This is a genomic window from Paraburkholderia sp. BR14320 (assembly GCF_040948665.1).
Taxonomy (GTDB): domain Bacteria; phylum Pseudomonadota; class Gammaproteobacteria; order Burkholderiales; family Burkholderiaceae; genus Paraburkholderia; species Paraburkholderia youngii.
The window spans coordinates 1-56,696 of the sequence record NZ_JBFPKG010000009.1 but is presented as its reverse complement, the minus strand read 5'-3'; the positions used below and the strand labels follow the sequence as shown (position 1 = coordinate 56,696).

General features: G+C 64.6%; 51 protein-coding genes and 1 pseudogene (1 of these 52 running past the window's edge). 31 read left to right on the top strand and 21 right to left on the bottom strand.

Annotated features, from left to right (window positions below):
- Together AB3X89_RS11670 and AB3X89_RS11665 are read right to left on the bottom strand one after the other, a co-directional pair.
- Positions 1-980, bottom strand: the 5' portion of a protein-coding gene (locus tag AB3X89_RS11670; RefSeq protein ID WP_368583405.1) for a multidrug effflux MFS transporter. 283 nt of this gene lie to the left of the window's left edge; only the first 980 of its 1,263 coding nucleotides appear in the window; the start codon lies at positions 978-980; the stop codon falls past the left edge of the window.
- 184 nt (positions 981-1,164) lie between these two features.
- Positions 1,165-1,389, bottom strand: coding sequence for a hypothetical protein (locus tag AB3X89_RS11665; RefSeq protein ID WP_368583404.1), 225 nt, complete (start codon positions 1,387-1,389; stop codon positions 1,165-1,167).
- A 186-nt stretch (positions 1,390-1,575) separates the two neighbouring features.
- Between AB3X89_RS11665 and AB3X89_RS11660 the strand changes: the two genes are divergently transcribed.
- Entirely contained in the window at positions 1,576-2,460 is an 885-nt protein-coding gene (locus tag AB3X89_RS11660) for a LysR family transcriptional regulator (RefSeq protein WP_368583403.1), read from the top strand.
- Between the two features lie 9 nt (positions 2,461-2,469).
- Here AB3X89_RS11660 and AB3X89_RS11655 read toward each other — a convergent pair whose 3' ends face one another.
- Positions 2,470-3,114, bottom strand: coding sequence for a glutathione binding-like protein (locus tag AB3X89_RS11655; RefSeq protein WP_368583402.1), 645 nt, complete (start codon positions 3,112-3,114; stop codon positions 2,470-2,472).
- A 75-nt stretch (positions 3,115-3,189) separates the two neighbouring features.
- Between AB3X89_RS11655 and AB3X89_RS11650 the strand changes: the two genes are divergently transcribed.
- Complete coding sequence (locus AB3X89_RS11650; RefSeq protein ID WP_368583401.1) at positions 3,190-3,915, top strand: TetR/AcrR family transcriptional regulator; 726 nt, start codon at positions 3,190-3,192, stop codon at positions 3,913-3,915.
- A gap of 21 nt (positions 3,916-3,936) precedes the next feature.
- On the opposite strand, the gene AB3X89_RS11645 is transcribed toward AB3X89_RS11650, so the two are convergent.
- Positions 3,937-4,920 carry an aldo/keto reductase gene (locus tag AB3X89_RS11645; protein WP_368583400.1) on the bottom strand — a complete coding sequence of 328 codons (984 nt, stop codon included), beginning with the start codon at positions 4,918-4,920 and terminating at the stop codon, positions 3,937-3,939.
- Between the two features lie 164 nt (positions 4,921-5,084).
- Here AB3X89_RS11645 and AB3X89_RS11640 point away from each other — a divergent pair, with 164 nt between their 5' ends.
- The 6 genes from AB3X89_RS11640 to AB3X89_RS11615 all read left to right on the top strand — a co-directional run bounded on the left by AB3X89_RS11640 (position 5,085) and on the right by AB3X89_RS11615 (position 10,591).
- Positions 5,085-6,077, top strand: a complete 993-nt coding sequence (locus AB3X89_RS11640; RefSeq protein WP_368583399.1) for a LysR substrate-binding domain-containing protein — start codon at positions 5,085-5,087, stop codon at positions 6,075-6,077.
- Between the two features lie 121 nt (positions 6,078-6,198).
- The gene (locus AB3X89_RS11635; protein WP_368583398.1) at positions 6,199-6,798 is read left to right on the top strand and encodes a cytochrome b; all 600 of its coding nucleotides are present in this window, start codon (positions 6,199-6,201) and stop codon (positions 6,796-6,798) included.
- A 63-nt stretch (positions 6,799-6,861) separates the two neighbouring features.
- On the top strand, positions 6,862-8,313 hold the full coding sequence (locus AB3X89_RS11630; RefSeq protein ID WP_368583397.1) for a glycosyltransferase family 2 protein: 1,452 nt from the start codon (positions 6,862-6,864) through the stop codon (positions 8,311-8,313).
- A gap of 225 nt (positions 8,314-8,538) precedes the next feature.
- Entirely contained in the window at positions 8,539-9,729 is a 1,191-nt protein-coding gene (locus tag AB3X89_RS11625; protein ID WP_368583396.1) for a Rieske 2Fe-2S domain-containing protein, read from the top strand.
- 230 nt (positions 9,730-9,959) lie between these two features.
- Entirely contained in the window at positions 9,960-10,085 is a 126-nt protein-coding gene (locus tag AB3X89_RS11620; RefSeq protein ID WP_368583395.1) for a hypothetical protein, read from the top strand.
- A 71-nt stretch (positions 10,086-10,156) separates the two neighbouring features.
- A complete protein-coding gene (locus tag AB3X89_RS11615; RefSeq protein WP_368583394.1) occupies positions 10,157-10,591 on the top strand; it encodes a rubredoxin in 435 nt (144 codons plus the stop codon).
- On the opposite strand, the gene AB3X89_RS11610 is transcribed toward AB3X89_RS11615, so the two are convergent.
- On the bottom strand, positions 10,588-11,442 hold the full coding sequence (locus AB3X89_RS11610) for an oxidoreductase (protein WP_368583393.1): 855 nt from the start codon (positions 11,440-11,442) through the stop codon (positions 10,588-10,590). The genes AB3X89_RS11615 and AB3X89_RS11610 overlap by 4 nt on opposite strands.
- Positions 11,443-11,658: 216 nt before the next feature.
- On the bottom strand, positions 11,659-12,597 hold the full coding sequence (locus AB3X89_RS11605; protein ID WP_368583392.1) for a LysR family transcriptional regulator: 939 nt from the start codon (positions 12,595-12,597) through the stop codon (positions 11,659-11,661).
- 119 nt (positions 12,598-12,716) lie between these two features.
- On the opposite strand from AB3X89_RS11605, the gene lysA reads away from it, so the two are divergent.
- Positions 12,717-13,973, top strand: a complete 1,257-nt coding sequence (gene lysA, locus AB3X89_RS11600) for a diaminopimelate decarboxylase (RefSeq protein WP_368583391.1) — start codon at positions 12,717-12,719, stop codon at positions 13,971-13,973.
- Between the two features lie 10 nt (positions 13,974-13,983).
- On the opposite strand, the gene AB3X89_RS11595 is transcribed toward lysA, so the two are convergent.
- Positions 13,984-14,904 carry a LysR substrate-binding domain-containing protein gene (locus AB3X89_RS11595; RefSeq protein WP_368583390.1) on the bottom strand — a complete coding sequence of 307 codons (921 nt, stop codon included), beginning with the start codon at positions 14,902-14,904 and terminating at the stop codon, positions 13,984-13,986.
- 114 nt (positions 14,905-15,018) lie between these two features.
- Here AB3X89_RS11595 and AB3X89_RS11590 point away from each other — a divergent pair, with 114 nt between their 5' ends.
- The 3 genes from AB3X89_RS11590 (at position 15,019) to AB3X89_RS11580 (ending at position 18,177) form a co-directional block, all read left to right on the top strand.
- Positions 15,019-15,786 carry a transporter substrate-binding domain-containing protein gene (locus AB3X89_RS11590; RefSeq protein WP_368583389.1) on the top strand — a complete coding sequence of 256 codons (768 nt, stop codon included), beginning with the start codon at positions 15,019-15,021 and terminating at the stop codon, positions 15,784-15,786.
- Positions 15,787-15,822: 36 nt separating this feature from the next.
- Positions 15,823-16,938, top strand: a complete 1,116-nt coding sequence (locus AB3X89_RS11585; RefSeq protein WP_368583388.1) for a succinylglutamate desuccinylase/aspartoacylase family protein — start codon at positions 15,823-15,825, stop codon at positions 16,936-16,938.
- 321 nt (positions 16,939-17,259) lie between these two features.
- Positions 17,260-18,177 carry a dihydrodipicolinate synthase family protein gene (locus AB3X89_RS11580; RefSeq protein ID WP_368583387.1) on the top strand — a complete coding sequence of 306 codons (918 nt, stop codon included), beginning with the start codon at positions 17,260-17,262 and terminating at the stop codon, positions 18,175-18,177.
- 78 nt (positions 18,178-18,255) lie between these two features.
- Here AB3X89_RS11580 and AB3X89_RS11575 read toward each other — a convergent pair whose 3' ends face one another.
- The gene (locus AB3X89_RS11575; protein ID WP_368583386.1) at positions 18,256-20,391 is read right to left on the bottom strand and encodes a phosphocholine-specific phospholipase C; all 2,136 of its coding nucleotides are present in this window, start codon (positions 20,389-20,391) and stop codon (positions 18,256-18,258) included.
- Between the two features lie 211 nt (positions 20,392-20,602).
- Here AB3X89_RS11575 and AB3X89_RS11570 point away from each other — a divergent pair, with 211 nt between their 5' ends.
- The 5 genes from AB3X89_RS11570 (at position 20,603) to AB3X89_RS11550 (ending at position 28,673) form a co-directional block, all read left to right on the top strand.
- Positions 20,603-22,573, top strand: coding sequence for an amylo-alpha-1,6-glucosidase (locus AB3X89_RS11570; RefSeq protein WP_368583385.1), 1,971 nt, complete (start codon positions 20,603-20,605; stop codon positions 22,571-22,573).
- 52 nt (positions 22,574-22,625) lie between these two features.
- Positions 22,626-25,397 carry a glucosidase gene (locus AB3X89_RS11565; protein WP_368583384.1) on the top strand — a complete coding sequence of 924 codons (2,772 nt, stop codon included), beginning with the start codon at positions 22,626-22,628 and terminating at the stop codon, positions 25,395-25,397.
- Between the two features lie 110 nt (positions 25,398-25,507).
- Positions 25,508-27,127, top strand: coding sequence for a glucose-6-phosphate dehydrogenase (gene zwf, locus AB3X89_RS11560; RefSeq protein WP_368583383.1), 1,620 nt, complete (start codon positions 25,508-25,510; stop codon positions 27,125-27,127).
- 63 nt (positions 27,128-27,190) lie between these two features.
- Positions 27,191-28,015, top strand: coding sequence for an ROK family protein (locus tag AB3X89_RS11555; RefSeq protein WP_368583382.1), 825 nt, complete (start codon positions 27,191-27,193; stop codon positions 28,013-28,015).
- Between the two features lie 91 nt (positions 28,016-28,106).
- Positions 28,107-28,673, top strand: a complete 567-nt coding sequence (locus AB3X89_RS11550) for a YbhB/YbcL family Raf kinase inhibitor-like protein (RefSeq protein ID WP_368583381.1) — start codon at positions 28,107-28,109, stop codon at positions 28,671-28,673.
- Positions 28,674-28,719: 46 nt separating this feature from the next.
- Here AB3X89_RS11550 and AB3X89_RS11545 read toward each other — a convergent pair whose 3' ends face one another.
- Positions 28,720-29,715 (bottom strand): aldo/keto reductase, encoded by a 996-nt coding sequence (locus tag AB3X89_RS11545; protein ID WP_368583380.1) that lies wholly within the window; start codon positions 29,713-29,715, stop codon positions 28,720-28,722.
- Between the two features lie 480 nt (positions 29,716-30,195).
- Between AB3X89_RS11545 and AB3X89_RS11540 the strand changes: the two genes are divergently transcribed.
- The 5 genes from AB3X89_RS11540 (at position 30,196) to AB3X89_RS11520 (ending at position 35,047) form a co-directional block, all read left to right on the top strand.
- Entirely contained in the window at positions 30,196-32,415 is a 2,220-nt protein-coding gene (locus tag AB3X89_RS11540; RefSeq protein WP_368583379.1) for a TonB-dependent receptor, read from the top strand.
- Positions 32,416-32,494: 79 nt separating this feature from the next.
- The gene (locus AB3X89_RS11535; protein WP_368583378.1) at positions 32,495-33,178 is read left to right on the top strand and encodes a Fe2+-dependent dioxygenase; all 684 of its coding nucleotides are present in this window, start codon (positions 32,495-32,497) and stop codon (positions 33,176-33,178) included.
- Complete coding sequence (locus AB3X89_RS11530) at positions 33,175-33,897, top strand: PepSY-associated TM helix domain-containing protein (protein WP_368583377.1); 723 nt, start codon at positions 33,175-33,177, stop codon at positions 33,895-33,897. The genes AB3X89_RS11535 and AB3X89_RS11530 overlap by 4 nt, the downstream gene beginning before the upstream one ends.
- Before the next feature lie 109 nt (positions 33,898-34,006).
- Positions 34,007-34,696, top strand: a complete 690-nt coding sequence (locus tag AB3X89_RS11525) for a nitroreductase (protein WP_368583376.1) — start codon at positions 34,007-34,009, stop codon at positions 34,694-34,696.
- Positions 34,697-34,732: 36 nt separating this feature from the next.
- Positions 34,733-35,047, top strand: coding sequence for a high-potential iron-sulfur protein (locus AB3X89_RS11520; protein ID WP_368583375.1), 315 nt, complete (start codon positions 34,733-34,735; stop codon positions 35,045-35,047).
- 30 nt (positions 35,048-35,077) lie between these two features.
- Here AB3X89_RS11520 and AB3X89_RS11515 read toward each other — a convergent pair whose 3' ends face one another.
- Complete coding sequence (locus AB3X89_RS11515; protein ID WP_368583515.1) at positions 35,078-35,428, bottom strand: DOPA 4,5-dioxygenase family protein; 351 nt, start codon at positions 35,426-35,428, stop codon at positions 35,078-35,080.
- Positions 35,429-35,476: 48 nt separating this feature from the next.
- The gene (locus tag AB3X89_RS11510) at positions 35,477-35,962 is read right to left on the bottom strand and encodes an N-acetyltransferase family protein (protein ID WP_368583514.1); all 486 of its coding nucleotides are present in this window, start codon (positions 35,960-35,962) and stop codon (positions 35,477-35,479) included.
- A gap of 346 nt (positions 35,963-36,308) precedes the next feature.
- On the opposite strand from AB3X89_RS11510, the gene AB3X89_RS11505 reads away from it, so the two are divergent.
- The 5 genes from AB3X89_RS11505 to AB3X89_RS11485 all read left to right on the top strand — a co-directional run bounded on the left by AB3X89_RS11505 (position 36,309) and on the right by AB3X89_RS11485 (position 40,315).
- Entirely contained in the window at positions 36,309-36,581 is a 273-nt protein-coding gene (locus AB3X89_RS11505; RefSeq protein ID WP_368583374.1) for a DUF1488 domain-containing protein, read from the top strand.
- Between the two features lie 702 nt (positions 36,582-37,283).
- Positions 37,284-37,757 (top strand): hypothetical protein, encoded by a 474-nt coding sequence (locus AB3X89_RS11500; protein WP_368583373.1) that lies wholly within the window; start codon positions 37,284-37,286, stop codon positions 37,755-37,757.
- 320 nt (positions 37,758-38,077) lie between these two features.
- Positions 38,078-38,431: a YciI family protein gene (locus AB3X89_RS11495; RefSeq protein WP_368583372.1), complete on the top strand. Its 354-nt coding sequence runs from the start codon at positions 38,078-38,080 to the stop codon at positions 38,429-38,431.
- Between the two features lie 179 nt (positions 38,432-38,610).
- Positions 38,611-39,024, top strand: a complete 414-nt coding sequence (locus AB3X89_RS11490) for a YciI family protein (RefSeq protein WP_368583371.1) — start codon at positions 38,611-38,613, stop codon at positions 39,022-39,024.
- Between the two features lie 16 nt (positions 39,025-39,040).
- Complete coding sequence (locus AB3X89_RS11485; protein ID WP_368583513.1) at positions 39,041-40,315, top strand: RNA polymerase sigma factor; 1,275 nt, start codon at positions 39,041-39,043, stop codon at positions 40,313-40,315.
- Between the two features lie 24 nt (positions 40,316-40,339).
- Here AB3X89_RS11485 and AB3X89_RS11480 read toward each other — a convergent pair whose 3' ends face one another.
- The 6 genes from AB3X89_RS11480 to AB3X89_RS11455 all read right to left on the bottom strand — a co-directional run bounded on the left by AB3X89_RS11480 (position 40,340) and on the right by AB3X89_RS11455 (position 48,636).
- A complete protein-coding gene (locus AB3X89_RS11480; RefSeq protein ID WP_368583370.1) occupies positions 40,340-40,957 on the bottom strand; it encodes a LysE family translocator in 618 nt (205 codons plus the stop codon).
- A 55-nt stretch (positions 40,958-41,012) separates the two neighbouring features.
- Positions 41,013-41,600 (bottom strand): DUF4337 domain-containing protein, encoded by a 588-nt coding sequence (locus AB3X89_RS11475; RefSeq protein ID WP_368583369.1) that lies wholly within the window; start codon positions 41,598-41,600, stop codon positions 41,013-41,015.
- Between the two features lie 150 nt (positions 41,601-41,750).
- Positions 41,751-42,719 carry a zinc-binding alcohol dehydrogenase family protein gene (locus tag AB3X89_RS11470; RefSeq protein WP_368583368.1) on the bottom strand — a complete coding sequence of 323 codons (969 nt, stop codon included), beginning with the start codon at positions 42,717-42,719 and terminating at the stop codon, positions 41,751-41,753.
- 99 nt (positions 42,720-42,818) lie between these two features.
- Positions 42,819-45,896 carry an efflux RND transporter permease subunit gene (locus tag AB3X89_RS11465; RefSeq protein WP_368583367.1) on the bottom strand — a complete coding sequence of 1,026 codons (3,078 nt, stop codon included), beginning with the start codon at positions 45,894-45,896 and terminating at the stop codon, positions 42,819-42,821.
- 16 nt (positions 45,897-45,912) lie between these two features.
- Positions 45,913-47,064 (bottom strand): efflux RND transporter periplasmic adaptor subunit, encoded by a 1,152-nt coding sequence (locus AB3X89_RS11460; RefSeq protein ID WP_368583366.1) that lies wholly within the window; start codon positions 47,062-47,064, stop codon positions 45,913-45,915.
- A 54-nt stretch (positions 47,065-47,118) separates the two neighbouring features.
- On the bottom strand, positions 47,119-48,636 hold the full coding sequence (locus AB3X89_RS11455) for an efflux transporter outer membrane subunit (RefSeq protein ID WP_368583365.1): 1,518 nt from the start codon (positions 48,634-48,636) through the stop codon (positions 47,119-47,121).
- A 350-nt stretch (positions 48,637-48,986) separates the two neighbouring features.
- On the opposite strand from AB3X89_RS11455, the pseudogene AB3X89_RS11450 reads away from it, so the two are divergent.
- Positions 48,987-49,670: pseudogene (locus tag AB3X89_RS11450) on the top strand (LysR family substrate-binding domain-containing protein); the annotation flags it as partial.
- 21 nt (positions 49,671-49,691) lie between these two features.
- Here AB3X89_RS11450 and AB3X89_RS11445 read toward each other — a convergent pair.
- Both AB3X89_RS11445 and AB3X89_RS11440 read right to left on the bottom strand, forming a co-directional pair.
- Positions 49,692-50,354 (bottom strand): VC0807 family protein, encoded by a 663-nt coding sequence (locus tag AB3X89_RS11445; protein ID WP_368583364.1) that lies wholly within the window; start codon positions 50,352-50,354, stop codon positions 49,692-49,694.
- A gap of 209 nt (positions 50,355-50,563) precedes the next feature.
- Entirely contained in the window at positions 50,564-51,298 is a 735-nt protein-coding gene (locus AB3X89_RS11440; protein ID WP_368583363.1) for a GNAT family N-acetyltransferase, read from the bottom strand.
- Positions 51,299-51,390: 92 nt separating this feature from the next.
- Here AB3X89_RS11440 and AB3X89_RS11435 point away from each other — a divergent pair, with 92 nt between their 5' ends.
- The 3 genes from AB3X89_RS11435 (at position 51,391) to AB3X89_RS11425 (ending at position 54,279) form a co-directional block, all read left to right on the top strand.
- On the top strand, positions 51,391-52,995 hold the full coding sequence (locus tag AB3X89_RS11435; protein ID WP_368583362.1) for a PLP-dependent aminotransferase family protein: 1,605 nt from the start codon (positions 51,391-51,393) through the stop codon (positions 52,993-52,995).
- Between the two features lie 193 nt (positions 52,996-53,188).
- Positions 53,189-53,524, top strand: coding sequence for a hypothetical protein (locus AB3X89_RS11430; protein ID WP_176106988.1), 336 nt, complete (start codon positions 53,189-53,191; stop codon positions 53,522-53,524).
- 173 nt (positions 53,525-53,697) lie between these two features.
- Complete coding sequence (locus tag AB3X89_RS11425; RefSeq protein ID WP_368583361.1) at positions 53,698-54,279, top strand: flavin reductase family protein; 582 nt, start codon at positions 53,698-53,700, stop codon at positions 54,277-54,279.
- Between the two features lie 6 nt (positions 54,280-54,285).
- On the opposite strand, the gene AB3X89_RS11420 is transcribed toward AB3X89_RS11425, so the two are convergent.
- Positions 54,286-54,783 (bottom strand): GNAT family N-acetyltransferase, encoded by a 498-nt coding sequence (locus AB3X89_RS11420; protein ID WP_013092731.1) that lies wholly within the window; start codon positions 54,781-54,783, stop codon positions 54,286-54,288.
- A 137-nt stretch (positions 54,784-54,920) separates the two neighbouring features.
- A complete protein-coding gene (locus tag AB3X89_RS11415) occupies positions 54,921-56,393 on the bottom strand; it encodes a PQQ-binding-like beta-propeller repeat protein (RefSeq protein ID WP_368583360.1) in 1,473 nt (490 codons plus the stop codon).
- Between the last annotated feature and the right edge of the window lie 303 nt (positions 56,394-56,696).

Here is a 56,696-nt window from a genome sequence, read left to right as displayed (position 1 = left end):
CCCATCACGAGCACGGGTGTCGCGAGCGTCCACACGCGCAGACCGACCGTCAGCGCGAGCAGCAGCATCACAACCGAAGCGGCCGCCATCAGCCGCGCGCCGATGCGCAAACGCTGCTCGGCGCTCGGCAGACGCGGACCGTGCAGCCGATTCGACAGACCGCCAAGGAAGTACATCATGCCGATGCCGAGCGCGAGATAGCCGAAGAAGGTCGGCGGTTTGTGCAGCGTGGTCTGCACCATGAACGGCCCGACGATGTTGAATACGAGCAGGATGCTGTAGCACAGGCCCTGCGCGAGGAAACAGCTTTGGAACACGGGGCTCGCGAGCACCTTGCGCGCGTTCGCAGTCAGCGTGCGCGGTTCGAGGTGCACGGGCTTGGGCAAAGTCTCGCGATAGCGCCACAACAGCGCCCACATCACCAGCGAATAGATCAGCAGGAACACGAGGCACGCGCGCCAGCCGAACGCCGTCTGCAGATGCGCGCCAATCACCGGCGCGACGATCGGCGCGAGCCCCCACGCGATCGACATGTAGGTGAACGCATGCAGCAACGCCTGACCCGCGAACGAATCGGTGATGATCGCCTTCGCGAGCAGGTTCGTGCTCGCGATGCCGAAGCCCTGCAACGCACGGGCGAGGATGAACGTCTCGAGATTCGGCGCCGCGAGCGACAGCAGGCAGCCGACCGTGTAGACCGTCAGGCCGAACGCGAGCACGCGCTTGCGGCCATACGCGTCGGCGATCGGACCGAAGATCAGCTGGCCGAACGCGTAGGCGGCCATGTAGCCGGTGACGCTGGTCTGGATCGCTTGCGGGGAGGTGCCGAAGTAGTGCGCCATCGCGGGCAGCGCGGGCACGTAGATGTCGATGGCGAGCTGTCCGGCGGATGCGAACAGGCAGATCAGGAACAACAGGAAGTGCGGCGAGTTCGGGGCGGAGTCGGCGGAGGCGGGTTGGTCGGCAGTAGCGTGGCTCATGGGTGCATCGAAAGGGAACACTGGCGGCGCGGGCATCGGCGCGTTCGGATATCGAACGGAAAAGACGCGGTGTCCGGCATTATCGCCGGGTATTTTGCCCGTGGTATCGCAGGAAGTGGGATATTCCCTGGCGGGGGTGTGGGATGGCGCGGCCGACCGGCGCGCTATCCCGCCGCAACGACGCTCATCTCGCGCAGTCTACGATCGACCGCAGCAACGCTCCCTGGTCCGCCGGGTCCTGGAAGAATGCGACGAAGCTCGCGTGTTCGTCGTTTGCGATGCGGCCGGAGCAGTCCTTGCCTTTGAGCGGAGGGCGAGACGCCGTCCAGATCATCGCCATCACGGCGAAGGCCAGCACGACGCCTGCAAAGACGAACCCGAGCAGCAACGACCTGGCGTCGTCCGACATTGCGTCCAGCCGAAGGGAAGCGTCTTGCGGCTCGCAACTTCTAGTTGAAGATGAGTTCATGCCGATGGCCCGATAGTCAGCGTTGAAAAACCAGCGCCACCATCTTCCATCTGCACGTAAGATTGGAAAAATTGAGTTTACTGATCGCGCGATTCAGCTTTTCTGACCCATGCCATTCCGACTCCGATGAGAGAAATCAGTCTCGACCGCCTGCGCACCCTCGTTGTCGTCGCCGACCTCGGCTCTTTTGCCGAGGCCGCCCGCGTTCTGCATCTCGCGCCACCCACGGTCAGTCTGCATATCGCGGATCTCGAAAGCCGCGTCGGCGCGCCGCTGCTGTCGCGCAAACGCGGCCAGGTGCGGGCATCGGCGATCGGGGAGACGCTGGTGGCGTATGCGCGTCAGTTGCTGGCTAATGCCGAGCAGGCGTTGGAAGACGTGCGGCGACAGGTGGAAGGGCTCGGCGGACGGGTTCGGCTCGGCGCTTCCACCGCGGCCATCGCGAATCTGCTGCCGCAGGCGTTGGAACGGCTGGCCGACGAACATCCCGGCATCGACGTGCAAATTGCCGTATTGACTTCGCAGGAAACGCTGACGCGACTCGCGGACGAGTCGCTCGACGTCGGCATCGTGGCGCTGCCGCAAGCGCCGATACGCGGGCTATCGATCGAAAAATGGCGCCGCGATCCGGTGGTCGCATTCATGCCGGCCGGGTGGACGTGTCCGGCTCGCATCACGCCGCAATGGATCGCCGCGAAGCCGCTGATCCTGAACGACGCCACCACGCGGATTTCCCGTTTGACGACGGAATGGTTCAGCGCGGCGGGGCAGCATCCCACGCCGCGCATTCAGCTCAACTACTCGGATGCGATCAAGAGCCTCGTGGCAGCGGGATACGGCGCCGCGCTGCTGCCGCAGGAAGCTGGTCGCTCAACGGCCGACGCACGCATCGTCACCCGTCCGCTACGCCCGGCGTTATGGCGGCAGTTGGGCCTGGCCTTCCGCGCAGGTACGGTGGAGCGTCCGACTCAGTATGTGCTCGGCGTATTGCGGAGTTTGCGCTTGAGCTAGCGAGCAAGACTACGCGGCCGCGGCCTTGCGTCTGTCCTGTTCCTCGCGATAAAGCGCGTACTCTTCCGCCATCGCTTTGGCAACGGTTGGCCTACGCGCGGTGCGTTCATAGTACTGCTGCACGGATGGCCATTGCGCGAGCTCGACGCCACCATAGCGCGCCCAGTTCAACACGGTGACCAGATAAGCATCCGCGACGGAAAACCGCTCCAGCAAAAACTCGCGTCCATGCAGATGCTGCTCCAGCACGTTCAATCGCAACGCCACTTTCTTGTGAGTATAGCTAAGAACGTCGGCGGCCGCGTCCGGATCGAGCAGCGGCACGAATACTCCCTTATGCAGTTCCGTGCTGATGAAGCCAAGCCACTCCTGCAATTTCGCGCGTTCCGCCGTGCCGGGCAGCGGCGCGAGCGCGGCTGCCGGAAACGCGTCGGCCACATAAGGCAGGATCGCGCTGTTTTCGCGCAGCAGCCAACCCTCGTTGGTGCGAAGCACGGGGACCTGGCCTAACGGATTGATCGGATAGAAATCGGAGCCGTCGCGCAGCCGCTTCGATTTCGTGTCGACTTCGATAAAGCGCGCAGCGGCGCCCGCCTCGTAAAGCGAAATGCGCGTGGCGAGCGAACACGCGAGCGGCGAAAAATAAAGCTCCATGCTGATGTCTCCGGTTGTCGGTAAAGGTGTTTTTTGTACTATAGTGAACAAAAATAGATCACGCCAGAGAATTTTATGCATACCGGTACAAAAACTGAGAAACGCTCGCGCGGACGACCGCGTAGCTACGATTCGCAACAGGCCCTGAACGATGCGCGCGACGCGTTCTGGTATGGCGGCTACTCGGGCACGTCGCTGGACGCGTTGAGCGAGGCGACCGGCATGAACCGGCCGAGCCTGTACGGCGCTTTCGGCGACAAGCACGCGCTGTATCTCGACACGCTCGATCGCTACATCGCGTTTGGCCGCGATGCGATGCAAGCCGCGCTGCATGGTGACCTGCCGCTCGCCGAGGCGTTGCTGGCCGTGTACGAAGGCGCCCTCGCGCTCTACTTTCCGCAAGGCGAGGTGGCGCGCGGATGCTTTCTGATCGGCACGGCGGCGGTGGAGTCGAGAGCGGATGCGCAAGTACGTGACAAGCTCGCGCACGGTCTGGCCACGTTCGATGCCGAGTTCGAGCGACGGTTCGAACGCGCGCAAGCGCAAGGCGAACTCGATGCGGCCGCGAGTCCCGCGCTGCTCGCCAAAGTCGCATCGGCGATTCTGCATACTCTCGCGCTGCGCTCGCGCGCGGGCGACTCGCGCGAATCGCTGCGCGCGACGGCGCAGGCTGGCGTCGCGCTGATCTGCGGGGCGCCGGGCAAGAAGCCAGGCAAACCATCGAGCAAAATGCCGGGCATAAAGCCAGGCAAACCGCCGGGCAAACCGCCAGCCAAACCGCGGCACAGGCCTAAAAACTGAAGCGCCGCGACCGAGCACCGCCTAGCGGTTGATGAACCGCTGAAACTGCGCCGGATAGCGCTCGCCCGCCACCTTGATCTGCTCGAGCGCCGCTTCGATGTCGGCGAGATCCGCCGGCGTCAGCACGACACTGGCGGCGCCGAGATTCTCCGCGAGGCGCGGCAGCTTCGTCGTGCCCGGAATCGGCACGATCCATGGCTTTTGCGCGAGCAGCCACGCTAGCGCGATTTGCGCGCGCGTCGTGGCTTTGCCGTCCGCGATCCGGCCGAGCACGTCGACGAGCACTGCGTTCGCCTTGCGGTTCTCTTCCGAGAAGCGCGGCGCGATATTGCGGAAATCGCTCTTGTCGAAGGTCGTGCGTTCGTCGATCGCACCGGTCAGAAAGCCCTTGCCGAGCGGGCTGAACGGCACGAAGCCGATACCGAGTTCTTCTAGCGTCGGCAGCAGGCTGGCTTCGGGCTCGCGCCACCACAGCGAATACTCGCTTTGCAACGCCGCGACCGGCTGCACCGCGTGCGCGCGGCGGATCGACTCCACGCCCGCTTCGGACAGGCCGAAGTGCCCGACCTTGCCCGCGGCGATCAGCTCTTTCACCGCACCGGCGACGTCCTCGATCGGCACGTTCGGATCGACGCGATGCTGATAGAACAGATCGATGCGGTCGGTTTTCAGACGCTTCAACGCAGCCTCGGCGACAGCGCGAATGGTTTCGGGCCGGCTGTTGAGCGGCTTTTTCGTGTCGCCGTCCTGAAAGCCGAATTTGGTCGCGATCACCACCTGATCGCGAAACGGCGCGACCGCTTCGCCGACCAGCTCTTCGTTCACAAACGGACCATAGACCTCGGCGGTATCGAAGAACGTGACGCCTTGCTCGAAGGCCGCGCGGATCAGTTCGATGCCCGCCGCTTTTTCGGTGGCCGGGCCGTAGCCGAAGCTCAGGCCCATGCAGCCGAGGCCGAGCGCGGATACTTCGAGGCCGCTTTTACCGAGTTGACGTGTTTGCATACGACGCTCCAGTTGATGCGCCCGGCCCCGGCTGCTGCCGGGGTCACGACGCTTTGAATACGACACGAGCCACGCGAGCCGTGGCATTGGAAGCGAGTTTAGGTTGCTGTGTGCGGCTCAACAATCTCTCTATACTTGCATGAGGTATTGAATCGAATTCACAAATGACGAATTCCCGACTACCGCGCGCGGGCCTTGCCGAACTGACCGCCTTCATCACGATCGCCGAGCAGCGCAGCTTCAGCGCGGCCGCGCGGGTGCTCGGACTTTCGCCGTCGGCGTTGAGTCACGCGATGCGCAACATGGAGTCGCGCCTCGACGTGCGGCTCTTCAATCGCACCACGCGTTCGGTCGCGTTGACGGAAGCTGGCGAGCAATTGCTACGGCGCGTGCGTCCGGCGCTAGCGGATCTCGACGACGCGGTCGGGGAAGTCACGGCCGCGCGCAACCGGCCGTCGGGCACGATCCGCATCAGCGCTTCGGAGGCGTCCGCGAAACAGCTCGTGCAACACGTGCTGCCGGATTTCTTTGCGCGCTATCCGGAGATTCACGTCGAGTTCGTGGTCGATTCGAGGCTCGTCGATATCGTCGCCGAAGGATTCGATGCGGGCATCCGCGTGCTCGAGGACGTGCCGCGCGACATGATCGCGGTCCGCTTCGGGCGCGACATGCGTCTGGTGGCGGTCGCGTCGCCCGAGTATCTCGCGCGTCATCCCGCGCCCAAGGCGCCGCACGATCTGATGCGCCACCGTTGCATTCGCTTTCGCTTTGAAAGCGGCACGCTGTATCGCTGGGACCTCACGCATCGCGGCAAGAGCGCAAGCATCGACGTCGACGGGCCGATGACGCTCGGCAATGTGAACCTTATGGTCGAAGCGGCGCTGGCCGGCATCGGCATCGCCTGGGTGCCGCTCGACCATGTGGCGGAACATGTCGCGAGCGGGCGGCTCGTGCAGTTGCTGGCGGAGTGGAGCCCGACCTTCGCGGGCTTGTGCCTGTACTACCCGGCCAACCGTCATCCGCCGGCCGCGCTGCGTTTGTTCGCCGACGCCGTGCGCGCTTGGGGCGAGCGGCAGTTGAGCGATGAGCGGGACAAGGACCTGCGACGTGCCGTGAAGCGAGCCGATGCCCGAAATCAGAAGCCCGAAACAAACTGAAACATGCACGTTAAGCGCTTTAGGGAATAAGACGGCAAACTTGGGCGTTTGCCTGATACCGGTAGCGTCGATTTTCAAACCTCTTTCGCGGCATTCATCGCCTTCGTGAACGGAACTCCCTATGAACACCCGAGCGAACTCCCTGGCCGATTCGACCGATGCGACTTACCCGCCGCGTTACACGCGTACCGCGATGACATTGCACTGGCTGATCGCGTTGCTGATGATCGTCAACGTCGTGCTGGCTCTGTCCGCTGATTCGCTGCCCGACGACTGGGTGCGTCCGGTGATCGACACGCACAAATCGATCGGCATCACGGTGCTCGGGCTCGCGGTGCTGCGCATCCTGTGGCGCGTGTCGCACAAGCCGCCGCCGTTGCCGCGCGAGTTTCCGTCGTGGGAAAAGATGGCCGCCCATCTCGCGCACTTCGCGCTGTATTTGCTGATGATTGCGTTGCCGCTGTCCGGCTGGCTGCACGATTCGGCGTGGAAGGACGCGGCCACGCATCCGATGCAGTGGTTCGGCCTGTTCCAATGGCCGCGCATCGGCTACGTGATGCACCTCGACCCGGCATTGAAAGAGACATTGCACGATCGCTTCGGCGCGCTGCATACGTGGCTCGGCTATACGCTTTATGCGTTGCTGGCGATGCATATCGGCGGCGCGCTCAAGCATGAATGGCTCGATCGTAAATCGGTGTTGAAGCGCATGAAGCCGTGAAGCCGCGGCACGAACACGGTTTCAACAACCAACGGCCAACAGCCCCAACCTGACATATTCGCTTTGAAGAAGACCCTCGAACAGGCACTCGCAGCCGCGTCGCCACGCATCCTGCCGCGTCGCGCGACGCTATGGAGCACGCTGATCCATTCCAGCGTCGTCGTGCTGTGGGCGCTGCTGTTCGCGCGGGCGTTCTTTCTGCGCGGTGCGCTTGCGTGGTCGACCGGTATTGCATATGTCGTCTATGACACGTTGCTGCTCGCGTTCGTCACGTGGAAATCGTTGCCGCTCACGCGCCGCGCGGCGCCGCTCGAAGCCGACTACGAACGGCGCGAACTGCCGGGCATGGGTGTGATCGTCGCGTCGCATAACGAGGCGGCCGTGTTGCCGGTCACGCTCGCCGCTCTGCTGCGGCAAACGCACGGCCCGGCGCAGATCGTGATCGCCGACGACGGCTCCACCGACGCCACCGCCGACCTGCTCACGCAACGCTTCGGCCTCACGCCCGCCGCCGAAGGCGTGCTGAGCGCGCCGAGTTCGCTGCATCCGAATCTGTTCTGGCTGCGCGTGCCGCACGGCGGCAAAGCGCGCGCGCTGAACGCCGCGATCACCGTGATGACGACCGATACCGTGATGACCGTCGACGCCGACACGCTGCTCGACGACGACGCGACCTATGCGATGCGCGCCGCGTTCGCGAGCGAACCATCGCTCGTCGCGGCGGCGGGCATTCTCGTGCCGGTCTGCGGCAAGTCGCTGTCGGGCCGCGTGTTCCAGTGGTTCCAGACCTACGAGTACATGCGCAACTTCATCGCGCGATTCGCGTGGATGCGTGCGGACAGCCTGCTGCTGATCTCGGGCGCATTCGCGTCGTTCCGCCGCGATGCGCTTGTCGCGGTCGGCGGCTTCGATTCGCAGTGCCTGGTCGAGGACTACGAGCTGATTCACCGGCTGCGCCGCTATTCGATCGATCACGAGCTCGGCTGGGACGTGCGCGTGGTCGGCGAAGCGCACGCGCGCACCGATGCGCCCGACACCCTCGCAAGCTTTCTGCGCCAGCGCCGCCGCTGGTTCGCGGGCTTCCTGCAGACGCAGTACTGGAACCGCGACATGACCGGCAATCCGCGCTACGGCACGCTGGGCATGCTGATGCTGCCGATCAAGGCGATCGATACGATGCAGCCGATCTACGGCCTCACGGCATTCGCATTGCTACTCGGTTTTCTATTCGGCGGACACGGCGCGATCGTCGTGTCGATCTTCAGCGTGATCGGTCTGAAAACGGCGATCGACCTGGCGTTTTATCTGTGGAGCATCCATCTGTACCGGCGCTGGACCGGCGAGCGCAGCGGCAACAGCCTCGGCATGGCGATGCTCGCGGCCGTCGCCGAGCCGTTCACGTTTCAGCTCGCGCGTCATCTGGGCGCCGCGCTCGGCTGGCTGCAGTTTTTGCGCGGCGGCCGCGCATGGGGCGTGCAACGGCGCACCGGACTGGTCGCAGGCGACGAGGATTGAGCAAGTCGATGGACAGCTCATAACCCAGGTCAATGTTTCTGTAGGGCGGGTGTGGTAAAGGTAGATCCTTCACGCCGATGCGGCTGATCCGCAGTATGTGCTGCGACGCATCGCGCATGCCCGCGACAGTGCCATGCGGCGGCCGCATCAAGTAGACTGGTGAAGATGCCGCACTGCCATGCAGCGCGGCAACCTTCTATCCGCTCGTGCACGGAGGCTTGACCTATGCATGCAGTTCCCCCGCTAGAACAGGAACAGGAAATCGCCGGCGCCGCGCTTGCCGCCGCGCCTGCTCAAGCCACTCACGACGCGCCGGTGCGTGATCTGCGCCGCGTCGCCATTCATCCCGATTACTGGTACCCGCTCGCGTGGTCGCATGAAGTGAAGCGCGGCAAGACGCTCGGCGTGACCTTCGCCGGCGATCCGATCGTGCTCGCGCGCACCGAGAGCGGCAAGGTGTTCGCGCTTGAAGACCGTTGTGCGCATCGGCAAGTGCCGCTGCATCAGGGCGTGGTCGACGGCGAATCGATTCGCTGCGGCTATCACGGCTGGACCTACGACTGCTCGGGCACCTGCATCGACGTGCCGTACCTCGGCCGCGAGCGTTTGCCGAACGGCGTGCGCTCTTATCCGTGTCAGGAAGTGGAGGGACTGATCTTCGTGTTTCCCGGCGATGCCGCGCTCGCCGACGAACGGCCGCTGCCGGACTTTCGTTCGGTGTCGGACCCGAAGTACAAGACGCGCCGCTTCGGCCGTCCGGTCAAGTGTCATTATTCGTTCATGCACGAGAACCTGATGGACATGAATCACCAGTTCCTGCATCGACGCCAGATGGGGCAGATGCGCGCGCGTTCGCTCGGGCGGCGGCGCGGTGAGGGCTGGGTCGAGATCGACTATACGTTCGCGCGGATGGCGGGCCAGCAGCCGATTGGCGAGGCGATGGTGTTCGGCGAGCGGCGCAAGACCGGTGGCTTCAATCACAAAGACGTGATGACCATCCGCACCGAATACCCGTACCAGACCCTGCAGATCCGCAACAACGACAAGACGCTGGTGATGGACCTGTGGATCGTCTATGTGCCGCTCGATCGTGAGCAGCGCACCAACCGGACCTTCGGGCTGCTGTCGATCCGCAAACCCGGCATTCCGGGCGTGATGAATCTTGCATGGCCGCTGCTGGTGTGGTTCACCGAGCGCATTTTCAAGGAGGATCGCGAGATCGTCGAGGCGGAGCAGCGCGCCCACGATTCGCAGGGAGCCGACTGGAATCACGAGGTATTCCCGGTCATCAACGACCTGCGCGCGCTGTTGCGCGAGTGCGGCGCGCCGGACAAGGTGGTCGGCGCGGGCACTGGCGATACCTCGGTGATCCGCTTCTGGGATTCGCGTCACGGCAATCCGCTCGCGAAGACCTGAGCGCAGCGCGGCGCGCTGCGGGTGTGTTCACCGGCGCCGCGCAAGCGGTCCCGCCACGGCTTTCTCCCTCGCTGGGAATTAATCCATCTCCGCACGGTAGACAATGCGCGGCGCGCAAGCGGCGATAATGTCGCACGGTACCGTTATTGCTCGCGAGTTTGCGCCAATCGACATTCGTCGCGTCTGCACCCGTGTACCATTGCGCTTTTTCCGAACTTCCAGACTCGCTCGTGACCACGCAACAATCCCCCACCGCCTCCCGTAAATCCCTCACTCTGCTGCAACTGCTTGGCCTGATCGGCGCCGCGGGCCTGATCGCGTCGTACGCGCTGAACCTGCTGTTACAGGCGCACTGAAGCAGCGCGCGCCTCGCGCGGGCAGCCTTTCGCCGGCGCGCGTCGCCGGCTTTCTCGAGATTCCGATTGCCATGTACAAGAAGGGCGTAGCCGTAGAAATCCAGTTTTCCCCCGAGCGGCTCAACGACGGCGCCGGCGATCCGTACTGGATCGATCTGACGCACGACGAAGCGCAGCGCCTGCTCGACAGTCTGCAGGCGCGACTCGCGGGAACCGGTAGCGGCACGGTCGCGCCGCTCGTCGTGAGCCTCGATGCGACGGCGCGCACGACCGCGGCGGATGCCGCCGTGCTCGACACGCCCGATGCGCCGTCGGCCGCGAACGCCGCCGCGGCCGTCGAGTTCAAGCAATGGGTCTGCGTGATCTGCGGCTGGGTCTACGACGAAGCCGCCGGCGTGCCGGAAGAGGGCATCGCGCCGGGCACGCGCTGGGCCGATGTGCCGGCCGACTGGCGCTGCCCGCTGTGCGATGTGGGCAAGGACGATTTTGCGCTGGTGGAGTTTTAAGGGTTCCCTTCCGGATAATCCGCGCCCTCGGTCGTCGCTCGCCAGGTGTCGAAATCGGCGCGCATGAAATCGAGCTTCTTGTACGCGAGATCGAGCGCGGCCTTGCCGAGCAGCAAACGCAGCGGCGGCGCGTCCGACAACGCCGCATCGATGATCGCCTGCGCGGCGCGTACCGGGTCGCCGGCCTGCTTGCCGCTGCGCGCTTCGGTCTGCTTGCGGCGCTCGCCGGCGGTCGACGCGTAGTCGTCGATCAGCGTCGCCGACTGCTTGATCGACGGCCCCGCCCAGTTGGTGCGGAACGGCCCCGGCTCGACGATCAGTACGCCGATGCCGAGCGGCTTCACTTCCAGCGCCAGCGACTCCGACAGCCCCTCGACCGCGTACTTGGTCGCATGATAAAAGCCGGTCGCCGCGAAACTCGTAATGCCGCCGATCGACGACACGTTGACGATCAAACCGCTGCGCTGCTCGCGCATGATCGGCAGCACGGCCTTCGTGATGTCGATGAGACCGAACACGTTGGTCTCGAACATCGCGCGCACTTCGCTGTCGTCGCCTTCCTCGATTGCGGCCAGATAACCGTAGCCCGCGTTGTTGACGAGCGCGTCGATGCGGCCGAAATGGCGTTTCGCCTGCGCGACCACGGTTTCGATCTGCGCGCGATTGGTCACATCGAGCGGCAGCACCAGCGCGCGCTCGCCGTGCCCCTCTGCGATGTCCTTCACTTTCGCTGCATCGCGCGCGGTGACGACCGCGCGCCAGCCACGTTCGAGCACGAGCTTCGCTAGCTCGCGGCCGAAACCGGTGGAACAGCCTGTGATCAGCCAGACGGGATTGTCTCGATTCATCATGTGGAACACTCCTGTTGAGGGTCTATGACGTGAAGACTCGAAAACGGCGCGCCGATGCGGCGCGAACGCGCGGCGCGTCGGTAATCGGTATGCGGGTGATGTCAGCTTGCAGCGTGCCCGGTTCGCGCGGCGGATGGTTCGGGCGGTGGCCCCGCGCGAGCGCGCGGGCTGCTGCGCGGATTCGCCGGGCGATGAGGCGGGGCGCCGCCGTGACTGCTATGACTGCGAGGACCGCGTGGGGCTAGTGTGACGTTTCAATTGTAGTCGCAGCGCGGCGGCTTCGCTTTGCAGCGCGCCGACGAACGCGTCCGCGAGCGGATGCGCGGGCCGGTGCTCGGGACGGATCACGCTGACGCGAAACGGCAGCGATAACGCGAGCGGCCGGATATGCAGATTGCGGCCCGCGAAATCGAGAGCGGTCAGCGGATTGACGATCGCGATGCCGAGCCCCTGCCGCACGAAGCTGCACACGGACACCGCGGTCGGTGTTTCGAACAACAGGCGGCGCGCGATGCCAGCCCGCGCGAACGCTTCGTCGATCTGCAGCCGGTACGGATCGTTGGCGGACAGGCTGATGAACGCCTGATCCGCTAAGTCTTTCAATGCGATCACACGTTTCGCGAGCAGCGGGTGAGCGTCGGGCAGCACGCATACTTCATCGACGGCGATCAGCGGCGTGAGCCGCGTGCCGGGCGGCGGCGCGTCGTGCTCGGTGAGGCCGAGGTCGTAGCGCTGCGCGGTCAGCCATTCTTCGAGAAACGGCGACTCCTGCGTCGCGATCGAAATGCTGACACCCGGCTGCGCATCGTGAAAGCGTTTGACGGCGCCCGGCAGGATCGAATGCGAAAACACCGGCAGCGCGATCACGGACAGCTGGCCGCCCTTGAATTCGCGCAGCGCGGCCGCCGTCGACGCGACGCGCTCCAGCCCGACATACGCGCGCTGAATCTCGTCGAACAGCGTCAGCGCGGATTGCGTTGGGCGCAACCGGCCCTGCACGCGTTCGAACAACGCGAAGCCGATGCTCTGTTCCATGCGGGCGAGTTCGCGGCTCACGGTGGGCTGCGACGTGAACAGCATCTCGGCTGCCTTGGTGACGCTGCCGGCCGTCATCAGCGCGCGGAAGATTTCGATGTGCCGGTGCGTGAGCGCCATGTGGGTTTGGGATATATCAGAAGTGAATAGATCAGCGATAGATTGGTATTTTACTGAATGATCGCCGCGGCTCATCATCTCGGCTACCGCTTTCACAAAGCTTCGACATGCAACCGACCATGACGCCATTCAACCCCCATCAACTCGCCGGGCTCGCGCGCCAGCACGGCACGCCGCTATGGGTGTACGACGCCGACACGATCCGCCAGCGCATCGCGCAGTTGCGCAGCTTCGACACGATCCGTTATGCGCAGAAGGCCTGTTCGAACGTGCACATCCTGAAGCTGATGCGCGACGAAGGCGTGATGGTCGATGCAGTCTCTGTAGGCGAACTGGCACGCAGTTTTGCGGCGGGGTTTGCGGCTCAACCTGCGTCGCACGACGCACCCGAAGGCGTGGTATTCACCGCCGACGTGCTCGACCATGCGACGCTGGCCACCGTGCTCGACGAGCGGATCACGGTCAACGCCGGCTCGCTCGACATGCTCGACCGGCTCGGACGGCATGCGAGCGAAGGCCATCGCGTGTGGCTGCGGATCAACCCAGGCTTCGGTCACGGCCATAGCAGCAAGACCAACACTGGCGGCGAGCACAGCAAGCACGGCATCTGGCGCGACGACCTGCCACGCGCGCTCGAACTGGTGCGGCGCTATCGGCTGAAGCTCGTCGGGCTGCACATGCATATCGGCTCCGGTGTCGACTACGCGCATCTCGCGAAAGTCTGCGACGCGATGGTCGATGCAGTGTCTGAACTCGATGAGGATATCGAGGCGATTTCCGCGGGCGGTGGTTTGTCGGTGCCGTGTCGCGACGGCGAGCCGAGCGTCGATACCGCGCATTACTTCCGGCTGTGGGACGATGCGCGGCGGCGCATCGAAGCGCGCGTCGGGCATCGTGTGCGGCTCGAAATCGAACCTGGGCGCTTTCTGGTCGCGCGGGCAGGGGTGCTGGTCGCCGAAGTGCACGCGCTGAACCGGCGGCCGTCGCGGCAATTCGCGCTGCTCGACGCGGGCTTCAACGACCTCGTACGGCCATCGTTCTACGGCAGCCATCACGAGATCAGCGTGCTTAGGCGCGACGGCACGCCGAGCGATGCGCCGGTCGGCTCGTTCAGCGTGGCGGGGCCGTTGTGCGAGGCCGGCGACGTGTTTACGCAGGCGGAAGGCGGAGTCGTGACGAGCCGCTCGATGCCCGCGCCTCAAGTAGGCGACCTGCTCGTGTTTCACGATGCGGGCGCGTACGGCGCGTCGATGTCATCGAACTACAACAGCCGGCCGCTTGCTCCCGAGGTGCTGATCGAGCGCGGCAATGCGCGGCTGATCCGGCGCAGGCAGCGCATCGAAGAATTGATCGCGCTCGAAGAAACGGCGGGTTGAACTTCAAAGCTCAACGCGCCCGCACCGTGCGCGTGTACGACGCGATCATCGTCGCGAACTCCTGCGCGGCTGGCGTCAGCGGAATCGCCGCGCGTTGCAGCAGACACACGTTCTGCTGCAACGCGCGCTCGCGCACCGGGATCGTCGTCAGCATGTCCGCGAACGGTCCACGCTTCGTGATGACCGACGATTCGAGCGACAGGCAATCCGTCGCGCCTACCAGATGCAACGTCTCGTATAAGCCCTCGACGGTCGCGACGATCTTCGGCGGCGGCAAACCGTGGCTGTCGAACAGATGGCTCAAGCGGTTGACGTGCGGCTCCTCGGTCAGATTCGGCGAGCGCGTCGTCACCCACGTGCAATCGACGAGCTCGGCGAGCGACTTCGCGCCCGCCTTCGGATGACCACGCCGGCACACGATCACCGGGTCGGACGGATAGAGCGGCGTGACCGACAGATCGGCGGTATCGGTCTGCTTCGAAACGAGCGCGACCGCGAAATCCAACGTGCCTTCGCGGATCCACGAAATCATCATGCGCGACGTGCCCGTGCGCAGATGCACGGCGACGCGCTCGAAGCGCGCACGAAATTCCATCAGCACCGGCGCGAACGCGTCGACGAGCGGCTCGGTCGTCATGCCGAACGTCACCTCGCCCACGTAGTCGCCGCGCAACTGACGCACGTCCTCCTCGGCCCGCTCGCATTCGCCGAGGATCGCGCCGGCCCGCTGCAGCAGCCGCTGGCCCAGCGCGGTCAGCGCAATGCCGCGATTGGTGCGCGTGAACAACGTTGCGCCGAGCATCGATTCGAGGTTCTGCAACTGCTGCGTGATGCCGCTTTGGGCGATGCCGAGCGCGCGCGACGCCGCGCGGATGCTGCCATGCTCGGCGACCGCCGTGAACGCGCGCAACTGCGAAATCGTCAATGCCATGGGGTCAGGGTCGGGTGATCGGTAAAAGTGATCATGATAGTCCGAACGAGACTTCTTTGAGGCGCGGCGGCAGCTTACGATCGCGCTGTCCTGATCCGCTCCCCGTCGCCTTCCATGAAAACTCTGCTGATGACTCTTTGCGCCGCGCTGGCTTTCAGCAGCGGCGCGTTCGCCGCTGACGCCAACACACTGCGCCTCGGCATCGACCCGACCTATCCGCCGATGGACTCGAAGGCACCCGACGGCAGCCTGAAGGGCTTCGACGTCGATCTCGGCAACGAGATTTGCCGGCGCATCCAAGCGCATTGCCAGTGGGTCGAACTCGAGTTTTCGGGCATGATCCCGGCGCTGCAGGCACGCAAGATCGACGCGGTGCTGTCGTCGATGGCGATCACCGAGAAGCGCGAGCAGCAGATTTTGTTTTCGTCGAAGCTGTTCCAGTTCAAGTCGCGGCTGATCGCGCGGCAAGGCTCAGCGCTCGCGCCTACGGCGAGCGGACTTGCCGGCAAGCAGATCGGCGTGCAGTCGGGCACGCAGTTCGAGGGCTACGCGCTGAAGAACTGGACGCCGCTCGGCGCGAACGTGGTCGCCTACAAGAGCCAGGACGAGGTGTTCGCCGATCTGCGCAACGGGCGGCTCGACGGTGCGTTGCTCGGCACCGTCGAGGCCGATTACGGCTTCCTGCGCACGCCCGCGGGCAAGGGCTTCGCGTTTGTCGGCGAGCCGCTTTCGATGGGCGATCGCGGCGTCGGCATCGGCTTGCGCAAAGACGAAACCGGGGTGCAGGCATCGATCAACGCGGCGATCGCGTCGATGCGCGAGGACGGCACCTATGCGCGGATTGCGAAGAAGTACTTCGACTTCGATCCGTACGGCAACTGATCCGGATTTCCAACTCATCTTCACAGCTTTCCATTCATGAACAGGCAATCGATTCCGCTTCTGTCGCCGGCTATCGGCACGCACCGCGAGCTGGTGTCGTTTCATTTCGGCCCGGCCAATAGCGCGCAGAAGATCTACATCCAGGCGTCGCTGCATGCCGACGAAACACCGTCGATGCTGACCACGGTGCTGCTGAAACGGCGTTTGCTGGAGCTCGAACAGGCCGGCGCGCTGAATGCGGAAATCGTGCTCGTGCCGGTCTCGAATCCGGTCGGGCTCAGTCAATACGTGCTCGGTCAGTTCGTCGGCCGCTTCGATCTCGGCAGCGGCAAGAACTTCAACCGGCATTTCGTGCAGTTCACGAAGCTCGTCGAGAATGCAAAGGAGGTGCTGGGTACCGACGCGAACGAGAACCGCCGCATCGTGCGCGCACTGCTCGCGGCCGAACTTGCGCGACAGAAGCCGCTGACCGAATTCGACTCGCTGCAACTGGCGCTGCTGAAGCTGTCGTGCGACGCGGACGTCGTGATCGATCTGCATTGCTCGCTCGAAGCGGCGATGCATGTGTACACGAGCGAGGCAGCGTGGGCCGAGTTCGAGCCGCTGTCGCGCTACCTCGGCGCCGAGGCTTCGTTGCTCGCGACGGATTCGGGCGGCGGCGCGTTCGACGAAACGCATAGCCTACTGTGGTGGACGTTGCAGCAGCAGATGCCGGCGAGTAAGCCGGTGCCGACCGGGTCGATCGCGGTGACGGTCGAATGCCGCGGCCAGCGCGACGTGTCGTACGAAATCGCGCAGCAGGATGCCGACGCGCTCGTCGACTATCTGGTGTGGCGCGGTGCGATTCGCGGTGAGGCCAAGCCGTTGCCGCCGCTGTTGTCGCCGGCGACGCCGCTCGCGGGCAGCGAGCAGTTCTATGCGCCGGTAAGCGGGATTCTCGTGCACCGCGCGAAGATCGGCGACACGATCCGCGTCGGCCAGCCGCTGTTCGATATCGTCGATCCGCTGACCGACGAGACGACCACGATCGCGAGCCATACCGAAGGGGTGCTGTATATGCGGCGCGCGATCCGTTTCGTGACGGCCGGTGCGCCGCTCGGTCGCGTGACCGGCACGCGGCCGATCAGAACGGGTGTGTTGCTGGGCGCCTGATCGTTTGACGGAGGCGCGCGCCTCGTCGCACCGCCTACGCGCGGGCGGCAAGAGCTACGACGCATCGCGTGCCGCTATGCCGGCCTCGGCATCCGGGACCGCGTCGACGCATCGCGCGACGGCGCTCACATGCGCCGCTGCAGCGTTGCCGTGAAGTTGAATGGCGCGACCCGACGCGGCTATTCCGCGTCTCGCCGATTGTGCGGATTTAATCTCTTTCAGCCGCGAAAAAGCCCAAGCCCGCTTGCGGACAAAGGCCGATACTCGTCGTCATATTCAACGTGTGTCGGCGCGGCCGGCTTTTTGAAGGAGACGGACAAAGTGAGCAAGGCTATCCAATGGAGCGGCGTGTTTCCCGCCGTCAGCACCCAGTTCAAGCCGGATTTCTCGCTCGACATCGACGCGACGCACCGCGTGGTCAGCAATCTCGTCAAGGACGGCGTGTCGGGTCTGGTGGTCTGCGGCACGGTTGGCGAAAACACTTCGCTGAGCACGTCGGAGAAGTTGCAGGTGATCGAGGCCGCGCGCGACGCGTCCGGCGGCAAGGTGCCGGTCGTCGCGGGCGTCGCCGAATTCACGACCGAGTTCGCGCGGCAGACGGTGCGTGAAGCGGCGCGTGTCGGCGTCGACGGCGTGATGGTGATGCCGGCGCTCGTCTATTCCGCGAAGCCGCACGAAACCGCCGCGCATTTCCGCTCGGTCGCGACCAGCACCGACCTGCCGGTGATGATCTACAACAACCCGCCCATCTACAAGAACGACGTGACGCCGGACGTGCTGATCGCGCTGCAGGACTGCGAGAACATCGTCTGCTTCAAGGATTCGTCGGGCGATACGCGGCGCTTCATCGATCTGCGCAACGCGGTGGGCGACCGCTTCGTGCTGTTCGCCGGCCTCGACGACGTGGTGGTCGAAAGCATCGCGGTGGGTGCGGAAGGTTGGGTGTCGGGGATGTCGAACGCGTTCCCGAAGGAAGGCGAGACGCTGTTTCGCCTCGCCACGCAGAAGCGTTTCGATGAAGCGTTGGCGCTGTACAGCTGGTTCATGCCGCTGTTGCACCTCGACGCGCGCCCCGACCTCGTGCAATGCATCAAGCTGTGCGAGGAACTGCTCGGCCGAGGCAGCGCCGTTACGCGTCCGCCGCGCCTCGCGCTGCAAGGCGACACGCTCGCCGAAGTCAAAGACATCGTCGCGAAGGCGCTCGCTACGCGTCCGACGCTGCCGGACGTTGGTCTTTAGGAACGCCTGAAAGACATCGGCATCCTGTCCGCCTGGTAGGGGAAACAGGATGCCGAACCCCAACCGCGAGCGCTGATCTCAACTCGCCGTCAGCACCGGCGCGACCGCAGCCGGATCGCTGATACTCGGCCGCCCGTTCTCGACGTGACCGGCAAAACGGCGCGAGAAGCTTGCGTCGTCGCGGCTCGTCACCGTCAGGTCGTACCAGTGATGGCTCGACGCAAGCACCCAGCCTTCTTCGATACGCGCATTGGCCGGCACGACCACGGTGCGCGGCCGCGCGCCGTACGCGTTGTCGATCACAGTCAGATGCGCGATCCCACGACTGCCGTTGCTGAACCTCAGGAACACGTTGCCATTCGCGACGTCGTATCGCGCGGTCACTTCAGGCTGAGCCGTCTTGTAGTTGTTATGCACATTCTGCGTGCTCGCCTGCGTGTTCCCCGCGAACTTGCGCACGAAGCCGTTCGGACCGAACACGTCGAACGCATACACGCCGTTCGTCGTGCTCAGGTTGAACGTATCGCTGAGCGACTTGCCCGCTTCGACCGTGTAGCGCCACGGACCATCGGTGCGATTCGTCGCGTACACATAGAAGTGCGCGCCCTGCTCGCCGGTGTTGCCGATCGTGATTTCAAACGTGTTCCTGTCCGCATTCGCCGCGCCGCTCACATGCAGTTCGTACGGCAACGCGCGCGCGAAGCGGATGCCCGCTTCCTGCGCTTCGACCGGAGCTGGCGTCGTCGGCACGGTCGGCTTCGGTTGCGTCTTGCACTGGTTGTCGGCCATGTCCAGGTAGCTTTTGGTATTCGGCAGCGTCGGCATCTTCGAATCCGGCGTGCGGAAGTCGAACGCGGTGCTCAGATCGCCGCACACCGCGCGACGCCATGCCGTGATGTTCGGCTCATGCACGCCGAAGCGCGTTTCGATGAAGCGGATCACCGACGTGTGATCGAACACCTGCGAGCACACGAAGCCGCCCTTGGTCCACGGCGACACGATCGTCATCGGCACGCGCGGGCCGAGGCCGTACGGATAGCCGTCGGCCGTGTATTTGCCGCCGCGCAGCGGATTGACGACGTCGTGGATCTCGCCGTCGGTCGTCACTGTCGACTTGCCTTGTGCGGACGTCGTCGGCGGTTGCGGCGGCACGAGGTGATCGAAGAAGCCGTCGTTCTCGTCGTACATGACGAAGAGCACGGTCTTGCTCCACACCTCGGGGTTCGACGTCAGCGCGTCGAGAATCTGCGTCGTGTATTCGGCGCCGTACGCGGGCGTGAAGTTCGGATGCTCCGAATACGCAGCCGGCGCGCACAGCCACGACACCTGCGGCAGCCGGTTCGCGAGCACGTCGGCTTTCAGGTCGTCGACCGTGCGCACGGTTTGCGCGCGCTCGTGGAGCGGCGAACCCGGCTGCGCGTTGATGAAATTCGTGAAGTTCTGAAGGATGTTGGTGCCGTAGTTGCCGTTAAGCGGATCGAAGGCCGTCGTGCCCTGCTGATAGATCTGCCATGAAATGCCCGCGGCCTGCAGACGCTCCGGATACGTGGTCCACGACAGCAACTGATAATTCGGCGGACGATCGCCGTCCGCCCAATCGTTGTTGTCGAGCAGCGGGCCGCCCAGCGTGCCGGTCGGGTCGATCATGCCGGTCATCAGATACGCGCGGTTCGGGTGCGTCGGTCCCGGCAGCGAGCAGTAGTACGCATCGCAAATCGTGAATGCGTCGGCGAGCGCGTAGTGGAATGGGATGTCGCTACGCAGGTGGTAGCCCATCGTCATGCCGGTCTTGTTGGCGGGCCACTGGTCGTAGCGGCCGCCGTCGATCGCGGATTGGGTCTTGTGCCACGTGTGATCGAGTTCGCCGACGCATTGCGCGCTCGTCGTCGCGGTGTTCAGATGGAACGGCAGCATGGGCCTGGCCGGGTCTTCCTTCGAAGGCTGATTCCACACCGGCAGACCGCTCGGCAGCGGAATCGGGAAGCGGTCGTTGTAGCCGCGCACGCCGCGCAAATGACCGAAGTAGTGGTCGAACGAGCGGTTCTCCTGCATGAACACCACGATGTGCTCGACGTCGCGAATCGTGCCCGTGCGCGAAAACGCGGGCACTGCCAGCGCGTTGCGGATCGACTCGGGCAATGCGCTCATCGCGGCGGCGGCGCCCGCGGATGAAGCCACGGTTTGCAGGAAACGGCGACGACTAGTTGATGTCATCGAATATCACCTTCTGCGTAAAGGAAGAATAGCGCGGGTGGACGCGACGTTGGGGTATTTCGTTGTCGGTGACACGTTGCTCTCGCCGATCAGTGCGAGCTAGTCGTCGGTTGATCGAAAGACAATGGAAAGTATTGGGAAAATCGATGTTCATGGCGCTGCCATCTGCGCTATGTTTGCTGCATTCCGGTTCGCGTATGAGCACGGTCCAATGACTCGCATCGATTCACCCATCGACATCTCGCAACTCGAAGACGAATGGCTCGAAGCCGACGGCTTCGGCGGCTTTGCGTCGGGCACGGTCGGTATGTTGCGCACGCGCCGCTACCATGCGCTGCTGCTAGCCGCGACGCGCGCGCCGGGCGGGCGCATGGTGCTCGTCAACGGCATCGAGGCGTGGGTAGAGGCGGGCGGCGAGCGCTTCCCGTTGACCATGCAACGCTATGGGCCTGACGTGATCTATCCGGATCTGCGCGGCAAGCTGCTCGGTTTCGATACCGCGCCGTGGCCGAGCTGGCGCATTCGACTCGATACGCATACTGCGATCATCGCCGAGGTGTTCGTCAGCAAAGCGACGTGCGAAACGGTATTGCGCTGGCGGCTCGAAGGCGGCGGACTCGATGCGCCGGTGCTGAAGGTCAGACCGCTGTTGTCGGGCCGCGATTATCACGCGTTGCATCACGAGAATCCGGCCTTCGACTTCGGTGCGCTACTCAGCGCCGATCAATCGTGCGCGAGCTGGCAGCCGTATGGCGGACTGCCGGTCGTGCGGGCGGCGACGAACGGCACCTATACGCATGCGCCCGAGTGGTATCGCAACTTCTGCTACGTGCGCGAGCAGGAGCGCGGTCTCGACGGCAGCGAAGACCTCGCGGCGCCCGGCGTGTTCAGCTTCGATCTCGCCCAGGGTGAAGCGGTGATGATTCTGAGTGCAGCGAGCACGGCCGCCACCCAAAGCTCCAACGACAAACCGCAAGCCGCCGCCCACGCCGCCGAGCTCGCCGACACCGAACAACAACGCCGCACCGCACTCGGCTCGCGCCTGCAGCGGTCGGCCGACGCCTACGTCGTCACGCGCAACGAAGGCCGCACGATCCTCGCAGGCTTTCCGTGGTTCACCGACTGGGGCCGCGACACGTTCATCGCGATGCGCGGCCTGCTGATCGCATCGAACCGTCTCGACGAGGCCGAAGCGATCCTGCTCGAATGGTCGGGCACGCTGTCCGACGGGATGCTGCCGAACCGCTTCCCCGACTATGGCGACGCGCCCGAATACAACTCGGTCGATGCGTCGCTATGGTTCATCGTCGCGGTCCACGACTATCTGGCTACGCCCCACGCAAGCGCGCAGACGCGCGCGCATCTGCAGCAAGCCGCCGAAGCGATCCTGACCGGCTACACGAACGGCACCCGCTTTAACATCGCCTGCTGTCCCGACGACGGTCTGCTGCGCGCCGGCATCCCCGGCGTGCAACTGACGTGGATGGATGCGAAAGTCGGCGATTGGGTCGTCACGCCGCGCATCGGCAAGCCGGTCGAAGTGCAGGCGCTATGGATCAATGCGCTGCGAATCGCGTCGGCATGGAACCCGCAGTGGCGGCAGGCTGCGGAGCGCGCGACGCTCGCATTTCACGGGCGCTTCGTCGATCCGGCCACGCAGACGCTGTTCGATAGCGTCGACGTCGATCATGTGCCGGGTACGGTCGATCGCTCGGTCCGGCCGAACCAGATCTTCGCGATCGGTGGCCTGCCGTTTCCGCTGCTCGAAGGCGCGGCGGCGCGCGCGGTCGTGGCGCAGGTCGAAGCGCAATTGCTGACGCCGCTCGGCCTGCGCTCGCTCGCGCCGTCCGATCCGGCCTATCGCGGCCACTACCGCGGCGCGCAGCTCGAACGCGACGGCGCCTATCATCAGGGCACCGTGTGGGTATGGCTGATCGGCCCGTTCGTCGAAGCGTGGCTGCGAGTGAATGGCACAAGCGCCACGAATCTCGCGCAGGCGAGGACGCGTTTTCTCGCGCCGCTGTACCAGCATCTCGATCACGCAGGGCTCGACCACCTGTCCGAGATCGCCGACGGCGATGCGCCGCACGCGCCCGCCGGCACGCCGTTCCAGGCCTGGTCGCTCGGAGAAATGCTGCGCGTCGAAAGTCTGCTTGCCCGATTCGAGCGCGACGGGGCGTAAACCGCGCTACGATGTTGGGTCCTACCGCCAGGCTTGTTGCAAGGACGTTCTCATGCCACCGCTGCGCGCTGCCAATCTGCTTGCCACGCTCGAAGGTTCCCGGCTGCATTCGCCCGAATGCGGCCACTGGCAGCGCTGGGGGCCGTATCTGAGCGAGCGCCAGTGGGGCACGGTGCGCGAGGACTACAGCGCGGACGGCACCGCCTGGGACTCGTTTCCGCACGACCATGCGCGCAGCCGCGCCTACCGCTGGGGCGAAGACGGCATCGCCGGATTCGGCGACGACCGGCTCAGCTGGTGTGTATCGCTCGCGCTGTGGAACCGCGAGGACCCGATCATCAAGGAGCGCCTGTTCGGCCTGACCAACGCGCAGGGCAATCACGGCGAGGACGTGAAGGAGCTGTACTTCTATCTGGACGGTACGCCCACGCACTCCTACATGCGCATGCTGTACAAGTACCCGCATGCGGCCTATCCGTATCAGGACCTGATCGACGAAAACGCGCGCCGCGGCGGCGACATGCCGGAGTACGAAGTGCTCGATACCGGCGTGTTCGACGATCTGCGCTATTTCGACGTGCAGGTCGAATACGCGAAGCACACGCCCGACGACATCGTGATGCGCGTGACGATCGAAAATCGCGCGGACGAGGCGGCCTCGCTCGACGTGCTGCCGCAGATCTGGGCGCGCAACTCGTGGTCGTGGAAGGAGAACAAGGACAAGCCGAAGCTCGTCGCCGGCACCGACCACGACGGCGCGGTGCGTCTGCTTGGCCATCACCATGTGCATGAGCCGATCGTCGTGACCGCGTGGTCGAAGGACGCGCCGCAACTCGCGTGGCTGTTCTGCGAGAACGACACCAACGTGAAGCGGCTGTTCGGCATGGACGGCGCGGGCCCGTTCAAGGACGGCTTCAACGACTACCTCGTGCACGGCGACGCGAACGCGATCCGTCGTGACGCAGGCACGAAGGCCGCCGCGCATGCGCAGCTGGAACTCGGGCCGCATGCACGCGCGGTGGTGTATCTGCGCTGGCACCCGCAATCGGCGACCGATGAAGCGCCATTCGATGCCGACGCGTTGATCGCGCGCCGCCTCGCCGAGGCGGACGAATTCTATGGCGCGTTGCAGCACGAGATCACCGACCGCGATGCGCGCCTCGTGCAACGCCAGGCGCTCGCCGGCATGCTGTGGTCGAAGCAGTACTACCAGTACGACGTGCAGCGCTGGCTCGACGGCGACCCGCTGCAGCCGAGCCCGCCCGCCGCGCGCAAGCAGGGCCGCAACAGGGACTGGCGACATCTGTGCAACGCGGACATCGTGTCGATGCCGGACAAGTGGGAATACCCGTGGTACGCGTCATGGGACCTCGCGTTTCATGCCGCCGCGTTCGCGCTGATCGATCCGGCGTTCGCGAAGAAGCAATTGCTGCTGCTCGTGAAGGACCGCTATCAACACCCGAACGGCCAGTTGCCCGCTTACGAATGGGCGCTCAGCGACGCGAACCCGCCCGTGCATGCGTGGGCCGCATGGCGCGTGTACGAGATCGATCGCGCGCTGACCGGCAAGGCGGACCGCGATTTTCTGGAGCTCGTGTTTCACAAGCTGCTGTTGAATTTCTCGTGGTGGGTGAATCGCAAGGACGCCGACGGCCACAATATTTTCCAGGGCGGCTTTCTCGGGCTCGACAACGTCGGCATCTTCGACCGCTCGTCGCCGCTGCCGACCGGCGGCCACATCGACCAGGCCGACGGCACCGCGTGGATGGCCGCGTATGCGCTCGACCTGATGCGGATCGCGCTCGAACTCGCCTACGCGAATCACGTGTTCGTCGACATCGGCGTGAAGTTCTTCGAGCACTTCCTGTACATCGCGGAAGCGGTCAGTTGCGACGACGGCTGCGACACGGGTCTGTGGGACAGCGCGGACGAATTCTTCTACGACAAGCTGCGCTTGCCCGACGGCAGCAACATGCCGATGCGCGTTCGCTCGATCGTCGGACTGATACCGCTGTTCGCCGTGCATGTGCTCGAAGAGCGTTTGCATGGCGGCTTGCCGGGCTTGCGCGAGCGCCTCGTATGGTTTCTCGAGCATCGGCCCGATCTCGCGAAGCTGGTGTCGCGCTGGAACGAACCCGGCAAGGGCAACGCGCTGCTGCTTTCGTTGTTGCGCGGGCATCGGATGAAGGCGTTGTTACGGCGAGCGCTCGACGAAAGCGAATTTCTTTCCGATCACGGCGTGCGGGCGTTGTCGCGTTGCCATCGCGAGCATCCGTTCGTGTTCCAGCACAACGGCAACAGCTTCTGCGTGAAGTATCTGCCGGCCGAATCCGATACCCGTGTGTTCGGCGGCAATTCGAACTGGCGCGGGCCGGTGTGGATGCCGGTCAACTATCTGCTGATCGAATCGCTGTACGAGTTTCATCGCTATTACGGCGATGATTTCCGCGTCGAGTATCCGACCGGGTCGGGCCAGAAGTTCTCGTTGAGCGAAATCGGCGACGAACTCGCGCGCCGCGCGACCACGCTGTTCCTGAAGGACAAGAACGGCGAGCGGCCGGTGATGGGCGCGTATCCGCTGTTGCAGGCGGACCCGCGTTCGCAGGATCTGATCCTGTTCCACGAGTATTTTCATGGCGACAACGGTCGTGGCGTCGGCGCTTCGCATCAGACCGGCTGGACCGGGCTCGTCGCGTTGCTGTTGCAGCCGCGCGCGATGGCGGCGTCGGGCAACGTGCCGCTTGCCGGGGAACCGGCGCCGGCACCCGCGCCGATTCCGGTGAAAGAACCGGTGCCGTCGCTCGTGGCCGCGACGTCGAAGTAAGCACGCCGCGCGCTCGCGCGCGAAGGCGATTGAACTGTGCGGCAGCGCCCGTGGTCTTTCATGTATCGCCACGCTCGTTCCATCGGCCTACCAGGTTCCAGGTGAATCCCATGTCGACTACACCGAACTCTTCCGCCTCTTCCGATCAGACCAACGCAGCGCCCGCCTTGAGCTGCAAGCTCAGCTCGAACCGATACGACACGCTGTCGTCGCCGGCCGGCAAGAAGCCCGCACCGCCGTGCACGCTCGTGATCTTCGGCGCGGGCGGCGATCTGACCAAACGTCTGTTGATGCCGGCGCTCTACAACCTCTCGGTCGATGGCCTGCTCGACGACAGCATGAAGATCATCGGCGTCAATCACGGCGAGCGCGAAACGCGCGAATGGTGCGACGAACTGCATACGTCGCTGCAGAAATTCGCCGCCGACAAGGCCAGCACCTTCCACGCCGGCAAGCTCGACGACAACGCGTGGAACTGGGTCGCGCAGCGCCTCGAATACATGGCGGGCGAGTTCGAATCCGACGATACGTTCGCGAAGCTGAAACAGAAGCTCGATCAGTCGAAAGTCGGCAACGTGGTTTTTTACCTCGCGGTCGGTGCGCGTTTTTTCAAACCGATCGCCGAGCGGCTCGGCAAAGCCGGTCTGCTGAAGGAAGGCGACGGTGCGAACGGCGGCTTTCGGCGTCTCGTGATCGAGAAGCCGTTCGGCACTGATCTCGCATCGGCGCGCGATCTGAACGCGCACATCCTGTCGTATGCGAAGGAATCGCAGGTGTACCGCATCGACCATTTTCTCGGCAAGGACACCGTGCAGAGCATTCTCGCGGTGCGCTTCGCGAATGCGATGTTCGAGCCGGTCTGGCGGCGCGAGTACATCGACTGCGTGCAGATCACGGCGGCGGAAACGATCGGCGTCGAGGGGCGCGGTCGGTTCTACGAGCAGACCGGCGCGTTTCGCGACATGGTGCCGAACCATCTGTTCCAACTGCTCGGCATCGTTGCGATGGAGCCGCCGAATTCGTTCGACGCCGAAGCCGTGCGCGACAAGAAGGTCGAGCTGTTCGACGCGATCCAGCCGCTGAAGCCCGACGACGTCGTATTCGGCCAGTACGAAACAGGGCCCGCCGGTGTGGGCTATCGCGAGGAGCCCGACGTCGCGCCCGGCAGCACGACCGAAACCTACGCGGCGGCGCGCGTGTTCGTCGAGAACTGGCGTTGGGCCGGCGTGCCGTTCTATCTGCGTACCGGCAAGCGGCTCTCAGTGCGCCGCACCGAAATTTCGGTGCAGTTGAAGCCGGTGCCGTTCCGCCTGTTCCGCGACACGCCGGTCAACGCATTGACGCCGAACGTGCTGACGTTGCGCATCGATCCCGAGCACGGCTCGAGTTTCGATTTCAATGTGAAGGCGCCGGGCCCGGTGATGCAGATCGGTGCGGTGCAATCGTCGTTCAACTATGGCGACTTCTTCGATGAGCGCGCGAACGTCGGATACGAGACGCTGCTATACGACTGCATGCTCGGCGACGCAACGTTGTTCCAGCGCGCCGATGGCATCGAGACGGCCTGGTGTGCGGTCGACGACGTGCTGCATCCGAAGACTGGCGGTGCTCTGCCGGTGCACGGTTACGCCGCAGGCAGCGACGGGCCGGCCGAAGCCGACGCGTTACTGGCGCGCGATGGCCACGCGTGGCGGCCGTTGCAGCAGAAAGCACCCAGTGGCAAGTCGTAGCGGCAGCTTTGAACGAACCCGCAGACACGCATCACAACCGCCTCACCACAACCGGGAGACATCGTGGCGACACGCAACAGGAACGCAGTGAAACGAAACGCGCCGAAGAGCGGCAGCGAGCACATCCTCGCGATCGACCTCGGCGGCACCGGCCTTAAGGCCGCGATCATCGACGCCAACGGCCAAATGAAAACCGAGCGTGTGCGCGTTGCGACGCCGCATCCGTGCACGCCGGATCAACTGGTTGACGCGCTCGTGCAGCTCGTGGCTCCGCTCATCGAGCAGGTGCAGCCTGTTTGTATCTCGATCGGCTTTCCGGGTGTCGTGCGCGATAACCGCATTCTGACCGCGCCGCACTTCGGCATCGAAGGATGGCACGACATCGCGCTCGCGGATTCGCTCGCGCGGCGCCTGGGCGGTCTGCCGGTGCGGATGATCAACGACGCCGAGATGCAGGGCTTCGCGGCGATCGAAGGCCACGGCCTCGAATTCGTGCTGACGCTCGGCACCGGCGCCGGCACCGCGATGTTTCGCGATGGCGAGCTGATGCCGCATCTGGAGCTCGCGCATCATCCGGTCAGCAAGAAGGGTGTCGCGTACGACGAATACATCGGCGAGGCCGCGCGCGAGCAGGTCGGCAACAAGCGTTGGAACCGGCGTGTCGAGAAGGTGATCGGCATTCTCGAGTCACTGGTCAATTACGACAAGCTGTGGATCGGCGGCGGTAACGCGGCGCGCATCAAGTTCAAGCTGCCGGCGAACGTGGCGACCGTATCGAACGACGCGGGGATAGAGGGCGGTGCGAAGTTGTGGCATCCGCTGTCGGTGCGCGAGACGCGGCAGTTTCCGGAGGCCACGGAGAAGACGGGGCGGTTCAAGCCGAAGTGAGGGGGTGGGCGGTTGCTGCTTGATGGGCTTCTCAGCGCTGCCACGCTCCTTCCAAGGCCCTCAGTAACCTTCCCAAACCCAGAGACTCTCCATGACTCGCATTCAACTGGACATCGCGCGGCGCCTCCTTTCCGCTGTCGCGTGCGCGCTGCTCGCTTGCACGAGCGCGCATGCCTACGCGGCACCGGCCTTCGCAGTGTCGTCACCAGGACTGGCGGACGGCGGCACGCTCAACGTGAGCCACGCGGCGAGCGCGAACAACTGCGGCGGCGGCAACGTGTCGCCCGCATTGCAATGGCATAACGCGCCGGCCGGCGCAAAGAGCTTCGCGGTGACGATCTTCGATCCCGACGGCGCGAAAGGCCTCGGCATCGTGCACTGGATCGTGTATGGCATCGCACCGGGTACGACCGGACTCGCCGAGGGCGAAGCCGCGCCGGCGGGCAGCGTCGCCGGCACGAATCGCACCGGCGGCCCCGGCTATTACGGGCCGTGTCCGCCAGTCGGCGATGTGCCGCACCACTACGTCGCGCAGGTCTATGCGCTCGATCTGCCGCCCGACGCATTGCCGGCCGGCTTGACGCGCGACGCGTTCCTCGCCGCGATCAAGGATCACGTGCTCGCCGCGACGAGCACCGTGCTGCGCTATGGACGATGAAGTCGCGCGGGCAAACACGTACCGCGCGTGATCTGCCGAAGGGCGCTTAGCGCGCCGCGTCTCCCCAGCGATACTGCACGCTCGCTTCATCGAGCTGGGTCTTGATGGCGTCGTCGAGCGTCAACTCGGCCGCCGCGAGCGTATCGCTCAACTGCTCCGCGCGACTCGCACCAATGATCGCCGACGTAATCAGCGGATTCGCGAGTACCCACGCAAGCGATATCTTCGCCAACGACTCGCCGGTCGGCACGGCGATCGCCTTCAGTCTTTCGATCGTGTCGAACTCGCGCTCGTGCCAGTAGCGCTCTTGATACATCGCGCCAGCCTTGCCGACGCTTTCTGTGAAGCGCCCTTCGGCGGGCGTCGCATCGAGCCGATGCTTGCCCGTCAGCAGTCCGCCCGCAAGCGGGTTATACGGCATCACGGCTAGCTGCTCCTCGGCGGCCAGCGGCAGCAGCTCACGCTCGATCTGACGAAACAGCAGGTTGTAGCGCGGCTGGACCGACACGAAGCGCGCGACGCGCAGCACGTCCGCGCGTCCCAAAGCTCGCGCGAGCCGATACGCAAGAAAATTCGACACGCCGATATAGCGCGCCTTGCCCGAGCGCACGATCGTATCGAGTGCTTCGAGCGTCTCGTCGAGCGGGGTTTTCGCGTCGTCGGAATGGAGCTGGTACAGGTCGACGTAGTCAGTGCCGAGGCGCTGCAAGGACGCATCGATCGCATCGAGCAGGTGTTTGCGCGACGCGCCCTGATCCCACGCGGCGGGCCCCATCTTGCCGACCGCCTTGGTCGCGACGATGAAGCGCTCGCGCTTGCCCTTCAGCCAGCGTCCGACGATTTCTTCGGTGCGTCCGGCCAGGTCTTCGCCCGCGCCGAGCGGGTAGATGTTCGCGGTATCGATGAAATTGACGCCCGCATCCGCGGCCGTGTCGAGGATGCGGTGCGATGCGGCTTCTTCGGTTTGCAGGCCGAAAGTCATGGTGCCGAGACACAGGCGCGAAACAGTCAGGCCGGTGCGGCCGAATTGGCGATATTGCATGAAGTCGACTCCAGAGGGGACGAAAGCGTTTGCCGGAAGGGTGGGGCCTTAATGTTATATGCGGTGTTGTAAAAAGGATAAACGGACTCGCGATTCAATGCGCGCGACCAACGCGAAGCGACGTTATTTAAATGAAAGAAATCGTGTAATGATAAATGGACTCTTGAGCGCGCCACTGATAAGCCTTTTGCAAGTAAAGAATTACAAGTAGTAATAAACCCGGTCGACCATCCTTCATGTTTTTACAGATAGCTTTCGATAGAAAAAAATAGAAACAAATCCTTTCCGCGAAGTAATGCACGCCGCGATTGATGCCTTCCTCTGTGTATGAAATGATAGCGATTCTCATTTAAACCTAGCCAGCGATCCCGTCATCTCCCCCTCACACAACGGAGAGCGGCAGCCAGCCATTTGCGGTTTTGTCATGAATTCGACGTCATTGATGCGAATTCGACAAAGCGCATTTCTGACGGGATTTCCATGCTCAATCACACGCCGCTGGCGACAGCGCTAGCGCTCGCTTTTGCCGTTCCTTATGCGACGCCTGCGCTCGCGCAAAGCGCACCGCAAAGCGCGTCGCAACCGGCCGCCTCCAGCGCGCCGCAGAACGTACAAAGCAACGCACAGAACAACGCACCCGCTACGGACGCGCCGACGTTGCCGACCATCGGCGTGCAGGCTCAGGCCGTCCAGCAGGACTTCCAGGCCGAGCGCGCGACCGTCGGCGCGAAGACCCCGACCGCGCTGCGCGACATTCCGCAGACCGTCACCGTGATCAATCGCAGCCTGCTCGCTTCGCAGGGCGCGACGTCGTTTACGGACGCGCTGCGCAACGCACCCGGCGTGACGATCGGCGCGGCCGAGGGCGGCCAGATCGGCAACAACATCAACCTGCGCGGCTTCACCGCGCAGAACGACATCTATCTCGACGGCTTCCGCGACCGCAACCAGTACTACCGCGACACGTTCGACCTCGAAGCGCTCGAAGTGCTATATGGCCCGTCGTCGATGCTGTTCGGCCGCGGCTCGACAGGCGGCGTGATCAACCAGGTCAGCAAGAAGGCGAACCTGACGGACTCGGCGGAAGTCTCCGGCATGATCGGCACCAACGACCGCTACCGCTCCACCGTCGACGTGAACCACAAGCTCACCGACACCTCGGCGATCCGCCTGAACGCGTTCGGCCAGAGCCTCGGCTCGACGCGCGACGTGATGAAGAACAAGGACTTCGGCGTCGCGCCGGAGCTGCGCTTCGGTATCGGCACACCGACCGAGATCACGCTGTCGGCGCTGATCCAGCGCAACAACGACATGCCCGACTACGGCATCCAGGCGCTGAACGGCCGCCCGTCGCCGGTGCCGAAAAACACGTTCTACGGTTTGACCAGCGACCGCACGATCCAGAACGTGCAGATCTTCACCGGGGCCATCAAGCACAAGTTCTCCGACGATCTGACGCTGACGAACCAGACACAGATATCGCATTCGATGACCGACGCGCGCGAAACCGCGCCGCAAGCGGTGCTGACCGGGCCGCTGTCGTCGAGCACTGCGCTGAACAACGGCAACTTCACGACGCTGCCGCCGTCGGCCCTGTTCATCAAGCAGCAAAGTCATGACCGCGTGATCCAGAATCACGCGATCTACAACGACACGATGGTCGAATACAAATTCGACACCGGGCCGATCAAGCACGACGTGATCGCCGGTGTCGAAGTGGGCCACGACAGCTATACGAACCAGGCGTACACGCGCAACAACCTGCCGATCGTGCCGATGCTCAATCCGCCGATCATCGGCACGCCGTCGAACGTGACGACGACGGTCGGCAACTACGCCGATTCGAGCGCGAACGAAATCGCCGCCTACCTGAACGACACGATCACGCTGACGCCGCACTGGAAGCTGATCGGCGGTGTGCGCTGGGATCGCTTCTCGGCCGAGATTCACAACACCGTCAACGCGCCAGCTTTCGCGAGCCAGACCAACTACTTCACGAGCGTGCGCACGGGCGTCATCTATCAGCCGACCGACTGGCAGTCGTACTACGTGTCGTACGGCACGTCGTTCAACCCGTCGCTCGAAAACCTGACGGTCACGAATCTCACGCAGAACCTCGCGCCTGAATCGACGAAGTCGTATGAAGTCGGCGGCAAGTGGGATCTGTTCGGCGGCAACATCTCGCTGACGTCGGCATTGTTCCGCGAAGAGAAGGACAACGCGCGCACCCAGGTCTCGCCGACCGAATACGAGTTGGCCGGCGACATTCGCGTCGATGGCTTCCAGGCCAGCGTGACGGGACACATCACCGACAAATGGCAGATTTTCGGCGGCTACACGTACATGGACGCGAAGATCCTGAAAGCGGCCGACGGCACGCAGGGTCACACGCCGGCCAACACGCCGCGCAACACGCTGACGTTCTGGACCACGTACGCGATCACGCCGCACTGGGAAATCGGCGGCGGCCCGATCTATATGTCGTCGCGTTATGCATCGAATACGAACTTCGTGAAGGTGCCGGGCTACACGCGTTGGGACGCGACCGCGGCCTATCACGCGAAGAAGTACGACGTGCGCCTGAACCTGCTGAACCTGACCAACAAGTACTACTACGACGCGTTGATTCCGTCGGACGGCGGACGTTCCGTGCCGGGCATCGGCCGCACGCTGCTCGCGACGTTCGATTACCGCTTCTGATGGGAGCGTTGGCGACACGCTGAGCTCATCCGTTGGGCTTGCCGCTTTGCAAACGACAAGCCGACTCGAAGGACACACTATGCTGCTGCACATTCCGAAGGTACTGGACGCCGATCAATTGCGCTTCGTGCGCGAGCGGCTCGATCGAGCCGGCGACGCGTGGGTGGATGGCCGCGCGACCGCGGGCTATCAGGGCGCGCCGGTCAAGCGCAATCAGCAGATCGCCGAGCACTCAGCGATCGCGCGCGAACTCGGCGACGTGATTGTCGCGGCGATCGAGCGCAATCCGCTGTTCATCAGCGCGGTGCTGCCGAACCAGGTGTATCCGCCGCTGTTCAACCGCTACGAGGGCGGCATGCAGTTCGGCAGCCACGTCGACGGCGCGGTGCGCGTGCTGCCGAACGGCGTGAAGCTGCGCACCGACGTGTCGGTGACGGTGTTTCTTAGCGCACCCGACGAATACGACGGCGGCGAACTCGTGATCGAAGACACCTACGGCGTGCAGCAGGTCAAGCTGCCGCCCGGCGACATGATCGTTTATCCGGCGACGAGTCTGCATCAGGTGACGCCCGTCACGCGCGGCGCACGCGTGGCGAGCTTCTTCTGGGTGCAAAGCCTCGTGCGCAGCGACACGCATCGCGCGCTGCTGTTCAACATGGACACCGCGATTCAACGGCTCAACGCCACCCATGCCGACGACGCTGCGCGACGCAGCCTCGTCGGTTGTTATCACAATCTGCTGCGTACCTGGAGCGAAACGTGAGCGAATCCGACACCCTCGACGTTGAACCGCCGGCGGCCGGCCAACATGGCGCGCACGAACTGCGCCGGCTCGACGGCGATGAACTGAGAGCGCGCCAGCGGCGCTCGCGCCGCGCGACTTTCATCAAGTGGCTGCGCCAGGTGCATGGCTGGGTCGGACTGTGGGGCGCGGCGCTCGGTCTGCTGTTCGGCACGACGGGCTTTTTCCTGAACCATCGCGGCGGTCCGCTGCGCGTGTCGACCGGCGAGCCGCAGGTGTCGGTGATGCAGGTGCCGCTGCCGCAACCGGCACCGGAAACGCCGCGCGAACTCGCGAAGTGGCTCAAGCAGGAGCTGAAGATCGCCGGCAATCCGGGGCGTGTGCAGAAAGAACCCGAGCATCCGGTGGCGTGGGGCGATCGCAGCGTCGTGCAGCCCGAGCACTGGCAGCTGAATTTCGCGTCGCCGAAAGAAAATACCTCGGCCGAATACTGGGTCGGCAATAACACCGTGACGGTCAAGCGCAGCGCGAATACCTTTCTCGCGATGCTGACGAACATGCACAAAGGCGTGGGCTTGAGCGTCGGCTGGGTGCTGCTGATCGATACGCTCGCGGGCAGTCTGATCCTGCTGTCGCTGACGGGCGTGCTGTTGTGGACCGAGTTGAACAAGCGCAAGACGGTGGGGCTCGTGCTCGTGGCGGGTTCGATTGCGGCGGCGGTGGCGTTGGGGACGATGTAAGGCGCAGCGCAACGTCCCGGACGAAGCCTGCGCGCTGGCGGGCAGGCTCGGAGCGGTACGCGCTAGAATCGTCGCAGACCTACTTCGCTGGCTTTGCCGCCATCCGCCGATGACCTCTCCCGCGAACCCCGTCGACACCGCGCTGACCACGCGACGCGCGGTGCGCGCCTTTCTGCCGACACCGGTGCAGCGCGCCGACATCGAAGCCATTCTCGAAGCCGCCAGCTACGCGCCGTCGGGCACCAACACGCAGCCCTGGAAGGTGTACGTGCTGACGGGCGAATCGCTCGCGCGTCTGTCGCGCGATCTGCTCGCGGCCTACGACCATCCGCAGCGCGACGAGCTGTACCAGGAGGAGTACGCGTACTACCCGCGCCAATGGCAGTCGCCGTACGTCGACCGGCGCCGCAAGATCGGCTGGGATATGTACGGCCTGCTCGGCATCGAGAAGGGCGACAAGGCGCGCATGCACGAACAGCACTCGCGCAACTTCCGTTTCTTCGACGCACCCGTCGGCCTGCTGTTCACGATCGATCGCAGCCTCGAGCGCGGCAGCTGGCTCGACTACGGCATGTTCCTGCAGTCGATCATGACCGCCGCGCGCGGACGCGGCCTCGACACCTGTCCGCAGGCCGCGTTCATGCGGTTTCATCGGCTGATTGCCGAACATCTCGGTCTGCCCGAGAACGAGCAGTTCGTATGTGGCATGTCGCTCGGACTCGCCGACCCCAATGCGCTGGTCAATACGCTGCGCCCCGAGCGCGAGCCGGTCGAGCGCTTCACGCGTTTTCTCGATTGATCGCAGACCTCAGTCCCCACCCAGAGGCAAACGAAAATGAAAACATCGCGCCGCCATTTCCTGTTGGTCAGCGCGAGCGTCGGCTCGTCGCTCGCGCTGTCTCGCGTCGCGTTCGCCGCGACCGTTCCCAATGCGCTGAGCGAGAGCGATCCGCAGGCGCAGAAGGTCGGCTATAGCGAAGATGCGTCGAAGGTCGACAAGGCCAGGTTCCCGAACTTCGCGGCCGGGCAATCGTGCGCGAACTGCTCGCTGTTCCAGGGCAAGGCGTCGGATGAGTACGGCGGCTGCACGCTGTTCGGCGCCAAACAGGTCGCGTCGCGCGGCTGGTGCAGCGCGTACACGAATATGTGAGCACGCACGCCGGCGCATCGTCCGCGGCTGCTACAGCAGCGCCTTTAGCACGAGTTCGTGCGAGTGCCCGATCCACACGGCGGCGTCGCGATGATCGCGCAACGCGTCGCCGGTATTCGGATGCAGAAAGACATCGAGCGAGCCGTGATTGAGCGTGAGCCAGCTGACCACGTCGGCGAACTGCTGGTGCGCGAACGCGAGCTGATACGACCACATCGGATGCGGGCCGACCGGCCGTTCGTGGAAGCGCCCGATCTGCAGTTTGTCGCCCCAATGCGCATCGATCTGCTCGCGAAACGCCCAGGCGGCGTCGCGGCTCGCCGCGTCGAAATAGATGTGCGCGTGCCAGCTTTGTATGGCTGAAGCATCGCGAAAAGTCATATCAGAGTTCATTGCCAGGCTCGTTCCGTATCAGTCTTTATCCGACATTCATTCTGCTTCGTTTTCCGCCGGCGCGCGCGCTGCAACGCGCATGTGAAACTGTATCTGATCCTCGCCGACGATCTCGAAGCCAAGACGATCGTACAGCCGTTTGGCGGGATTGCCCTTGAGCACCTGCAAGCTGACCGGCAGCGCTTCGGCCGCGGCGGCGCGCAGGATCGTGCGCAGCACCTGCTCGCCGATACCGCGGCCTTGTAGCGCCGGCGCGATCTGCAACTGCGCGACGAACCATTCGTCGTCGTTGCTATGCGCCTTCAACAGGCCCGCGGGCGCGCCGTCGATGCAGATCACCTGCGCGGCGTCGTAGCGATGCCGCAGGCGCGCGCGATGGGCGTCTTCGTCGGTCGGCTCGCCGGCGCGCGCCAGGTGTTCGGTCATCGTCGCCTTGCGCAGTTCGAGCAGGAAGGGTTCGTCGTCGGGTTGCGCGGGGCGCAAGGTCAACCCGGATCGTTGGTCGGGCAGTTGGGCGGACATGTCGGCAAGGTCGTGGCTCGCAATCGCGCACGCGATGATCGTGCGAGGCGCGAGTAAGAATTGTCGTCGATTGTCGCGTCCGCTGCGCTTTTTTACCACGGCCAGGTTGCGGTCTTCCCACTTTGCGATGCGGGTCATCGTTGCCGGTGACGCGAGTGCCTGTGTCGCTATCGGCGTTGGATGGCATGCGCTTTGCTCTGATGTCTGCCCTCATCGCGGACGCGCTATCTGCACCAACGTACGAACAGACAAAACGGGGCCTCCCGATGCGGTGAGCGTCAGATGATTTTCCCGGGGACGTTCGCGTCATACGGCGAACGTCGTAATCAACGTTGCGAGGTGGGCTATGACGATGATCGAGGCGGTACCCAGCGTCTCGGCAGATGGACGAGCGGTGATTTTCCAGCTTTCGTCGCGGGGACGAGACCTTGAATGCGCGGTCACATGCGAGGCGCTCGAACAGCACTTCTGGCTGCAACGCGGCGCGGGTGAGGCGCGCATTCTGAAGACGTTCGCGGACGGGCGCCAACGCATTACCGCGATCGCTGAACGAAAAATGCTCGCGCGTCCCGGTGAGAAGGTCTTGCTGACGATCGACGATTTCTCTACACGCGGTTGACGTGCGTGGCGCGGCGGGCCGGAAACTCCGCTGTTACATCGATTCGCCAAATTAAGCCGCCAAAGCCCCTCGCTTCGCGCAATTGCATTCGCGGGTGCGCGCCTACACTCTTTTCCATGGAGCGACAAATCACCGAACTCCATCGATGCGATTTCCCCTCGTGTCGGATTTGAACCGTACCGTTGATGAAGTAGTCTGCAGTTCGCAGTTCGCAGTTCGCAGTTGACGCAATACAAAGCGCGCAATGCATCGAGAACGCGCGCGAAGCAAATGGGGTAGCGGCCAGTGGTAGGAAATAACGAGGACCGGCCCACATGCAGTGGTATTTGGAAGTGGATTGAACCGACAGTTTGAAACTTGCTGTCGAGCGGTAGAAATTGCCGTTGCAGTACACGTAGGCAATAGCTTTGCAGGTTAGGTGGTTATAGGTTTGCAGGCACTCCACGCGCCTGCTGGACTGTTCCATCCTGTCGGCCCTGTTTCTTCGCGGAACAGGGCTTTTTTTTCGTCGCAACATCGCTTCTTGTTTCCGGCCGCTTCGAACCGATATGGGGACAGTGCGTTCTTCGAAACGTTCGAAGAACCGGCGCGTCGCAGAGCGTGAACTGTCGGGCGCGAAATGCGTCGGACGTTTGAGCGCGGCGTTTGCCGCCGTCGCGTGCCGAAGTCCGGGCGCGCTGCCGAAAGAAGGAGGTTGAATCGATGTCCAGCAAATCGCGAGTTCGCAAGCCCGGCCGCACGGCCATGTCCCCGTTGTTGCGTTCCCTGACGCAGAGCCGCACCGCACACGCGCCGGTCACGCAGACCATGCTGTTGCAGTCCTACGCCGCGCTTGATGCATTCCGCCGCGGCCACGGCGCACGCACGCTGCACACGACGCTGAGCCGGCATCTGCTGGTGTCGCAGGAATTGACGCGCGCCGGACTGGGCGCCGACGCGCGCGCGGACATCGAAAGCGCGCATGCGGCGATGGTGCGGCTCGATGTGCGCGAGCGCGAGACCGGCCGCTGGTCGCTCGAAGACGACGACTATGCAAGTCTGTGCGCGGCGCTCGCGATTTTCGACGGACAGTTGTCGGCCGCGTCACTGAGCGAGCTGGCGAGCGCGGAAGCGAAAATGATCGAAGGTCTGATGCGCTCCGCGCGGCTGAGAGCGCTGGCGGAAGCGCCAGTTTGAACGGCCCGCAACAAGCACAACGCCCCACATCGGGGCGTTTTTCACATTCAGCGCGGACGTAAATCGATTCCGCAGAATGCTTGAAAGCGGCATCGACGTTTCGCGCACGGCCGGCTGCCGCGCGCCGCGTGGCTCGTTACGAGTGTCCGTAGAAGTCCCGTCGGGCGCGTTTGCCGCTGAGATTCCCGCTTGCTAGACTGGCTGCGCCTGATTGCCACCTATCTACCTGCCGGCCTACCCGCTATGCCGCCGAGGCCAGGCGTCGCTGACGTCGTCGCGATGCCGAACCGCGCATGCAACCGAGCCCTGTCGGAGACACCATGTCCTACATGCTGCTGATCGTCGAACCCACGGACCAACGCGAGGAGCGCGGCGAAGCCGCCGGTCGCGACCTCTATGACCAGATGGTGCGGTTCTCCCAGAACCTGAAAGCGCGCGGCAAGCTGCTCGCGGTCGAATCGCTGACTTCGCAGAAGGACGCCGTGCGCGTGCAGGTCCGCAATGGCCAGTCGAAGCTCGTCGACGGGCCGTTCGCCGAGGCGAAGGAGATGATCGGCGGCTTCTTTCTGCTGAACTGCGACAGCCGTGAAGAGGCCGTGGCGATCGCGCAAACCTGTCCGGCGGCGGCGTGGTGCACAGTCGAAGTGCGCAAGCTCGGACCGTGCTTCATCTAGCCACGCGTGGCTCTCACGTCGTCTGCTTTGGTGTTTTCCCTGGCATGCCGGGACCGCCGCAGGTGTCGATCGGACCGTACGTTGCGCGTCGTGTGAGTAAGGGGCTAGCCGGCGTGGCCCCTTCAAACGATTCACGCGAATCCACTCACGACGAACCACAAAAAACAAGGAGCAACGACATGCGATTCATGATCATCGTAAAAGCCACGGCCGCGAGTGAAGCCGGCGAGATGCCCGAACCGTCGCTGATTGCCGCGATGGGGGCTTACCACGAAGAACTCGCGAAGGCCGGCGTGCTGCTCGACGCAACCGGCCTGCAGCCGAGCTCTAAAGGCTGGCGCGTGCTCTATAGCGGCGGCAAACGGAGCGTCGTGGATGGGCCGTTCGCGGAGACCAAGGAGCTGATTGCTGGCTACACGTTAATCCAGGTGCGCTCGCGCGACGAGGCGATGGAATGGGCGCGGCGTTTCCCGGCGCCGTTCGGTGAACACACCGATGGCGAAATCGAAGTGCGGCAGCTTTTCGAACTCGACGACTTCGAGCCGGGGCCGGAAGTCGAGCGCTTTCGCAAGCTCGAAGAAGATCACCGCTGAGGTGAAGGCTGAAGCCGTGACGATACAGGCCACCCATCGTGCGATCGACGCTGTCTGGCGGATCGAATCCGCGAAGGTCATCGCTCACGTCGCGCGGATCGTGCGCGACGTGGGGCTCGCCGAGGAACTCGCGCAGGACGCGCTGGTGGCCGCGCTCGAGCATTGGCCGGACGCGGGCGTGCCCGACAACCCCGGAGCCTGGCTGATGACGGCCGCGAAAAACCGCGCGCTCGATCGCCTGCGCCAGGAAGCGCTGCATGCGCGCAAGCGCGAGGAGCTCGGCCACGATCTCGACGCGATCGAAGCGCACGTGGTGCCCGATTTCGTCGATGCACTCGATGCCGCGCGCGCCGACGACATCGGCGACGATCTGCTGCGGCTCATCTTCACCGCGTGCCATCCGGTGCTGTCGACCGATGCGCGCGTCGCGCTGACGCTGCGCCTGCTCGGCGGACTCACCACCGACGAAATCGCGCGCGCGTATCTCGTGCCGGAGCCGACCATCGCGCAGCGGATCGTGCGCGCGAAGCGCACGCTGTCGGCGGCGCGCGTGCCGTTCGAGGTGCCTCAGGCGGACGCGCGCGCGGCGCGGCTCGCGTCGGTGCTGCAGGTGATCTACCTGATTTTCAACGAAGGGTATTCGGCCACCGCCGGCGACGACTGGATGCGCCCGGCGCTATGCGAGGAGGCGCTGCGGCTCGGGCGCGTGTTGAGCGGACTCGTGCCCGACGAAAGCGAGGTCTACGGTCTGGTTGCGCTGATGGAGATCCAGGCGTCGCGCACCCATGCGCGCACCGATGCGCACGGGCGGCCGGTGCTGCTGCTCGATCAGGATCGCAGCCGCTGGGACCCGCTGCTGATTCGCCGCGGCCTCGCGGCGTTGGACAGCGCACACGCGCTTGGCGGCGCAAGCGGGCCGTATGCGTTGCAGGCGGCGCTCGCCGCCTGTCATGCGCGGGCGCGCCGCGCCGAGGACACCGACTGGGCGCAGATCGTCGCGCTCTACGATGCGTTGGCGCAGGTCGCGCCGTCGCCGGTCGTGGAGTTGAATCGCGCGGTCGCGGTGGGGATGGCGTTCGGGCCGGCGGCCGGACTCGAAATCGTCGATGCGCTCGCCGCTGGTCCAGCGCTCGCGAATTATCACTGGTTGCCGAGTGTGCGCGGCGATCTGCTGGTCAAGCTCGGACGCATCGACGAAGCGCGCGCGGAGTTCGAGCGCGCCGCGGCGATGACGCGCAACACGCGCGAGCGCGAGCTGTTGCTGGAGCGTGCGCGCGGGCTTGCGCATTGAGTTTCGGCACCTCTGAGTGCCGCCTCAACGAATCAGCTGCCGTACCCCCAACGCAACGATCAACCCGCCGCACACGCGATCGATCCATCTCTTGCCGCGCCGATACGCCGACGCGATCCGCGCGTGCGACAACGCCAGCGCGACGAACCCATACCAGCTGCTCGCGACGACGAACACCATGCCGAGCATCGCGGCAAACGTGCCGGTGCTCACATGCGCGGGCGCGGCCGACGAAAACACCGCGGCAAAGAACGCCATCGACTTCGGATTCGCGATGTTGGTCGCGAAACCCTGCGCGAACGCCTGCCTGAAGCCGCCCGCCGGTGCCTTGACGAGCACCGCCTGCCTTGCCGCCGACGCGTTGAAGATCAGCCGCCCGCCGAACCACAGCAGATAACAGGCGCCCACGATCCTGACCACGAGGGCGAGCCACGGGAACGCGGCGAACACGATGCCGACGCCGAGAATCGCGCAGCTTGCCCAGAACAGATTGACGAGCACGATGCCGGCGACCATCGCGAGCGCTTCGATGCGCGTCGCCGAAGCGGCCTTGTGCGCGACCGCGACGAAGTTCGGGCCCGGACTCACCACGCCCGCGATATACACGGAAAACACGCCGACCACGGCGGCCCCATCGATCACGACACACTCCCTGTTGAAAAGCACTGGCTCGAAGAAGGCAACCGATGCATCTCGCTCACAGCCCGAAAAACGCCGCGCCCGCGGTCAGGACGCCCGCCCCCGCGACGAGGTACGACACATTACGAAGCCAGTTCTTGCGCGTGAGCAGGGTGATCGCGCACAGCGCAATCGCGACCTGAATCAGCAGCGTCGCCTGAGCCCAGCGATGATGGCCATGCAGCAGCGTTTCGCTGCGCGTGTCGGCGGCGACGACCTGTTTTTCGATCGCTTCGGCGTTCGCGCGGATCGGCTCCTTCTGCTTCTTGTATTTCTCGACATCGGCGACGAATTTCGCGTGCGCGTCGCTATTGGGGGCCGACAGCGCCGCGCCGAGCTCGGCGAGGTTTTCCTTCTCGCCCTTCGCCTGGTAATAGCTCCACTGGTTCGACGCTTCGGTCTTCTTGATCGCGGCTTCGTTCTTGAAGAACAGCGCGAGGTTTTCGGCGTTGCCGCTCTGGTACGCGCACAGCGCGCCGATCGTCGCGAGGATCGCGGTCATCACGGCCATCCGGCTCGCGAACGGATCGGCGTCGTGATGCCCGGCGTGGCCGGCGTGTTCGACGGCGTGGTCGTGCGGACCGTGCACTTTATATTCATCAGACATCAGATTCTCCGAGGCAATGCTTTTATCGTTCTCGCCGGGCGGCGCGGGCGCCCGGCGGCCTCAATCTTAGCGTGTTGCGGGCGGCCTGAGGCCGCGGCTTCAATGCAGCGTCGCCGCCAGCCGGTTGCGGAGACCCGTGTCGGAGGATAGTTATTGCATGCGGATCACGACGCGCCCGCGCGTACCGGCGGCGACCGCGTCGTAGGCTTCGCGCGCACGGGCGAGCGGAAATTCCTGTGCTATCGCCGGGCCGCTCAGCTTGCCGGTGTCGAAGCCCTCGACCAGCGCCGTCATCAGCGGCGCCGATTGCGCGACGCCGAGCTTGGCGCTGTCGACGCCGAGCAATTGCGTCTCGTTGTGATAGAAATCGATCAGATCGAACTCGACCCGACGCTTGCCGGTCGCGCTGATTTCGAGCACGCGGCCGCGCCGTTTCGCGAGACTCAGCGCGGTCTCGAACGCGACACCGCCGACCGTGTCGTAGACGACTTCCGCGCCCGCGCCGCCGGTCAGCTCGCGCACACGTTCGGCTGCGTGTTCGTCGAACGGCACGTAGGCGTCGATCAGGCGGCCCGCGGGCGTGGCCGGATCGAGCGGCCGGCGATCGACGGCGATCACGCGCGCGCCGCGTGCCTTCGCGATCTGCGCGACCGCGCCGCCGACACCGCCGCCCGCGCCAAGCACCGCGACGGTCTCGCCGGCCTGCAAGCTTGCGTATTCGACGGTGCCGAGCCACGCGACCACGAAGTTCACGCCGATCGCCGCCGCCTCGACGTGGCTCAACGCAACTGGCTTGCGCGACAGCGCCGCGACCGGAATGCTGAGGTACTCGGCATGCGTGCCGTCGCGCGTGAAGCCGATGTCGCCGCCGGTGCCCCACACCTCGGCATCGCGCCACGCGGCCGGGCCATCCACGACCACGCCGCTGAAGTCGCGCCCCGGTATGCGCGGCAGCACCGTATGGTCGAAACGGCCGGCCACGTTCTTCACGTCGCTCGGATTGACCGAGGCCGCCATCACCCGCACGACCGCATGCTCCGCGTCGGCTTGCGGCGTCGGCAGATCGACGTATTCGAGCACTTCGGGGCTGCCAAAAGATTTGAACTGAATCGCTTTCATCGTGCGTGGCTCCGGTTGGTTTGTCTTGCGCCGCGTTGCGCAGCGAATGCACCGTAGTCTAGGTGATGAACGCGCACCGGGTACGCGAACCACCAGTCGCTAACCCCCTTGACCCGCCTGACCCGCATCGCCGGCCTTCGGCGCCTGAGCATGCCGCTGATGATCGGCGGCCAGAAACATATACATCGCCGGCACCACGAACAGCGTGAACAGCGTGCCGATCGACATGCCCGTGAAAATCACGAGCCCCATCGCGTTGCGGCCCGCCGCGCCCGCGCCCGACGCGATCACGAGCGGCACCACGCCGAGCACCATCGCGGCGGTCGTCATCAGGATCGGACGCAGCCGCACGCCGGCGGCTTCCTCGACCGCTTCGCGCTTGCCGCGGCCAGCGCGCTGCAATTCGTTGGCGAACTGCACGATCAGAATGCCGTGCTTGCTGACGAGCCCCATCAGCGTGACGAGGCCGACCTGCGTGTAGATGTTCAGCGTCGTCAGGCCGATGTTGATGAAGATCAGCGCGCCGAACAGCGCCATCGGTACCGAGATCAGGATCACGATCGGATCGCGGAAGCTCTCGAATTGCGCAGCGAGCGCGAGGAACACGATGATCGTTGCAAGCAGCAGCGTAATGACGAAGCCGCCCGACTCCTGCACGAACTGGCGCGACGCTCCCGAGTAATCGGCCGAATAGCCGGCCGGCGCGACCTGCGCGGTCGCCTGGCGCAGAAAATCGAGCACCTGGCCTTGCGACACGCCCGGCACGGTCACGCCGGAGATCGTCGCCGAGTTCAGCTGCTGGAAGTGATTGATCGATTCGGGCACGACGCTGTGCTTGATATGCGCGACCGTCGACGCCGGAATCACGCTGCCGTCCGGCGTGCGCAGATAGTAGTCGAGCACCTGCGACGGATTGAGCCGATCGATCTGCAGCACCTGCGGAATCACCTTGTACGAACGCCCCGCGATCGAGAAGTAGTTCACGTAGCCGCCACCCAGCGCCGAACCGAGCGCCTGTCCGACGTCGCTTTGCGACAGCCCGAGCGAGGCCACCTTGTCGCGATCGACGACGAGCACCGCTTCCGGCTTGTCGATTTTCAGATCGGTATCGACGAAGAAGAACATCCCGCTCTCGCGCGCTTTTTCGAGCACCGCTTGCGACACCTCGTTGAGGTTTTGGAACGGCTCGGTCGTGCTGATCACGAACTGCACCGGCAATCCCTGCGAGCCCGGCAACGGCGGAAACTGGAACGCCGCGACGCGTGCGCCCGCGATCTGATTCCACTTCTGCTGCAACTCCTGTTGCAGCTCGGTCGCATTCTTGCCGCGCTGATCCCAGGTCTTGAACAGCACCCCGCCGATGCCCTGGTTGATGGTCGGCGAACCCGTCAGCTGGAACATCTGCGAGTACTCGGGCAGCGACTTCGAGGCGTCGAACACCTGGTCCGCGTAGGTCTGCATCTGCTGGATCGTCGCGTTCGGCGGCCCGATGATCTGCGACAGCACGACGCCCTGATCTTCCTGCGGCGCAAGTTCCGACTTCGAGGTCATGAACAGATATACGGTGCCGCACAGCAGCAGCGCGCCCATGATCACGAACACGGGCCAGGTATCGAGCGTCGCGTGCAACAGGCGGCCGTAGCCGCGATGCACGCGCTCGAACTGACGGTCGACGAAACGCGCGAATCGCCCGGACTCCTGCTCGGCGCGAAAGAAGCGCGAACACATCATCGGTGACAACGTGAGGGCGATCACGCCCGATACTGTCACCGCACCCGCGAGCGTGAACGCGAACTCAGTGAAGAGCGCCCCCGTCAGCCCGCCCTGGAAGCCTATCGGCGCATATACGGCGATCAGCACGACGGTCATCGCGACGATCGGGCCGCCGAGTTCGCGCGCGGCGATCAGCGCGGCGTCGAACGGCGTCTTGCCTTCGTGCTTCATATGCCGGTCGACGTTCTCGACGACGATGATCGCGTCGTCGACGACGAGCCCGATCGCGAGCACCAGCGCGAGCAGCGTCAGCAGATTGATCGAATAGCCGAGCGCCTGCATCATGAAGAACGTGCCGATCAGCGACAGCGGCATCGCGATCAGCGGCACGATCACCGCGCGGAAGCTGCCGAGAAACAGGAAGATCACGATCGTGACGATCACGAGCGCTTCGACGAGCGTCTTGATCACTTCCCTGATCGCGGTGTTCACGAAGTCGGTCGCGTCATACACGATGTCGCCCGTCATGCCGGTCGGGAACTGCCTCTGCAGATCGGGGAACACGGTTTTCACGCGCTTGGCCACATCGAGAATGTTCGCGTCCGGCGCGACCTTGATACCGATGAACACCGAGCGCTTGCCGCTGAACGCGACGTTGAAGTCGTAGCTGTCGGCGCCGAGCACGACGTTAGCGACGTCCTCGAGACGCACGATCGAGCCGTTCTTCTGCTTGACGACGAGTTGCTTGAAATCGTCGACGGTATGCAGGTCCGTGCCCGCTTCGAGGTCGACGCTGACCATCTGCCCCTTCGTCGTGCCGAGCGTCGCGAGATAGTTGTTGTTGCCGAGCGCGGTGAACACGTCGCTCGCGCTCACGCCGTGCGCTGCGAGCCGCGCCGAATCGAGCCACGCGCGCATCGCGAACTGCCGCCCGCCGAGCACTTCGGCGGTCTGCACGCCCTGGATCGAATCGAGCTTCGGCTTGACCACGCGCAACAGGTAGTCGGTGACGTTGTTGCTCGGCAGCACGCTGCTGTAGAAGCCCATGTACATCGCGTCGGTGGTCTGCCCGGTCTGCACGGTCAGCACCGGCTGCTGCGCCTGCGGCGGCAACTGGTTGCGCACCGAGCCGATCTGCGTGTTGATCTCGGTCAGCGCGCGGTTCGCGTCGTAGTTCAGGCGCAGCGTCGCGACGATAGTCGACACGCCCGTGATGCTCGTCGACGACATGTAGTCGATACCCTGCGCCTGCGCGATCGCCGCTTCGAGCGGCTGCGTGATGAAGCCGGCGATGGTGTCCGGGTTCGCGCCATAGTAGGCCGTCGTGATCGTGACGACCGCGTTCTCGGTCTGCGGATACTGGCTGACCTTCAGCACCGCGAGCGCGCGCAGCCCGAGCACGAGGATCAGCAGGCTCACGACCGAAGCGAGTACCGGCCGGCGGATGAAGATGTCCGTGAACATGATCGGGCGGCCTCGCTTATTGTTCCTGCGGCGTCGGATTCGGACTGTCCGACGGCTGGACGCGGTTATCGATGATCAGCGGCGTGCCGTTCTTCAGCTTGAGCTGGCCGCTCGTCACGACCTGGGTGCCATCGTCGACGCCCTTCAGAATCGCCACCTGGTCGCCGCGCGTCGGGCCCGGCGTCACGAACACCTGCTGCGCGACGGGCAGCGTCTTGCCCTGCGCGTTGGGCTGCGTGCCGGGCTTCACGATGAACACGGTCGCGCCATACGGGTTGTAGGTAATCGCCGTTTGCGGCAGCGTCAGGTGGCGCTCCTCGGCGCCCGAGTCGATCTTCACGTTCGCGTACATGCCGGGCAGCAGCTTGCGCTCGCGATTGTCGACGCTTGCCTCGATCTGCACGTTGCGTGTCGCGCTGTCGACTTTCGGGCTCATCGACTGGATCTTGCCGGTGAAGCTTTGTCCGCTGTACGCGTTGGTATCGACGCTGACGGTCGCGCCGATCGCGAGCTGGCCGAGCTGCTGTTGCGGCACCGAGAAGTCGGCGTAGATCGGATCGATGGCTTGCAGCGTGACGATCGTATCGCCCGGATTCAGGTATTGGCCCGGATTGATCGTCGTGATGCCGAGGCGCCCCGCGAACGGCGCGCGAATCGTCTTCTTGTCGACGAGCGCCTGCTGTTGCGCGACCTGCGCCTTCTTGCCCTTGAGGTCCGCCGCATCGGCGTCGAGCTGCGCTTTCGCGATCGCCTTGATGTCGTACTGCGCGCGGTCGCGCTCGTAGACCGTCTGCGCGAGGTCGGCCGCGGCCTGCAGCGACTGCAGCAGCGCGACGTCGCTGTCGTCATTGAGTCGCACGAGGATCTGCCCGGCTTTCGCTTCCTGCCCCGACACGAACGCGACCTGGCGCACGAGGCCGGCGACTTCGGTCGTCACGTCGACGCCGCGCACCGCGCGCAGGCTGCCGACCGCCGCGAGCTGCGGCTGCCACGACTGATAGTGGACCACCACCGCCGACACCGTCGCGGGCGGCGTGGTGTTGGCCGCCATGAACTTCGCGAACATGTGCGCGCGGAACAGGTTGAAGCCAACCAGCGCGGCGAGCAGCAGGCCGACGCAGATCAACATGATCACCATCCGCTTCGTCATCGGTTTTCTTTCGGCCATCGTGATGTCCTTGCTCGGCTTGGGGCGAGGGCTGAGGGTTGTGTCAGGGCACGGTCAATGTGGCGTTGCGGCGGCGGGCGCGGCGGCCGACTCGGGCGCCGCGCCATTCCACCAGCCGCCGCCGAGCGCCTGGAACAGCGCTGCCGTGTCTGCGTAACGCGCGGCCTGCGCCTGCGCGAGGCTGACCACGGTCTGCTGATACTGGCGTTGCGCGTCGAGCAGCGCGAGGTAGCTCACGCCGCCGACGCGATACTGCCCGCGCGTCAGTTCGAGCGAATCGCTCGCGGCGCGCGACGCGTCGGTCTGCGCCTTCAGGCCGGTCGCATCGTGTTCGAGCGCGCGCAGCGTGTCCGCGACGTTCTGGAACGCAAGCAGCACCGTCTCGCGGTATTGCGCGCCGGCCTGCTCGTAGGCGGCCTCGGCCGCGCGCTTCTGTGCGCTCAACTGGCCACCGTGAAAGACCGGTTGCAGCAAGCCCGCGCCGATGCTCCAGATGGTGCTGCCGGCCCTGAGCACTTGCGCGGGCGTCAGCGCCTCGGCGCCGTAGCTCGCGGACAGCGTGATCTGCGGATACATCGCCGCGGTCGCGACGCCGACCTGCGCGCTCGCCTGATGCAGTGTGGCGTCGGCGGCGAGGATGTCGGGGCGCTGGCGCACCAGCGACGACGGCAGACTGACGGGCAGCGTGTCGGGCAGCGAGAACATGTCGAGGGTGAATTCGGGCACGCCCGTGTCGCTCGGCAGCTTGCCGGCGAGCACCGCAAGCTGATGGCGCGCCTGATCGAGTTGCTGGTAGAGCGGCGGCAGCGTCGCGCGGGTCTGTGCGAGCAGCGTTTCCTGCGCGAGCACGGCCGCGCGGCTCACGCCGCCGAGCGAGAGTTGCTGGTCGAGCACGTTCAGCTGCTGCTCTTCCTCGGTGGCGATCCGCTCGGTCGCGTCGATCTGCGCGCGCACGGACGCTTCCTTGACCGCTGCGGTCACGATGTTGGCCGATATCGTCAGATAGGCGGCCTGTAGCTGGAAGCGCTGATAGTCGATCTGCGCATGCAGCGCTTCGAGTTCGCGCCGCGCGCCGCCGAACACGTCGAGCTTGTACGAGACGTTGACCGACGCGTTGTAAAGATTGAATTCTTCGACGAGGCCCGGCTCGCCGAACGCGATGCCGTTGATCTTTTCGCGCGTGGCGTTAAGTTGCGCGTCGACGCTCGGCAGCAAGGTGCCGCCTGCCTGCGCGGTGTAATTTTCGCGCGCCTGGCGCAACGCGGCCTGGGCCGCGGTCATGTTCGGGCTATTGGCGATGGCCTCGCGGATCAGCGCGTCGAGCGGCTCGCAGTGAAACAGCGTCCACCACGCGGCGGGGATGTCCTGGGCCGGCGCGAAACGCTGCGGCAGGCCGGCGGGGCCGGGCGCGGAGGCAGTCTGGTCGGGCAGCGGCCGGGCGGTGAAGGTGTCGGTAGCCGGCGCGGGCGGCGCGTGGTAGTCGGGGCCGACCATGCAGCCGGCCAACGCGACGCAACTGCACAGCGCAACGTAGAGGCGCCGCCAGACAATACGCTGACTCACGTCGATCATCGATCTACCTTGTACGCCAGGGGCGGGTGGACCGGACGAAGATGTTCAGGGCACCCGAACGTTCTTGGAGTTGTCTTGCCGACGCTGGAATTTACCACGCACGACGCGAGCCGCGCTTGGCCTCGCGTTCGCTAACCGCCGAAGGCGGATACGAGATCACGTAGGAGGGCGGTGAAAACGCGCGGCGCTCCCCGCAGTCTGCCGCGGCCGTCGCGGCATTCATGCAAGTTTCATAGATTGGGACACGCGGTTGGCTTGGTACCTGATCCTCGTGGTCGCGGTCGAGGTTGCAACGGTTTGCACGATTCGTCGAATGCGGTTGCGACGGTCATCTATGCGTATTCGCTCGCACCTCTGGTGTGATAAATCTGCTGCGCAGCCGGCGTACTGTCGACCCCTCAGCTTTAATGCCCCATCACCATCAGCAGCACCGACAGCGTCACAAGCTCGAAATCGGCTTCACGATGTGCTCCGCTTACAGCGTCGTCCCCGGCTATGCGCGAGCGTTCGGCGCCGCGTATCCGCAGGTCGAGCTGAAATTGCGCGAGGTCGTGTCGAACGATCTGGCCGCGCAGTTGCTCACCGGGCACATCGACGCGGCGATCATGTTCCCGACCGTGCCCGACAAGTCACTCACGACGCGCACGGTGCCCAGCGAGCCGCTGTGCGTCGCGCTATCGCGCAGCCATCCGCGCGCGCGGGCGCGGCGGTTGAAGATTGCGCAGCTGGCGGGCGAGCCGTTCGTGCTCGCATCGGAAGAAGTCGCGCCGAGCCTGCGCGCGACGATTCTCGAACACTGCCGCTCGGGCGGCTTCGAGCCGGACATCCGCTTCGAAGTGCAGTTGCAGCAGACGGTGCTGAGTCTCGTCGACGAAGGCGTGGGTGTCGCGCTGGTGCCGTCGTCGATGCGCAGGGCGCAGTTGGCGGGCGTGGTGTTCCGCCCGCTTGCCGACGCGCCGCTGATCGAGCAGGTGCTCGCCCGGTCGCCGGCGAACCGGAATCCTTGTTTGGGGAGATTTTTGGAGTTGGCATGAACGGACCGCCGGCGCGGTCATTCACACATTTGCCGCCGAACTCTCCGCCGCCTGCTCATCCGCCGGATAGCGCTGCGCGTCCCGCTTGATACGCCGGCGAATCAGGATCGTCCACACCGTCAGCGCCACGTACACGCCATAACGCAGCGCAGTGGATGCGAGCGCCGAGCGCGGGTCGTTCGGCCAATGCAGCACGATCGCACTGCGCACGATGTTCTCGCCGATCATGCCGATCCCCCACACGAGTGTCATCAGGCGAATATAGCTGGCGAGCATCGGACGATCACGCCAATGTCGCTCGAACAATTCCACGCTGCGATGATCTTCGCGCGACATCGTCGAGCGCGCCAGGTAGAACACCATCGGCTTGCGCAGCGTGAGCGACGCGAGAAACGCGATGCCGATAAAGCCCGACACCATCGGGTCTTCGATCAACAGCAGACGCGCGTCGCTGAATACGAGGCTCGTGGCAAGCGCTGGCAGCACGCCCGCGAGCACGAGTGCGCTCAGCGCGTCGAAATGCCGGTAACGCAGCAGATCCACCGTCATCCATGCGATCAGCGGCAACGCCGACGCGGCAAGCGCGCCCGTCTGCCCCCAGTGCGGAAACGCGAGCCGGTAGACAAGCAAGGGCAACGCGAGATTGACGAGCAATGCGCTCAGGTAGCGCAGACGGGATTTCATCGGCTGGGCTGTAACGGCATGGAACGAGGCACGCGTGGCACAAGCTGGCGCGCTGTCGCAATCGCGCTTCGGCAGTGGCGCGCGAACGTATGGAGGCAGTTTAGGGCGAAGTTGCGCCGGCTGCCGGGGTTGGCGGCGCGCAGCGAAGGGCTGGCGCAAGCGCGCCGCGTGCGATGGCATCGGCGGCGCGCTGATGCGAGCGTCTGGCTTTACCGGGCGTCGTCCGCCGCTCGCTGCTGCGCGATCAGATCGGCGAGCCGCTCGATCTGCTGCCCTTGCGCATCGAAATTGCCCGCGTCGAGCCACCGCTGATAACACGAGCGCAACGCCGGCCATTCGCTGTCGATGATCGAAAACCACGCCGTGTCGCGATTGCGCTCACGGTAGACGATCGCCTGCCGGAAGATCCCCTCGAACGTGAACCCGTAGCGCAGCGCGGCCTTGCGCGACGGCTCGTTCAGCGAATCGCATTTCCATTCGAAACGGCGGTAACCGAGCTTGTCGAACACTTCGCTAAGCAGCAGGTACATCGCATCGGTCGCGATGCGCGTGCGCTTGAGCCGCGGCGAATACGTGACATGGCCGACTTCGATCACGCCGTTGGCCGGATCGATCCGCATCAGCGACAGCGTGCCGACCGCCTTGCCCGTCGCGAGGTCGATCACCGCGTAGTGCAGCGGATCTTTCGATGCCGCCATCCGCGTCAGGTGCTCGCGATAGGCTGCGAGGCTGTCGAACGGGCCGACCGCCAGATAGGTCCAGTCGCGGCCGTCGGTGGCCGAACGGTACGCGTCGAACAGGTCGGCCGCGTGGCGCTCGACGTCGACCGCTTCGAGCCGGCAATAGCAGCCGCTCAGCGGCTCGCGGCCCGGCGGCTGCGCGCCGCGCCAGCCGGGCACGGGTTTGCCGATCGGCTGGCCGTAGACGTTGCGTATGGGTTCCATGTCCTTTCTCCTGTCTTCGATGCAGGAACGATACGGCAAACGTGGTATGTTCAAAAGATCCACGACACGCTTATTCGATAGGTCCAACCACCATGATCGAAATCATCGGACCGCTCGTCCATGCCGACGACGTTTTCGCCGCGAGCGGCGCTAGCGGGGCCAAGCGGCCCGCGCCGCTGCAAAAGCAGCTGATCGAACTTCTACAACAGGCCATTCTCGCGGGCCGTCTGCCGGCCGGGTCGTTGCTGCCGTCGTCGCGGCTGCTCGCCGCCGAAATGGGCGTATCGCGCAACACCGTCGTGATCGCTTACGAACATCTCGCCGCGGTCGGTTATGTCATCGCCGATCGCCAGGGCACGCGCGTGAGTCCGCTGTCGAGTCCCGCCGCGCGCGGCGAGCGGGCGACGGCTTCCGCGGCGCCAGAGGTCGTGTACGCGAGGCGCGTCCAGCAGTTCGCGGCGCCGCACAAGCACGTCGACAACACCTATGCGCTGACCCCGGGCACACCCGCGCTAGACCGCTTCCCGCTAGCCGCCTGGCGGCGCGCGCTCGAACGTGCGATGGAGCGCGCCTTACCGCGCGCGCTCGGCTACGGCACGCCGGCCGGCGAACCGGCGTTGCGCGACGCGATCGCCGCGCATCTGCGGATGGCGCGCGGCGTGCGCTGCGACGGCTCGCAGGTCGTGATCACCGAGGGCGCGCAGGAGGCGCTGAACCTGTGCGTGCGGCTGCTGACCAATCCCGGCGATATCGCATGGACCGAGGACCCCGGCTACCGCGGCGCGAAGGCCGCTTTCAACGCGGGCGATTTGCGCTTGCTGCCGATTCCCGTCGACGCCGAAGGCATGGCCGTGCCGGCCGACGCGTGGCGCACGCATCCGCCGAAGCTGATCTACACGTCGCCCGCGCATCAGTATCCGACCGGCGCGGTGTTGTCGGTGGCGCGGCGGCTTGAGCTGATTGCAGAGGCGCGGCGCTGCGGCGCGTGGCTGATCGAGGACGATTACGACGGCGAAGTGCGCCACACCGGCGAGCCGATCGCGAGCATGCAGGGCCTCGTCGACGAGGCGCCCGTGCTGTACGTCGGTTCGTTCAGCAAGACGATGTTTCCGGCGCTGCGCATCGGCTTCGTCGTGCTGCCTCAGACGATCGCCGCGCATGCCGCTGTTGCGCTGCAAGAGTTGCTGCGCGGCGGGCATCGGCTGGAGCAACTGGCGCTCGCGCATTTCCTCGAAAGCGGCGAGTTCGGGCGGCATCTCGGGCGGATGCGGCGGCTGTACCGCGAGCGCCAGCAGGCGCTGCGCGACGCGCTGGCCGAATATTTTCCGGCGGCGACGATTCTTGGCGGCGATTGCGGCATGCATCTGACGCTGCGGCTGCCCGCGTCGCTCGACGATCGCGCACTGACGGCGCGGGCGCAGGCGTTGGGGCTCGGTCCGCGCGCACTGTCGGGGTTCGCGATCGGGGCGTCGGAGCAGACCAACGGGCTCGTGATCGGCTATGGGAATACGGAGGCGGAGCGCTTGGGGCCGGCGGTGAAAGCGCTGGCGGAGCTGGTGCGGGAGATAGAGAGCGAGGCGCGACCGGCTGCGAAGCGCGCGGCAAAACCGGCCGGAACGCCTGCCGGAAAACCCGCCGCCCGGTCCCGCAAAAAGCCCGTCCCGCAACGCCGTACGCCTGCCACCCAGGACATGTAAGTTTTACGTTTGTCCGCCCGGCCCATGTCGCGCTATCGTGTCGTATGCGCGGCGACTTCGCTCTGAAGTGCCGGGTCTGCCCGCATGTGCCACGGTTGCCCGGCCCGCCGCGCCGCGGGTTTGGCGCCGCCGATGGGCACGAACAATGCGTTAAGTGTGGTTTTCGATGACGATTTATCCGACCGGAGACGCTATGAAGGAAATCGAACCGACCCCGTGGTTTGAGCTGGCCATCCATACGCCCGTACGCGAAGGCTGGTACGAGGTGCAGTTGGCGAGCGGGGACACGGCGTTTGCGAAATTTGGCGACGGCGTGTGGACCGAAAAGCCGTTGCTCGTATTCACGCATTGGCGCGGCCTGTCCGCTGATCCGTCGAAAGCCGCGGACGGCGCGGCCGAATCGGTCAGCGCCGAAGCAACCGCGGCGCAGGGTGTGCGCGCCGCCTGGAACGCGTTCTTCCCGGGACTCGGCGAAGAGCAGCACAAGCCGCACAATGTGGTGCCGAACGGCAAGGCACCGCATCATTGAGCGGCCATTGAAGTTTTTCGCTTGAAGTTTGTCAGGCGGCGGCTTGTGGGCTGCCGTCTGGCAGTTCGATTCGCCCGCTCTATCGCTCCGCACGGCGGCTTCCGCACATCGCGCGCCTCATTTCTCCCGCCCCGCTACAATCAGCGTCACCCTTTCGACGCCATCACGATACTATGACCGCCACCCGAGAACCCGTGGAATTGTCGCGCGCGACTCAACTGCTCAATCACGGACCCGTTACGCTGATCACGAGCGCGCACGCTGGTCGTTCGAACGTGATGGCGGCCTCGTGGGCGATGCCGCTCGACTTCGATCCGCCGAAGGTGGTGGTGGTCGTCGATAGCCGCACGCTGACGCGTAGCCTGATCGAAGCGAGCGGCGTGTTCGGGCTGCAACTGCCGAGCCGCGGATTCGCCGCGCAAACACTCGCCGTCGGCACGCATGCGGGCGTCGAACTCGACAAGTTCTCCGCGTTCGATCTCGAGACTTTCCGCGCGCAAAAAATCGACGTGCCGATGCTGGCCGGCTGCATCACGTGGATGGAATGCAAGGTGATTCCGGACGACAGCCAACGGCACGATCTGATCATCGGCGAGGTGGTCGCCGCGTATGCGGATAGCCGCGTGTATTCGCACAACCGCTGGCATTTCGGTGACGATCCCGACCTGCGCACATGCCATTACGTCGCAGGCGGCACGTTCTTCGCGACGGGCGATGCGTTCGAAGTGGCGCCCGTCGCGGCCTCCGCGCAGTGACCGCGCTTAGGTGTTCGGTTCGGTTTCGCCTTCGGCGAATGCCTTGAGCGCGTCGCCCGCGAGACGGTAGCGCACCCATTCGCTTTGCGGATTCGCGCCGATCGATTTGTAGAAGCCGATGGCCGGCTCGTTCCAGTCGAGCACGCTCCATTCGAAGCGGCCGCAGCCCGTTTCGCAGGCGATTTGCGCGAGATGGCGCAGCATCTGTTTGCCCGCGCCGCTGCCACGCGATGCGGGCGACACGTACAGGTCTTCCAGATAAAGCCCCTGCTTGCCGAGCCACGTCGAATACGAAAAGAAGTACACGCAAAAACCGACGGGCTCGCCGTTCATTTCGCAGATCAGCGCTTTCGCGGGCACGCCCTCGGAAAACAGGCTTTTCTCGATGTCTTTGACACCGGCGACGACTTCGTGCTCGGCTTTCTCGTAGATCGCAAGTTCGGTGATGAAGCGCAGGATCAGGGGGGCGTCGGAGGCGGTGGCGGGGCGGATGTGGATCGTCAAGGTCTGGTGCTCGGTGAGTTCGGTGGCAATTCCGGTCCGGCTGGCGATACGCGCCAAAGCGCCGGCTTCGGAACAGACTCACATCGTAGCAAAGAGCCAAAGGCCCCGCCCTGAGAGGACGAGGCCTTTGGCGTTTCCTACAGGCCGAAGGCGAATAATTTTTGCGGCCCCGGTCCGTTCGTTGAACCGGAGCCCCAGAACACCACGCCGTCCGCAACGGCCGGTCCGGCATTGCATGCGCCGCCGCTGTCGAATGACCACAGTACTTTTCCGTTGGAAGAATCGAGCGCGTACATCGTGCCTTTCGTGTAGTCGAGATTGCATCCGAACACCACGCCATTCGCGACACTGACCGCTGCCTCCGCGCGGCTTCCCAGTGGGTCCGGAGTGGTCCACTTCACCGCGCCGGAATTCGCGTTGAGCGACGCCCAGCCGCCCGACGTGGTAGTGCCGCCGCCGTTCGCCAACTGCCATACGCCTGGCGTCGTGCCCGAGCCGGTCACCCCGCTGTTGGCTACCGCAACGTAAATAAACTGGCCGTCGTTGGCCGATCCCCACTGCAGACCGCCTGTCAGTCCGCCGGGGGCGACCTGGGTGGACCAACGCAGTTCGCCTGTTTCTTCATCGAAGGCCCAGAACATCCCGCTCTTCTGCCCCGCGCCGACCAGTCGGCCGGCATTGCCATTGCCGCCGAAGAGCATCGGTCCTTGCGCGAAGTCCCAGTCCGGACCCTGCGGATTGGGACAGTTGGCGTTCGACGGAAGAGTGAAGACGCCCGGCACGTTCAGGCCGCAGCCGACATTCCACGTATCGTACGGCAGTCCGCGCGCGGACCATTTGACTGCGCCCGTGGTCATGTCCAGCGCAAGGATCGAGTCGAAGTGGTCGGTCGGGTCGATGCACGATGTCGGCGTGCCGCCGCTGTTCATGCAGTCGAGTACGGCCTGAGGTACTGCCCAGTTGTTGCCGGAACCCATGAATACCGTATTGCGATCGACGTCGACGGCGCCGGTGCTTCCCCAGACGGAGCCGCCGTAATAGCCCGTCGGTATTGTGTACGTCTGCCACTTGATTGCGCCGGTCGCGACATCGAGCGCGACGACGCTGCCGCGGAAACTCCACTGCCATGCAGGCGGGGAAATATAGGCGGCCATCAATTCTTCGTTCGATGTCGTTCCTACGAAAGCCGTACCGTTCGCGATGACCGCAGACTGTGTGACCATTGAATACGTGGTTGGATCGACTCGCGTGTGCCAAAGCCGCTGGCCGGTGTTCTTGTCGACGGCAAAGACCTGGGCCGGTTGCGGACTCGACAGTTTGCCGCTTTGATTGCCGAGTATCAGTACGTTTGCGGAGATAGCGGGCGTTGCACGCGCGTAGTCGTTAGGGATGTCCGTGTAGGACGATACGAGGTTCTTCCAGATAACGTGACCGGTCTTCCTGTCGACTTTGTAAAGATAGCCCGCGGAATCCGGGAAATAGGCATAGCTGTCATCGAGGGCAGGGGTCGCCGTGACGTTTCCGCTCGTGTCAGTTGACCAGAGCTTGTGAAGGGCACCCGCTGTCTTCGGACTGATCGCCGATTCACTAGCCTGGTTTCGGGAGTTCATCGAGTCGTTTCCCGAGGTCTTCCAATCGGTCGAATAGGCAATGCTGCTCGTTGTCAAACCGAATAGCAACGCACACGTTAAATACAACGTGTTAGTTCTCATGTCGTCTCCTCAGTGATTATTTGGAAAGCTGCGTTTGCGCTTTTGCGAAGCGGGGATAAAGATTATTAAGAGGACTAGCAGGCTGCTGAAGTACACCCGAGTTGAAGAGGCCCCGCTCCAATTACGCGACTCTCGTCGCAAGATTTTTCGCATTGTGCAGATTCAATGCGAATTCACCGTCCCTTTAAGCGTTTTGAGGCC

What these genes read in the sequence shown, in the direction of transcription:
- zwf (WP_368583383.1), top strand. Translation starts at nt 25,508, where the DNA reads ATGTCGACTACACCGAACTCTTCCGCCTCTTCCGATCAGACCAACGCA.
- AB3X89_RS11645 (WP_368583400.1), bottom strand. Translation starts at nt 4,920, where the DNA reads ATGCAAACACGTCAACTCGGTAAAAGCGGCCTCGAAGTATCCGCGCTC.
- AB3X89_RS11505 (WP_368583374.1), top strand. Translation starts at nt 36,309, where the DNA reads ATGACGATGATCGAGGCGGTACCCAGCGTCTCGGCAGATGGACGAGCG.
- AB3X89_RS11650 (WP_368583401.1), top strand. Translation starts at nt 3,190, where the DNA reads ATGCATACCGGTACAAAAACTGAGAAACGCTCGCGCGGACGACCGCGT.
- AB3X89_RS11520 (WP_368583375.1), top strand. Translation starts at nt 34,733, where the DNA reads ATGAAAACATCGCGCCGCCATTTCCTGTTGGTCAGCGCGAGCGTCGGC.
- AB3X89_RS11585 (WP_368583388.1), top strand. Translation starts at nt 15,823, where the DNA reads ATGAACAGGCAATCGATTCCGCTTCTGTCGCCGGCTATCGGCACGCAC.
- AB3X89_RS11545 (WP_368583380.1), bottom strand. Translation starts at nt 29,715, where the DNA reads ATGCAATATCGCCAATTCGGCCGCACCGGCCTGACTGTTTCGCGCCTG.
- AB3X89_RS11435 (WP_368583362.1), top strand. Translation starts at nt 51,391, where the DNA reads ATGATCGAAATCATCGGACCGCTCGTCCATGCCGACGACGTTTTCGCC.
- AB3X89_RS11495 (WP_368583372.1), top strand. Translation starts at nt 38,078, where the DNA reads ATGTCCTACATGCTGCTGATCGTCGAACCCACGGACCAACGCGAGGAG.
- AB3X89_RS11640 (WP_368583399.1), top strand. Translation starts at nt 5,085, where the DNA reads ATGACGAATTCCCGACTACCGCGCGCGGGCCTTGCCGAACTGACCGCC.
- AB3X89_RS11595 (WP_368583390.1), bottom strand. Translation starts at nt 14,904, where the DNA reads ATGGCATTGACGATTTCGCAGTTGCGCGCGTTCACGGCGGTCGCCGAG.
- AB3X89_RS11425 (WP_368583361.1), top strand. Translation starts at nt 53,698, where the DNA reads ATGACCGCCACCCGAGAACCCGTGGAATTGTCGCGCGCGACTCAACTG.
- AB3X89_RS11525 (WP_368583376.1), top strand. Translation starts at nt 34,007, where the DNA reads ATGACCTCTCCCGCGAACCCCGTCGACACCGCGCTGACCACGCGACGC.
- AB3X89_RS11475 (WP_368583369.1), bottom strand. Translation starts at nt 41,600, where the DNA reads ATGTCTGATGAATATAAAGTGCACGGTCCGCACGACCACGCCGTCGAA.
- AB3X89_RS11565 (WP_368583384.1), top strand. Translation starts at nt 22,626, where the DNA reads ATGCCACCGCTGCGCGCTGCCAATCTGCTTGCCACGCTCGAAGGTTCC.
- AB3X89_RS11610 (WP_368583393.1), bottom strand. Translation starts at nt 11,442, where the DNA reads ATGATGAATCGAGACAATCCCGTCTGGCTGATCACAGGCTGTTCCACC.
- AB3X89_RS11625 (WP_368583396.1), top strand. Translation starts at nt 8,539, where the DNA reads ATGCATGCAGTTCCCCCGCTAGAACAGGAACAGGAAATCGCCGGCGCC.
- AB3X89_RS11515 (WP_368583515.1), bottom strand. Translation starts at nt 35,428, where the DNA reads ATGACTTTTCGCGATGCTTCAGCCATACAAAGCTGGCACGCGCACATC.
- AB3X89_RS11470 (WP_368583368.1), bottom strand. Translation starts at nt 42,719, where the DNA reads ATGAAAGCGATTCAGTTCAAATCTTTTGGCAGCCCCGAAGTGCTCGAA.
- AB3X89_RS11635 (WP_368583398.1), top strand. Translation starts at nt 6,199, where the DNA reads ATGAACACCCGAGCGAACTCCCTGGCCGATTCGACCGATGCGACTTAC.
- AB3X89_RS11660 (WP_368583403.1), top strand. Translation starts at nt 1,576, where the DNA reads ATGAGAGAAATCAGTCTCGACCGCCTGCGCACCCTCGTTGTCGTCGCC.
- AB3X89_RS11430 (WP_176106988.1), top strand. Translation starts at nt 53,189, where the DNA reads ATGAAGGAAATCGAACCGACCCCGTGGTTTGAGCTGGCCATCCATACG.
- AB3X89_RS11535 (WP_368583378.1), top strand. Translation starts at nt 32,495, where the DNA reads ATGCTGCTGCACATTCCGAAGGTACTGGACGCCGATCAATTGCGCTTC.
- AB3X89_RS11570 (WP_368583385.1), top strand. Translation starts at nt 20,603, where the DNA reads ATGACTCGCATCGATTCACCCATCGACATCTCGCAACTCGAAGACGAA.
- AB3X89_RS11665 (WP_368583404.1), bottom strand. Translation starts at nt 1,389, where the DNA reads ATGTCGGACGACGCCAGGTCGTTGCTGCTCGGGTTCGTCTTTGCAGGC.
- AB3X89_RS11550 (WP_368583381.1), top strand. Translation starts at nt 28,107, where the DNA reads ATGACTCGCATTCAACTGGACATCGCGCGGCGCCTCCTTTCCGCTGTC.
- AB3X89_RS11615 (WP_368583394.1), top strand. Translation starts at nt 10,157, where the DNA reads ATGTACAAGAAGGGCGTAGCCGTAGAAATCCAGTTTTCCCCCGAGCGG.
- lysA (WP_368583391.1), top strand. Translation starts at nt 12,717, where the DNA reads ATGACGCCATTCAACCCCCATCAACTCGCCGGGCTCGCGCGCCAGCAC.
- AB3X89_RS11440 (WP_368583363.1), bottom strand. Translation starts at nt 51,298, where the DNA reads ATGGAACCCATACGCAACGTCTACGGCCAGCCGATCGGCAAACCCGTG.
- AB3X89_RS11490 (WP_368583371.1), top strand. Translation starts at nt 38,611, where the DNA reads ATGCGATTCATGATCATCGTAAAAGCCACGGCCGCGAGTGAAGCCGGC.
- AB3X89_RS11575 (WP_368583386.1), bottom strand. Translation starts at nt 20,391, where the DNA reads ATGACATCAACTAGTCGTCGCCGTTTCCTGCAAACCGTGGCTTCATCC.
- AB3X89_RS11655 (WP_368583402.1), bottom strand. Translation starts at nt 3,114, where the DNA reads ATGGAGCTTTATTTTTCGCCGCTCGCGTGTTCGCTCGCCACGCGCATT.
- AB3X89_RS11510 (WP_368583514.1), bottom strand. Translation starts at nt 35,962, where the DNA reads ATGTCCGCCCAACTGCCCGACCAACGATCCGGGTTGACCTTGCGCCCC.
- AB3X89_RS11465 (WP_368583367.1), bottom strand. Translation starts at nt 45,896, where the DNA reads ATGTTCACGGACATCTTCATCCGCCGGCCGGTACTCGCTTCGGTCGTG.
- AB3X89_RS11415 (WP_368583360.1), bottom strand. Translation starts at nt 56,393, where the DNA reads ATGAACTCCCGAAACCAGGCTAGTGAATCGGCGATCAGTCCGAAGACA.
- AB3X89_RS11460 (WP_368583366.1), bottom strand. Translation starts at nt 47,064, where the DNA reads ATGGCCGAAAGAAAACCGATGACGAAGCGGATGGTGATCATGTTGATC.
- AB3X89_RS11500 (WP_368583373.1), top strand. Translation starts at nt 37,284, where the DNA reads ATGTCCAGCAAATCGCGAGTTCGCAAGCCCGGCCGCACGGCCATGTCC.
- AB3X89_RS11455 (WP_368583365.1), bottom strand. Translation starts at nt 48,636, where the DNA reads ATGATCGACGTGAGTCAGCGTATTGTCTGGCGGCGCCTCTACGTTGCG.
- AB3X89_RS11605 (WP_368583392.1), bottom strand. Translation starts at nt 12,597, where the DNA reads ATGGCGCTCACGCACCGGCACATCGAAATCTTCCGCGCGCTGATGACG.
- AB3X89_RS11590 (WP_368583389.1), top strand. Translation starts at nt 15,019, where the DNA reads ATGAAAACTCTGCTGATGACTCTTTGCGCCGCGCTGGCTTTCAGCAGC.
- AB3X89_RS11540 (WP_368583379.1), top strand. Translation starts at nt 30,196, where the DNA reads ATGCTCAATCACACGCCGCTGGCGACAGCGCTAGCGCTCGCTTTTGCC.
- AB3X89_RS11445 (WP_368583364.1), bottom strand. Translation starts at nt 50,354, where the DNA reads ATGAAATCCCGTCTGCGCTACCTGAGCGCATTGCTCGTCAATCTCGCG.